This is a genomic window from Flavobacterium psychrolimnae, assembly GCF_003312425.1.
Lineage (GTDB): Bacteria > Bacteroidota > Bacteroidia > Flavobacteriales > Flavobacteriaceae > Flavobacterium > Flavobacterium psychrolimnae.
Genome location: NZ_QNUX01000008.1, coordinates 115,343 through 173,013 on the forward strand (window position 1 = coordinate 115,343; position 57,671 = coordinate 173,013).

The following is a 57,671-nucleotide window of genomic DNA, read 5'->3' on the forward strand; positions in this document are numbered from 1 at the left end:
AACCAATGAAATAGCGAGATAATAGGTGATTAATTTTTTCTAATGAATGTAATATTTGATCCTCGTGACTGTTAGGGATTAGTTTTTTTGCTCCTACAATGTACATGAGTCTGTCTTTTAAAAAGAAAAAAGTAATAAATAAAACCGAACCTAATCCAACACCTAAACTACTTAGTGTGCCTAGAATTGTATTTAAAAAGTTAGGAATGAAATTAAAGTTTATTTTCGATGTAATGTTTGCTTCTTTTAATACTTGAGCAGAATCAATTTGGTGAGCATCAAGGAAAGCAGTAATTTGATTGATTAACTGAAGTATGTTTTTTTCAATTTCAGCGGTGTTAAGAAGTGAAAGGTTTTGTCCTTGAGATAAAACTAATGGAACAAACATCATTATAAAACCAAAAATGATTAATATGAAAATAAACAATGTTGCTATTGTTGCAACAATATGGTTGAATTTCAATCGCTTTTTAAAAAAATCTAAAATGGGATTTCCTATTAATGTTAGTATGAATGATACAACAAGATAAATCAATACGGATTGAATTTGGTAAAAAAAGAACAATACTAAGCCACAGAAAGTTAGTGTTAATAATGCTCTAAGAATCCCGTTTGAAATGGTTTTTGATGTAATCATATTTCTATTTTAGATTGTAAATATAAAAAAAACTCGCTAACAAGTAGCGAGTTTTAATTTCAAAAAAAAACTAAAAAATTATATTCCGAAACTTGCTCTTGCTCCACCTGAAACAAATAAAGCAGCCATTCTAGATTTTTGACCGTTAGAGAACATGTACATTCCTGCATCGTCAGTATAGTCCATGTAGTTCATTGTCATTTCTACTGGAGTACCAGTACAAGTGCTATAATGAGGGTAAGCAGGGATACCGTAGTTAGCAGTGTTGTGTGTAGGTGTATCAGAAACTAAATCACTTCCACAAGTTGCATCACCCCAAATGTGACGTAAGTTCATCCAGTGTCCTACTTCGTGAGTAGCTGTTCTTCCTAAGTTAAATGGTGCAGTAGCAGTACCAGTAGTTCCAAAAGCATTGTTGTCAATTACAACTCCATCAGTAGCAGAAGCTCCTCCAGGAAATTGTGCATAACCAAGAATACCACCACCCATATTACATGACCACATGTTTAAAACAGTTGTTGGAGTAGTTGGAGCAATTCCTTTTGCTGATTTTTTCATTGCATCACTCGTTGTCCATGATGATGTAGTTGTAGATCTTCTTACTACATTTTGTAATACAAATGTAATTCCAACATTTGCTTTTACGCCTGAGAATAAAGTTGGAACTGAAGAGTAATCTGAATTCAAAGCATTAAAATCTTTATTTAATACATCAATTTGAGATTGAATTTGCGCCAAAGAAATATTTTCTGCAGCAGTTCTGTATAAAACGTTTACTACTACTGGAATTTCTACTTTACCGTTTACTAAACGTCCAGTTAACATTGCTTTTTCAGTAAAAGCTTCAATTTTATTCATTCTTAAAGCTAAAGATGGATCAGCCTTCATTTGTGCTGCTAGAACTTCTTGTGAAGCACAACCACGTTGTGATGCTGCGCTTGCTTCTGGAGTAGTTTCCGTTGTGTCATTCTGACAAGAGAAAAGCATTAATAATGCAGCAGCAGATAAAAGAATTTTTTTCATAATAAATTTGTTATAAATTAATAGATTTGGTTAATTATTTCACAATTTTATAACAAATTTTTCATAAAAAAAATAATTGCTTAACTTTTTTATGAAATAATTTCTAATCCTCTCATTTTACGGGTTTCCGTAAAATGAGATTTTTTATTTTTAAGGTATTTTCTGATACTTTAATTTATGTTCAATAGAAGAATTACTTCTTTTTGTATTTATAATGGAATGATTTGTGATATTTATTGTCATTTTTACTAATAATACGCTAATTTTTTTGAAATATCGAGATGTATTACTTGTATGAAATCAGTGTAAATGTATACTTTTATAAGTCAATTTTATCAACTATAGCATCATAAATCGCCTAAAATTAGGGGGTGATTTATTAAAAACAGGAGTATAATAAAAGCTATTTTTCTAAATTTTATGTTAAAAAAAATTCAACATATTCTTTGAAAAAAAAACGTACAATTTGAGTTTTAAAATAGAAAAAAAATGGAAAAGGGAATTCGAATAGATTGAGGGAAATAAATTACGCTAATTATTAAATATATAACTTATGATGTTGGCGCCCATTTTTAAAGCTTTTTCACGTACTGCTACGGGATCGTTATTGACTTCGGAATCTTCCCAGCCATCTCCTAAATCGCATTCATAGGTGTAGAGCAGGACTAGTTTACTTTCTATAAAAATTCCAAAAGCCTGTGGCCGTTTCCCATCGTGTTCGTGTATTTTTGGTAAACCAGTAGGAAATGAATAAGGTTTTTGGAAAATAGCATGATTTGCTGGGATTTCAACTAAGTCATTATTGGGAAATACTTTTTTAATTTCTTTTCTTATATATTGGTCCATCCCGTAATTATCGTCAATGTGTAGAAATCCTCCGGCTAATAAATAATTTTTAAGATTACTTACTTCCGCATCATTAAAAACAACATTTCCGTGACCAGTCAGGTGTATGTAAGGATATGAAAATAGATCTGGACTTCCTGGTTCAACAGTTGCCGGTTTTGCTTTTATTCGGGTGTTAATGTTAGCATTGCAATATTTTATCAAGTTTGGCAGTGAAGTTGGATTTGCATACCAATCGCCACCGCCACTGTATTTTACCAAAGCAATTTCTTGTGAAAACAACGGTGTTGAAAGGATTAACAGAAGATAAAATAGTTGCCTCATAATAAAATTAGTTATTCTTCATTAACAAATACTACACTGTGACAGGCAACTATTGCTGCAGTTTCTGTGCGTAATCTGGTGTTTCCCAATGAAACGGCAGTAAAATTATTTTCAAGAGCCAAAGCTATTTCTTTTTCGGAAAAGTCGCCTTCAGGACCTATAAGCATTGTAATATTTTCATTTGGTTTCAAAACAGATTTCAGTGTTTTTTTATCTGTTTCTTCACAATGCGCAATTAGTTTTACATCTTCATTTTTAAGTTTTAAAAATTCCTTAAAAGTGATAGCGGGATTCAATTTTGGCAGATATAATTCATTGGATTGCTTCATCGCTGTCAATAAAATTTTATCAAAGCGTTCATTGTTGATTACTTTACGTTCGGAATGATCGCAAATTATTGGTGTAATCTCCTGTATACCTATTTCGGTGGCTTTCTCCAGAAACCATTCGTAGCGATCATTCATTTTTGTTGGCGCTACAGCCAGATGTAATCTGAATTTTGAAGGAGCAGCTTTTTCGAAAGAAATGATTTTAACCGTGCATTTACTGTCGGAAGCTAATGTAATTTCAGTTTTAAATAAAAAACCTAAACCGTTTGTGACAAATAATATGTCAGTATCTTTTTTACGCAATACTTTAATAATGTGTTTGCTTTCCTCTTTATCAAAAGAAAAAATCGCAGTAGATTCCGTAATAGTTGGATTGTAAAATAATTGCATAATTTAGAATTGTATTCTTGCTTTAGAAACTACTGAAGAAGTTTCAAATGATTGTGTTAAAAATTTTTGATAACCCACAATTCCAATCATTGCGGCATTATCAGTGGTGTATTCAAATTTAGGGATAAATGTTTTCCATCCGTATTTGTTCTCGGCTTCTTTCAGAGTATTTCTAATTCCGGAATTGGCAGAAACGCCTCCGCCAATAGCAATTTGTTTTATTCCGGTTTCTTTTACGGCTAATTTCAATTTATCCATCAAAATTTCTATAATGGTAAACTGAATAGAAGCGCAAATATCATTGAGGTTTTCATCAACAAAATTCGGGTTTTCTAATTTTTTCTTTTGGATAAAATATAAAATTGCCGTTTTCAAACCAGAGAAACTAAAATCTAAACCAGTAACTTTTGGTTTGGTAAAAGCAAATGCTTTTGGATTTCCCAGTTGTGCATATTTATCAATCAAAGGACCGCCTGGATAGGGAAGTCCTAAAATTTTTGCGCTTTTGTCAAAAGCTTCACCAACTGCATCATCTGTAGTTTCGCCAATTACGGTCATATCAAAAAAATCATCCACTTTAATGATTTGAGTATGTCCGCCGCTGATGGTCAACGCCAAAAAGGGAAAGGTTGGTTTATCAAAACTTTCTTCATCAATAAAATGAGCCAAAACATGGGCTTGCATGTGGTTCACGGCAATTAATGGAATTTGCAATGCTAGCGCCAATGATTTTGCGAAAGAACTACCTACCAAAAGCGAGCCCATAAGGCCAGGACCTTGCGTGAAAGCAATTGCTGATAGTTGTTCTTTTTGTATATTTGCCTTGCGAAGAGCGGCATCGACAACGGGAACAATATTTTGTTGGTGCGCACGAGAGGCAAGCTCAGGAACCACGCCACCGTATTGATTATGAATTAGCTGATTTGCTACAACATTTGACAGCACTTTATCGTTTTGTAAGATGGCAGCGGCAGTATCGTCACAGGAACTTTCGATGGCAAGAATAAAAACCTCGGGATTTTGCATAAAAAGGCACAAATTTTGAATTACATTTGACGGGTCAATTAAAGAAAAACACATTTTTTCGTCAGAAGGCAAAATTAAAGAATTTTTATCAAAGGCGCTCCGTTTCCAATCGCAAAATCAAATTTTAGAACATTAAATAGTAAATAGGTATCAAAAAAGTTATAAAAATAGCGTTGCGCTTGCTGCTTGGACTAATCCTGCTTTTGTTGGTACTTGCTATTGCGCTTACTATGCCAATTGTTCAGACGAAAATTGCACGTTATTTCACTAATAGTATCAATAAGGATTTTGGAACTAATATCGCTATTGATGGTGTAGCCGTTTCCGTTTTTGGAGGCGTGAAATTCAAAAAAGTATTGATTCTGGACCACCATAAAGACACTTTAATTTACTCACAAAGAATTGCCACCACTATTTTAGAAAGTAAAAAACTACTTGATGGCGATTTGATTTTTGACGGTTTGGATTTGCATGGATTGCTTTTTGATCTGAAAACGTATAAAAACGAAAAAGAATCAAATCTTGATAAATTCATTAAAGCTTTTGAAACGGGTAAACCTTCCAGCCGAAAATTTTTGCTTAAAGCAAATAAACTGCAAATTTTTGATGGACATTTTATCGTTACGGATTATAACCGAGAAAATCCAAAAGACTTAGATTTTACAAAACTGAATGCCTCAGTAACTGATTTCTTAATATTTGGACCAGATGTGACTACTAACATAAACAAAATGTCATTTTTAGACTTTCGTGGTTTGTATGTTAAAAATTTGAAATCAAAATTTACATATTCAAAGAAAAATATAAAACTTGAAAATCTTGATTTATTAACTAAGGAATCTACTTTGGTTGGAACAGTTTTATTGAATTATAAAATTGAAGATTTCTCCAATTTCACTGATAAAGTACTTTTTGATATTCAATTGAATTCGGCTTCAATTGCTTCAAACGATATTCGTTATTTTTATAAAGAAATTGGTAAAAACCAGCATTTTTATGCTAAAGCAAGTATTAAAGGTACGCTGAATGATTTGAAATTTAAAAATCTGGAATTAGTAGATGACCGAAAAACTCGAATCAACGGTGATATTAATTTTAAAAACCTGTTTGCCAAAAAAGGTCAGAAATTCTCCATGTACGCTAAGTTTGATAAGTTAATGTCTAGCTACGACGATTTGGTGGTTATACTCCCGAATATTTTAGGAACTAAATTACCTACTTCCTTAAAAAAGTTAGGTCGATTTTCTGCATCAGGAATTTCAAATGTTTCAACTACAGCAGTTGATGCTGATTTTTCCATGGTCACTGCATTAGGCAAAGTAACTTCAAAATTGGCTATCCAAAATATAAATGTAATTGACAAAGCTTCTTATTTAGGGAATGTAATTCTGGAAAATTTTGACATTGCAACTTTATTGGATCAAAAAGATTTGGGTCGTGTAAGTTTGAATATTGATGTTGATGGAAAAGGTTTTAAACAAAAATTTTTAGATACGGCCATCAAAGGAGATATCAGTCAAATAGATTATAAAAATTACAATTACACCAATATTGTTGTTGACGGTACGCTTAAAAGCCCGTATTATAAAGGTCAGATTTCTGTTAATGACCCAAATTTGAGCATGAATTTCGACGGATTATTGGACTTAAGTAAAAAAGATAGCCGTTACGATTTTCATATCAACGTTGAAAATGCAGATTTGCATAAGTTGAAGTTAATGAAAGATTCGGTTTCTGTATTTAAAGGCGATGTTGTAGTTCAGGCTTCGGGGAATAATATCGAGAACTTTCAGGGAAATGTCTACATTAATAAAACGTCTTATCAAAATGAAAAGGACACTTATAATTTTGATGATTTTGCCATAAATTCAACTTTTGACAGCAACAGAGTACGAACAATAACTGTGAATTCTCCAGATATAGTTCAAGGTGAAATTGTAGGTAAGTACGAATTCAATCAGTTAGAAAATTTGGTAAAAAACTCTTTGGGAAGTCTTTACACGAATTTTAAACCGAGTAAAGTTAAAAAAGGACAGTTTCTGAAGTTTAATTTTTCCATCTATAATAAGATCATCGAGATATTTTATCCTGAAATTTCAATTGGCGCCAATACTATTGTAAAAGGAAGTATAAACTCCGATAATCAGGAGTTTAAACTCAATTTTAATTCACCTCAGATTATTGCTGCAAACAATACACTTGATAATATTAGAGTTTCAGTGGATAATAAAAATCCATTGTATAATGCTTACATAGAGTTAGATAGTATCAAGACTAAATATTATAAAATACGCGATTTTAGTCTTATAAATGTTACAATGAAAGATACGTTGTTCTTTCGTTCTGAATTTAAAGGTGGCCCTAAAGCGGAGGATTATTACAATCTGAATTTATACCACACCATTAATAAAGACAATAATAATGTGGTAGGAATCAGTAAATCAGAAGTTAAATTCAAGGATTATCTTTGGTTTTTAAATGAAAATGAAACGCCTGATAACCAAATAGTTTTTGATAAATCATTCAAAAATTTTGATATTGATAACATCATATTATCCCATGAAGACCAATCAATTTCATTAGCTGGGGTTTTTAAGGATACCACCATTAAGGATCTGAAGTTGAGTTTTAAGGATGTTGATTTAAATCAGATTACGCCCGTCAATGATAAGTTTATTGTTCAGGGAAATATAAATGGAGAAGTGAACTTCAAGCAGAACAAGGACGTTTATCAGCCTACAGCTTCTATTGTTATTGACAAATTGAACGTTAATAAAACGGATTTAGGAACCTTGAATTTTGATATTGAAGGCGATGAAAGTCTTAGGAAATTTACCATCAATTCGAATTTAGAAAATGAAAATGTAGATTTATTCAAAGCGGATGGAAGTTTTGAAATTGTCAATAAAGAAACCATTTTAGATTTGCAATTGAAATTTGATAAATTCAATATTGCAACTTTAAACTCCCTTGGTGGTGAAGTATTATCCAATATTAGAGGCTATATTTCAGGAAACTCAACGATTGAAGGAAATCTTAAAAAACCGAATATTAGCGGTCGTCTGTATTTAGATGATGCTGGAATTACAATACCGTATCTTAATGTAGATTATGGATTGAGCGATAATACGATTATTGATTTAACAGATGAAAAGTTTCTCTTTAGAAATAATACGCTGACCGATACTAAATATGGAACAATAGGAAACTTAAACGGAAGCATTGAACATAATAATTTTACGGATTGGAAGTTAGATTTAGCCATTAATTCAAAAAGATTATTAGCATTAGACACTAAGGATAGTGAAGATGCCGCCTATTATGGTACCGCGTTTATTGATGGAATGGCAACTATTAAGGGACCTACTAATTCCTTGTTTATAAAAGTTGAAGCAAAATCTGAGAAAGGAACCGCAGTAAAAATTCCTATCAATAATGCCGAAAGTGTTAGTGATAATATCTTTATTCATTTTGTAACAGCTAAGGAAAAATACAATCTGGAAAATGGAATTGTCGAAAACACCAGAAATTATAACGGACTGGAATTAGAATTTGATTTTGATATTACACCCGATGCCGAAGTAGAAGTAATTCTGGATCGTAATACCGGTCACGGAATGAAAGGAAAAGGGTTTGGATCGTTATTATTTAAAATTAATACTTTAGGAAGATTCAATATGTGGGGAGATTTCCAGGCGTATGAAGGAACCTATAATTTCAAATACGGTGGGCTTATTGATAAGAAATTTGAAGTTAAAAAAGGAGGTTCAATCACATGGGAAGGAAATCCCATGAAGGCGCAATTAAACCTGGAAGCAATCTATAAAACTTCGGCAAATCCTGCGGTTTTATTGGATAATTCCTCTTTTAATACCAAAGTTCCAGTTGAAGTAGTGATAGGTCTTCGAGGCGATTTAACGAGTCCTGAACCCGATTTTAATATTGAATTTCCAACTGTAAGTAATGTTTTGAAATCAGAAATTCAATATAAATTAAACGACAAAGATGTTCGCCAGACGCAAGCGCTGTATTTACTTTCTTCAGGTGGATTTTTGAGTCCGGAAGGAGTGAATCAGTCTGATTTTTCCGGAAGTTTATTTGAAACCGCTTCGAGTATCTTAGGTGGAATTATTCAGTCTGATGACGAAAAATTTAAAGTAGGACTTAATTTTATTGGTGCAGACAGACGAATAGGAAAAGAAACTGATGGACGATTCGTTGCAACAATTTCATCCAAAATAAATGAAAGAGTGACTATCAATGGTAAACTGGGAGTTCCTTTTGGTGGAATTAATGAATCAGCAATTGTAGGTGATGTTGAAATTTTATATAGAGTTAACGAGGACGGAACACTTAATTTACGTCTTTTTAATAAAGAAAATGACATCAATTATGTTGGTCAAGGAATTGGTTACACGCAAGGTTTAGGGGTTTCTTACGAAGTAGATTTTGATACTTTTAAAGAATTTGTCAATAAAATATTTAAAAATCTGAAAATTGAGAGTCTGTCGGCTCCAGTTTCAGAAGATCAAGATTCAAATTTATCTCCGGATTATATTAATTTTTCAAAATCAAAGAAAACGAATACTGAAAAAATTAAAAAAAATCAGGAAGGTTTGATACCTGAAGAAAACTAGTTACTACTTTTTACTTGTTATCAGTACCATTTTGAATTGAAACAAAGTCACGCCTAAAACTGTTAAGCAGTAATCCAAAACTCACATCCTTAAAATTTCAATTTGTTTTTTTGACCCAAACATAAAAAAGCGTTATGATTTGTTGCTATTAAATAATGCAGCATATCGACTCGTTTAGTGTCGAAAAAACAGACGAATTGTTAATTGTTAAATAAAAGTTGGTTATTTTTCAATTTTGTTAAATAAAATTCAATTTATTTGGGTTTTTCAAAAACTTATCAACGAAAACGTTTGAATTCACAATGCTTTGCTAATTTATTAAAAACACAGCCTTGAAAATGGTTTATGTTTGCTAATTTTACACTTTAATACTTAAATAATGCCAAAAACAATAAAAAAAGTTGGTGTTCTAACCTCGGGAGGAGACTCACCAGGAATGAACGCAGCAATTCGCTCAGTTGTTCGTACTTGTGCTTATCATAACATAGAATGTATAGGAATTTATAGAGGTTATCAGGGAATGATTGAAGGAGACTTCAAAGAAATGGGACCTCGAAGCGTTAACAACATTGTAAATAAAGGAGGGACGATTTTAAAATCAGCTCGATCTTTAGAATTCAAAACTCCAGAAGGAAGAAAGAAAGCACATGAAAATCTTACTAAAGCCGGAATTGATGCTTTAGTGGTAATAGGTGGTGATGGAACTTTTACAGGAGGTTTGTTGTTTAATACGGAGTTTAATTTTCCAGTGATGGGAATTCCGGGAACCATTGATAATGATATTTTTGGAACCAGTCATACCTTAGGATACGATACCGCACTTAATACCGTAGTAGATGTAATTGACAAAATTAGAGATACTGCGAGTTCTCACAACCGTTTATTCTTTGTAGAGGTAATGGGTAGAGATGCCGGTCATATTGCTTTGAATGCCGGTATTGGAGCAGGTGCAGAGGAAATTCTTATCCCAGAAGAAGATTTAGGTTTAGACCGATTATTGGAATCTTTGCAAAAAAGTAAAGCTTCAGGTAAATCATCCAGTATTGTAGTTATTGCAGAAGGAGATAAAATAGGTAAAAATGTATTCGAATTGAAAGATTACGTTGAAGCCAATTTACCAGAATATGATGTTAGAGTTTCTGTTTTGGGTCATATGCAACGTGGTGGTTCACCTTCATGTTTTGATAGAGTTTTAGCCAGTAGATTAGGTGTAAAAGCTGTTGAATCTTTGATAGAAGGAAAATCGAATTATATGGTTGGATTACAAAATGATAAAGTTTCGTTGACACCTTTGGAACAAGCAATCAAAGGCAAAACAGAGATTGATAGAGAATTATTAAGAGTTTCAGACATCATGTCTACATAAGTGGTTAAAGTTTATTGTGAGGAAATTAGACTTTATATGAAGTTAATATAAAATAAACAAAAAAATTAAAGTAAAATGTCAAAAGTAAAATTAGGAATAAACGGTTTTGGAAGAATTGGTAGAATTGTATTCAGAGAGTCTTTCAATAGAGATAATGTAGAAGTTGTAGCAATCAACGATTTATTAGATGTAGATCACTTGGCTTACTTATTAAAATATGATTCAGTACATGGTCGTTTCAACGGAACTGTAGAAGTAAAAGAAGGACAACTTTTTGTAAACGGAAAAAACATCCGTATTACAGCGGAAAGAAATCCAGCAGATTTAAAATGGAATGAAGTTGATGTTGATGTAGTTGCTGAATGTACAGGTTTCTTTACAACTATCGAAACTGCAAACGAGCACATCAAAGGTGGTGCAAAAAAAGTAATCATTTCTGCTCCTTCTGCTGATGCACCTATGTTTGTAATGGGAGTTAACCATACTGAAGCTAAAGCTACTGATATGGTTGTTTCTAATGCTTCTTGTACAACAAACTGTTTAGCTCCTTTAGCTAAAGTTATTCACGATAATTTTGAAATTGTTGAAGCTTTGATGACTACTGTTCACGCAACAACTTCAACTCAAATGACTACTGATGGTCCTTCTAGAAAAGACTGGAGAGGTGGACGTGCAGCAAACCTAAATATTATTCCATCATCGACTGGTGCAGCAAAAGCAGTTGGTAAAGTGATTCCATCATTGAACGGAAAATTAACAGGTATGTCAATGCGTGTTCCTACAGCTGACGTTTCTGTAGTAGATTTAACTGTAAAAGTTGCTAAAGAAACTTCATACGAAGAAATTATGGCAGTTTTGAAAAAGGCTTCTGAAACTACAATGAAAGGTATTTTAGGATACACTGAAGATTTAGTTGTATCTCAGGATTTTATTTCTGATTCAAGAACTTCTATTGTAGATGTTCACGCTGGAATTGGTTTGAATTCTACTTTTTTCAAAATCATCTCTTGGTATGATAATGAATATGGATATTCTAGCAAATTAATTGATTTATCTGTACACATTGCAGGTTTAAAATAATTCTTTATATTTACAAATCCCGTTATCTTTATTTTAACGGGATTTTATTTTTTGTTACTTTTTTAAAATAGATGTTTTCCATTAAACGCAAGTAGAAAACAGCTAACTCCAAAACCAAAAAACCAAAAGAAAATGAGATTAATAGTTGATAGTGGTTCTACAAAAGCTGATTGGATTGCAATAGATGACAATGGCAAAGTATTGTTTACAACACAGACTTTAGGGTTAAATCCTGAAGTTCTTGAAGCAGATGAAATAATTGAACGTTTAAATGATCGTTTTGACATTTTACAAAATAAAAAAAATGCAACTCATTTGTTCTTTTATGGTGCCGGTTGTGGTACCGATAAAATGAAAATTACACTTTCACAAGTTTTTCAAACGTATTTCCCTAACGCCATTATTGACGTAAAAGAAGATACGTATGCAGCCGTTTATGCAACAACTCCAAAAGGAGAGAAAGCAATTGTTTCTATTTTAGGAACAGGTTCAAACTGCAGCTATTTTGATGGTAAAGAATTACACCAAAAAGTACAATCTTTAGGGTATATTGCCATGGATGATTGTAGTGGAAATGTTTTTGGAAAAGAATTAATAAGAAAATATTATTTCAATAAAATGCCAAAAGAACTGGCAGTTGAATTTGAAAAAGAATACGATTTAGATCCAGATGCTATAAAAAGCAAACTGTATAAAGAACCAAATCCAAATGCTTATTTAGCGACTTTTGCAAAGTTTTTAATTCAGCATAAAGAAACAGAGTTCTGCAGAAAAATTATTTTCAAAGGAATGAAATCTTTTGTAAAAAATTATATCAAACAATATGAAAACTGCAAAGAGGTTCCTGTGCATTTTGTAGGTTCCATTGCTTTTTATTTGAAAGAAGAATTGCAAGAAACTTTTGATAAATATGAATTGCAATTAGGGAATGTTTTAAGAAGACCTATTGACGGACTTATTGCTTACCATATAGCAAATAAATAGTTTCAGCTGGAGAAATTCAGTTTTGAACAAAAAAAAATCACTGACAATTTACTTGATTAAAAGTAAATCATCAGTGATTTTTTTATTTTATACTATTTTAAATAGTTTCTAAACTGAATGCATATTGATTGAATTAATGCTTCTCTTGAATACTAAAGTATTGCAATCATCGAGATTTCTACATTAACGTTTTTTGGCAAACAAGCCACTTGAACCGTTTCGCGAGCTGGAGCAATTTTTTCGTTAAAATAGGAACCGTAAACAGAATTTATTTTTCCAAAATCATTCATATCCATAATGAAGATTGTTGTTTTTACAACGTTATCAAAAGTCATTTCTGCTGCTTCCAGAACCGCTTTCATGTTTTGCATCACTTGTTCAGTTTCTAATTCGATGGTTTCAGTAATCAATTCTCCTGACACTGGATTTATAGCAATTTGACCTGAAGTGTAAAGTGTATTTCCTTTAAGAACAGCTTGGTTATAAGGTCCAATTGGAGCCGGAGCATTTTCTGTTAAAATTATTTTTTTCATAAAAGTAAGCTTGTCTAAAGTTAAAAAACGTAGCGTTAATTAGTATTTAATAGGTAATAGAATTATCTGTTGATCGTACTTCTTTTGTCCCATTTGATGTCACTCAATACGCCTGATTTTATTCCAATGAAGAAACCCCAGTTGGCATTGGTACCAAACGGAGACCAGTTGAAATCCATTCTCCAGCTTAACAAATCTCTTTCAAAACGAAGTTGTGTGAATGTAACGCCTTTTTGAACAAAATCGTAACCTGTAGAAACACCTGCTTTCCATTTTGGAGTAATGTCAGCATTGGCTGATATCATAATAGAATTACCAATTATTTGATTCTCTCGGTTGTTATTCCCGTACGTTAATGAATAGGCGAATGTCATGTCCCAAGGCAATTTAGAGTTGAAAAATTCAGAAATTTTATCCTCGCCTTCCGTCTCTTCTTCATCTTCGAATTGGCTTCTTCTGCTGTCTCCTAAATCAGTATTTGTTCCAAATAAATCATCCTCTCGACCACCATTTCGTTGGCTTTGAACATTTTTATCTTTTTTATCGTCTTTACCTTGGCTCGAAATGGAGTAATTTAAGGTCATATTAGAACTCGTCATTCTAAAAAGACTTCCGCCATTATCAATATTAAAAACATTAATTCGGTTACCTGAATTATCAATAGCATACGGATCTAATGTTGCCCCAAAATTGACATTCATTTTATTATCCAGTAAAGTTGTCCCACCGCTAACTCGTATTGGCGAAAAAGCTAAAGAAGTTACTCCGTCTGCATCCAGATTATACGATGTAGAAAGATTTAAGTTATTAAGTAACATTATTTTTTTAGGCTCCACTTTGGTACTGTCTTTATCAGTTACTTTAGCTTCGAAAGTATTGCTCAAATCAAAACCCAACGTATTAGCATTGTTTAATCCCGGAGCACCATAAATTCCAGTTTCAAAGCGGGTGTATTGTTTGTTCATTGTTCCACTGGCATCGGATGCGTAAGTATCATAATATTTTTCGAAACTTGGGGTATAACCATACGATGCCGATGGCCTCATGACGTGTCTTATAGATTTTATTTTTTTGTCATTACCAAAATTAAAAGTCCCGTATATGGTGGTTCCTATGCTTGAAGAGAATGAATACGTTCTAAAAGCGTCAAATCCATTGATGGTCTTGTCTACAACTTTACTTTGGTCAACATCATAGCTTCTTTCTATTGTTTTGGTATACCAAATTTCCTCATAATTCAAAGATGATGAAGCACTGAAATATTTAAATAATTTAAAATTCGTACTTAATGGAATGCTGTGTTGAAAACCAACTTTTGCATCGCGGAACATTTGAGGTTTGAAGAATAAAGAATCATTGGTAACAATGCTATTTCTCCCGTTTAGATTGTATTGTAAGTTGATGTTTTTTAGCAAACCTTTTCGAACTCCGTCTTTCCCCACAAACGGATAAATCCGGTCAACACTTAATTGTAAGGTTGGCAAAGTCATATTAATTTCTTCGGTTTGTGTATTTTGTGAATGTGTTGCAGTCAACGACATTCTTACCTGTGGAACTGAATTGAAAGTTTTTGAATACGATATCGATGAACTCAAAGTATTATTAAGGTTTGATCCAATATTCACCTGATTGATGGATTGCTGGAAATACTTACTGCTTCCTAAATTCACAGACGCTGAAAAACTGGAATTTGGATTTGATTTCGAGTCTTTCGAATGTGACCATTGAATATTATAAATATTTTGCTTCAAATAATCTGGATAGCCTCTTTCGCTGGTGATTAAATTTTCAAATCGAACGTTCAGGTTTCCTCTGTAATTGTATCTTTTCGCATAACTTGATTCAAAACGCAATCCATAACTTCCGTTGGTGTAATAATCCCCCAAAACTGTTAAATCATAATTATCGCTGAGCGCAAAATAATATCCTAAATTTTGAAGTGAAAATCCTCTGTTGTTAGAGTCATTGTAACTAGGTAAAATTAACCCGGAAATACTGGTTTCTTTACTCATTGGAAAAAAAGCAAACGGCAAAGCAATTGGAGTTGGTACGTTTGCAATAACCATATTGGTCAAACCGGTTACTACTTTTTTGCCTGGAATAAATTTTACTTTATTAGTTTGAAAATAATATTCAGGATTATCCACATCTTTCGAAGTAGTAAATCGGGCTCCTTTTAGAAAATAAACTGAGTCATTCTCTTTTTTGGTTATGGCCGCTTTTATTTTAAACTCACCTTGGTCAGACCTTGAATTCCAAATTAAAGCTTTTTTTGTTTTAAAGTTAAACCGAATAGAATCAGGTTCAATTACATTGGCGCCTTGTTTGAAATTTGGATATTGAGTGTAAGTGCCCGTTGAATCTTTGATACGTCCGGCATAAACTTCATTTTTTTCATAATCCATAACAATTATTCCCGACTTCAGTTCAACGTCCTGATAGTATAATTCTGCCTGGTCATAAAGAGTTATGATTTTTTTCTTCTGATCAATTTTAGCATATTTATCTGCTTTGTATCTCACTTTTCCGTCTAGAAATGCTTTTTTAGGTTTGATACTGTCAATTTTGATTGTATCAGCAACTTTTTCAACAGTTACAACAGGAGCTTTACTTTGGGTAACGCTTTTTTTGGTGCTATCTATTTGTCTAGTAGGGGATATAGCCGTCTTTTTTTTTGGGATATCTTGAGAATATAATTTACCGGACCCAAGTGACAGGAAAATTGATAATAAAACGATATTAAATAAGTTTGTATACAAAGGTTTAAATGCTATTTTTGTAAAATTATGGCCTGTTTTTTGACATGTCAAACTTACATATTATTTTTTGTCAAAAATAGTCAAATAAATAAATTTATAACGGTAGTGTTTTAATTAAATTAACTTATAGCTTTATGCGCAAAACATATAAAATTAAAAGAATATTAACTTTTATTTTGATAATATTTTCGGTAATTGGGTATGGTCAATCCAATAATTTTAAGGTGACTTTAGATGCAGGTCATGGAGCGCATGATTTTGGTGCTGTTTATGAAGGGCGAGTTGAAAAAAACATTGCTTTGGCAGTAGTTTTAAAAGTTGGAAAAATATTAGCAGCCACTCCACAAATGGAGGTAAATTACACCCGAAAAACAGATGTATTTATTGATTTGATCGAAAGAGCTAATATTGCCAATAGATTTAATGCCAATATTTTTGTTTCCATTCATTGTAACGCTAATAGAAACACTGCTGCTGATGGTACCGAAACCTACGTAATGGGTTTGAGCAAAGTGGCATCAAACTTAGAGGCGGCCAAAAAAGAGAACTCTGTAATTACATTAGAGAAAGATTACAAACAAAAATATGAAGGATTTGATCCCAACTCTCCCGAAACGATGATTGGAATGACTTTGATGCAAGAGGAATACTTAGATAACAGTATTTCGCTGGCAAGTAAAGTAGAAGATGCTTTTGAGGATCTTGGTAAAAAAATTAGAGGTGGCGGAGTAAAACAAGCTCCTTTTATGGTACTTCACAAGGCATATATGCCAAGAGTATTAATAGAAATGGGTTTTATCTCTAATACTACTGAAGGAAATAAATTAAATTCTGAAGAAGGACAGGATGAAATTGCCAAAGCTATTGCTGATGCGATTATCAGTTATAAAAAAGAATATTATGGTAGTGGCGAAATGGAATTTTTTGAAGAAAGACCTTCGCAAAAAATAAATGAAAAACCAATAAGAGATACGGTTACTCCGGCAAAACCAAAAACGATGTCTCAAACGGTGGAGCCAACGCAAACTAAAAAGGCGGTTGATAATACTAAACCAATATTCAAAGTGCAACTTTCGGCAAGCATTAAAAGACTGGAATTGATTCCTAGAAATTTTAATGGGCTGAAAAATATTTCTGTAGCCTATGAAAATAGAGTTTACAAATATATGTACGGAGAAACTGCTGATTATGACGAAGCAAAAAAGCAATTAAGCGAAGCAAAAGATAAAGGTTACAATACTGCTTTTTTGATCGCTTTCAAAAACGGAGAAAAAATCAACATTCAGGATGCTCTAAAATAATAGCAGCTACTTTCATGTTATAATCGGAAAACACACCTACTTATATTTTGAAGATTCTCAAACAAACTAAAATAGTTTTTATACTACTGTTTTTATTTTTTACAGTAAATATCTTTTCTCAATCTAAAACTAAGTTTATTGTAATTTTAGATGCGGGTCACGGTGGAAAAGATCCCGGTAATTCCTATCATGGTTTTGTTGAAAAAGAAATTGCACTTAAAACTACATTGAAACTAGAAAAGCTCCTTGAAAAAGAGGGCGGTATTCAAGTCATCCATACCAGAAAATCAGATGTTTTTATAGAATTAAAAGACCGACCAAAAAAGGCGAACAGTCTTGATGCTAATTTATTTATTTCCATACACTGTAATTCTGTCAAAAATCCAGTTCCTTTTGGTACAGAAACGTTTGTAATGGGTTTGGCAAGGAGCAAAGGTAACTTAGAAATTGCAAAACAAGAAAACTCGGTTATATTATTGGAGAAAGATTACAAGCAAACCTATAAAGGATTTGACCCCAAAAATCCCGAAACATTAATAGGGTTAAAAATTCTGCAAGAAGATTATTTAGACCGAAGTATAAATCTAGCTTCAAAAATTGAAAATAATTTTAAAAATAAAGTACATCGAAAATCAAGAGGAATAAAACAGACTCCGTTATGGGTTTTGGATGCCGCTTACATGCCCAGCGTATTGATTGAATTAGGCTTTTTATCCAATAACGAGGAAGGCGTTTTTCTAAATTCAAATGTGGGACAAAACAAGATGGCACAGGCAATTGCTACAGCAATTATCGCATACAAAAAAGAATATTTTGGAATACAATCCGGCAATACTTATCAGGATACTTCCACCAAAAAAATAACGGAAAACAGTACAGAAAATAGTTCAAAGCGCACAAAATCAAAACTAAATATTGAAAAATCAGTTTCGAAAAAGAGCGAAACAAGAATACAAAATTCTGAAGTGATTTTTAAAGTTCAATTTGCAGCCGGAAATAAAAATATCGAATTAAATCCTTCTAATTTTAAAGGATTAAAAAATGTCAGCGTAAGAACAAACAACGGCTCCTTTTATAAATATGCTTACGGTGCAACATCGGATTATAATGTTGCGAAACAGAATTTGAAAGAAGTTAAATCCAAAGGGTATTCTTCAGCGTATATTATAGCATTTAGTGATGGAAAAAATATTAGTGTTGAAGAAGCGCTGAAATAATTACAACAAGTCAAATAATTTATATTAAATTTGTAAAAAATACTTAAATTTTGAAAATAACAAGAGAAATTAAAACTGCCATTCTAGTAATAGCGTCGATTTTATTATTTATTTGGGGCTACAGTTTTTTAAAAGGAAGAGACCTATTTACCAATTACAAAACTTTTTTTGTAGAATATAAAAGTGTAGAAGGTTTAGCTACATCAGCACCAGTAACCTTAAACGGTTTAGTCGTGGGTAAAGTTAGCAGCATCACCATAAATGAAAATACAGGTGTATTATTAGTGGAATTACAGTTAAAAACTGATTTTCCAATTTCCAGTTCCAGTGTTGCTTCTATTTATGAGCCAGGATTTATTGGAGGAAAACAAATTGCTATTATTCCAAATTTTAATGACAAAACATTAGCTGTTGATGGTCAGAAGTTGCAAGGTGGAGTGAAAATGGGACTTACTGATAAAGTAGGAGATCAATTAGCTCCTCTTCAGGAAAAACTGGAAAAGTTATTGGGAAGTACTGAAAAATTAATTTCAGGACTTAATAACGTTTTGGATCAAAAAGGGCAGCAAGATTTAAAGCTTACTTTGGCTGAATTGAGCAAGACTATTGAACAGTTTCACAAAGTTTCTATGAATGTTAATGATTTATTAGACACTAATAAAACTCAAATAAATGGAGTGGTAACCAATTTCAATAAAATATCTGGAAATTTCTCTAAAATTTCAGATTCCCTTAATAAAGCTGATTTAGGTAAAACTGCCCGTAATTTGAATGCAACTTTAGCAAGAGTTGATGGTATCATGAGCGGTTTGGAATCAGGTAAAGGTTCTATGGGGAAATTATTAAATGACGAAGCTTTTTACCAAAACATTAAAAGTTCTACAAAAGAATTAGAATTACTCTTGCAGGATATTAGACTCTATCCAACACGATATGTGAATATCTCTGTTTTTGGAAAGAAAAACAAACCTTATGTTGGTCCTACGAACGATTCTATACCTAATGTAAAAAATTAGCAATTATGAGCTATTTAGACAATATTTTATTTGCCATTCTATTGGTTATTGGTTTTGGATATTTTTTCAACAGTGTTAAAAAAATTAGACGTAATATCAATCTTGGAACTGATGTAAATCGTTCAGATAATCCTAAAGCGCGTTGGACCAATATGGCCATGATTGCACTTGGTCAATCAAAGATGGTAAAAAGACCCATTGCCGGTATACTTCACATTATTGTCTACGTAGGTTTTGTAATCATCAACATTGAATTATTAGAGATTATAATTGACGGACTTTTTGGTACGCATCGTGTTTTTGCTTTTTTAGGAACAACGTATGATGTACTGATTGCTTCTTTCGAAATTTTAGCATTTTTGGTTTTAGTAGCTGTTTTTGCCTTCTGGAGCAGAAGAAATGCAATCAAACTGAAACGATTTGTAAGTTCAGACTTGAAAGGATGGCCTAAAAGTGACGCGAATTACATCTTGTATTTCGAGGTGGTTCTAATGACATTATTTTTATTAATGAACGCTTCTGATTTGCATTTGCAAAATGTTCCGGGTGGTTTTTCACATTTTATAAAAGCAGGTTTTTTTCCTGTAAGTCAATTTATTGAGCCTATCTTTAACGGTATGTCAAATGAATTGGTAATGTTGCTTTCAGAGATATTTTGGTGGTTACACATTGTGGGTATTTTGATTTTCATGAACTACCTTTATTTTTCAAAACATTTACATATTCTGCTAGCTTTCCCAAACACCTATTTTGCAAATCTGAATCCGCAAGGTCAATTTGATAATTTAGAATCAGTTACTAAAGAAGTGAAGTTAATGATGGATCCTAACGCTGATCCTTTTGCGGCAGCTCCAGTGGATGAAAATGCAGTTCCGAGTAAATTTGGCGCAAGTGATATTCAGGATTTAAATTGGGTACAATTATTGAACGCTTACACTTGTACAGAGTGTGGTCGTTGTACTTCATCTTGTCCAGCGAATATAACAGGAAAGAAATTGTCTCCACGTAAGATTATGATGGATACCAGAGACAGAATGGAAGAAGTAGGAAGAAATATTGATGCTAATAAAGGTATTTTTATTCCGGATAACAAAACATTATTAAACGACTACATTACACCAGAAGAGCTTTGGGCTTGTACTTCTTGTAATGCATGTGTAGAGGAATGTCCGGTAAATATTAGTCCGCTTTCAATCATTATGGATATGCGTCGCTATTTAGTTATGGAACAAAGTGCGGCTCCAATGCCTTTGAATGCTATGATGACCAATATTGAAAATAATGGTGCACCTTGGCAGTACAATCAGCAAGATCGATTGAATTGGAAAAACGAATAATAGTTTTATTTGTTTAGAGTTCATATCAAATAATCAAAAAATAATTTTCCGTTTACTTGAATAATCAAATCAACGAATAACCGAATCACAAATAGTATGTCAGAGAATTTAATAGTGCCAACTATGGCCGAAATGTTAGCTCAAGGGAAACAACCAGAAGTTTTATTTTGGGTTGGTTGTGCAGGAAGTTTTGACGATAGAGCAAAGAAAATAACTAAGGCTTTTGTACGAATTTTAAATCGTGCCAATGTTCCTTTTGCAGTTTTGGGTACTGAAGAAAGTTGTACAGGTGATCCCGCGAAAAGAGCTGGGAATGAGTTTTTATTCCAAATGCAAGCGATGATGAATATTGAAGTTTTGAATGCTTACGAAGCAAAAAAAATTGTCACTGCTTGTCCGCATTGTTTTAATACGCTTAAAAACGAATATCCGGAATTAGGCGGAAAATATGAAGTAGTTCACCATACGGAATTCTTGAAATCGTTGTTAGATGATGGAAGATTGACTATTGAAGGTGGGCAATTCAAGGGAAAGCGAATTACTTTTCACGATCCTTGCTATTTAGGAAGAGCCAATAATGTATATGAAGCACCAAGAGATTTAATTCTAAAATTGGATGCTGAATTAGTTGAAATGAAGCGTTCCAAAGCTAATGGTTTATGTTGTGGTGCCGGTGGTGCCCAAATGTTTAAAGATGCTGAACCAGGAAATAAGGAAGTCAACGTTGAAAGAACCGAAGACGCATTAGAAACAAAACCGGAAATAATTGCTGCTGGTTGTCCTTTTTGTAATACCATGATGACAGATGGGATTAAAAACAAAGAAAAGGAAGGTGATGTAAAAGTTATGGATATTGCGGAATTAATCGCAAATGCGCAGGATTTATAAATCAATTAAAATTACAAATTTTGATTATCCTAATCAAAATTCATAACTCATAATTCATAATTACAATGTACGTTCCATTTGAAAATTTACCCGAAGAATCCAGAATTTGGATTTATCAATCGAACAGAAAGTTTTCGGATGCGGAATTTTCTGAAATAGAAATTGCTTTGCAATCCTTCTTAGAAGGTTGGGCTGCGCATGGCACTAGTTTAGAATCATCGTATGAATTAAAATACAATCGTTTCATTATTATTGCAGTAAATCAAGATGTTCAGCCCGCAACAGGATGTTCTATTGATTCCTCCGTTGAATTTATCCAAAGTTTAGAACAAAAATACAACGTTGATTTATTGGATAAAATGAATGTTACTTTCAAACTTGGAGAGCATATTGCCCATAAGCCATTAATTGATTTCAAGAAAATGGTAAAAGATAAAGCCGTTACGGAGAACACAATCGTTTTCAATAATCTGGTTAATAATGTAGAAGAATATAATGAATCTTGGGAAGTTCCAGCTATCGACAGTTGGCACAGTAGGTTTTTTTAAACAAAATAGTTCAATGAAAAAAATAGGCATCAAAATTGTTTTTTCTTATGTCTTATTTATTTTTGTTGCTGCTGGTTGCGTTGGTACAAAAGTGAATAAGAACAAAACAATTGTATCCACAGGTCCGTCCAAAATAGAAAATTTGGACAGCATAAATACTACTAATATTCCTAAGCTTTTTGACTTATCTCCCGAAGGAAACAAATGGGTAGACAGTCTTTATAATACTATGACCTTAGAGGAAAAATTTGGCCAATTATTTATGGTTGCTGCTTATTCCAATAAAGATTCTGCTCATAGTAATGCCATTGAAAAACTTATTTTGGATTATAAAATTGGAGGATTAATTTTCTTCCAAGGAGGTCCGGTTCGCCAGGCTAAATTGACTAATCGTTTTCAATCCAAATCAAAAATTCCTCTTTTTATTGGAAGTGATGCGGAATGGGGTTTGGGTATGCGATTGGATTCTACCTATCGTTATCCTTGGAATATGACTCTTGGCGCCATTCAAGACATGAAACTTTTAGAGAAAGTTGGTGTGCAAATGGGAAAGCAGAGCAAGCGATTGGGAATGCAGTTTAATTTTGCACCGGTACTTGATATCAATTCAAATCCTAAAAATCCTATTATTGGTTTTCGTTCTTTTGGCGAAGATAAATTTAAAGTTACAGAACGGGCAATTGCCGTTATGAACGGGGTTCAAAGTCAGGGAGTATTTTCGACAGGGAAACATTTTCCAGGTCATGGCGATACAGATACCGATTCTCATAAAAAATTACCAATCATTAATTCTTCGAAAGAGAGACTAAAGGATATTGAGTTTTACCCTTACAAAAAAATGTTTCATGAAGGACTTGCATCAGTTATGGTGGCACATTTAAGCGTTCCCAGTTTAGAACCAAGACCTAATTTTCCTTCTTCGATTTCTTATAATGTAGTTACTGATATTCTTCAAAAAGAAATGGGTTTCCATGGACTTATTTTCACCGATGCTTTGAATATGAAAAGTGTAAGTAATTTTAAATTACCCAGCGAAATTAATTTTGAAGCTTTTATGGCCGGAAATGACGTTTTGTTGTTTCCTGAAAATGTTCCTGCTGCGATTGATAAATTTAGATTAGCATATTCCTTGAATTTATTTACTGATGAACGGTTGGCTTTTTCTGTAAAGAAAATTTTAAAATTCAAGTATAAAGCTGGTTTGAATACGTACAAACCGATTGTTATAGAAAATTTGTACAATGATTTAAATGCTTTAGAAAATGATGCATTACAATATGAATTGTATGAAAATGCAATTACTGTTCTAAAAAATACTTCGGCTGTTTTGCCAGTTAAAAATTTGGATAAACAAAAAATTGCTTACGTAAAAATTGGCGATGACAGCAACGATGATTTTTTATCGACTTTAAAAAAATACGCTGAAGTAACTGAAATTGAAGAAACTAATTTGGATAGTCTTCAAGCGAAATTACAGCCTTTTACAACGGTAATTATTGGCTATCACAAATCAGATGTTGCTTTTAGAAACGATGATTTAAAATCTAATGAGTTATTCAAGATTAATTTTTTAGCCAAAAACAATACAGTAATTCTGAATGTTTTTGCCAAACCTTATTCATTACTGCCAATTACCAATTTTGATGATATCGAAGGATTGGTTGTTTCTTATCAAAATAGTTCGATTGCTCAGATTGTTTCTGCCGAACTAATTTTTGGATCGATTGAAGCAAAAGGCAAATTACCGGTTTCAATCAATGATAGTTTCAAAGTAAATGATGGTTTGCCAACAGAAAAATTGAATCGTTTAGGTTTCACTACACCAGAAAATGTTGGAATGAATTCGACTATTTTATCAAAAATTGAAGGTATTGCCAATAAAGCGATTAATGCTAAAATGACACCTGGAATTCAGGTTTTGGTAGCCCGAAAAGGTAAAGTTATTTATCAAAAATCATTCGGATACCATACGTATGATAAATCGATAAAAGTGCAGGATTCAGATATTTATGATGTGGCGTCGTTGACAAAAATTTTAGCGACTTTGCCAAATGTTATGTTGCAATACGATCAGCAAAAAATAAATTTGGAGACTACATTAGCAACAATGTCTCCAATTTTTAAAGATTCTAATAAAGCGAATATCAATTTCAAGGATTTATTGTCTCATTATGCTGGTTTAGCGGCAGGAATTCCATTTTACAAGGCTACAATGGATAAATCAAAATCTCCTTCTGAGGTTTATTTTAGGAAAGTTGCTGAAGAGAATTTCTCAAAAAAATTAGGAGATAGTCTTTTTATACGAGATGATTTTAGCGACACCATTATGAAAATGATTGTTGATAGTAAGCTGTCAGTAAAAAAAGAATACAAATACAGTGATCTCACTTTCATGATTTTGAAGGACTATTTGGAAAAAACAACGGGTAAAACATTAGATATCTTGATTCAGGAAAATTTCTATCGCTCGCTTGGAATGAATAATTCCAGTTTTAATCCATTGAATAAATTTGATAAAAATAGAATTCCGCCAACGGAAACGGATACATATTTCCGTCGCCAGCTTTTGCAAGGGTATGTCAACGACTTATCGGCTGCTTTAGAAGGTGGCGTTTCTGGTCATGCAGGAGTTTTTTCAAATGCAATGGATGTGGCTAAAATAATGGAACTTTATCTGCAAAAAGGGAATTATGGCAATCAGCAATATTTTTCCGAGAAAACTTTTGAAGACTTTAATACTTGCTATTTTTGCGCAGTGGGAAATAGGCGAGGTGTTGGTTTTGATAAACCACAATTGGGTACCGAAGGACCTACATGCGGTTGTGCTTCAATGACCAGTTTTGGACACACCGGCTACACTGGAACAATGGCTTGGGCAGATCCTGAAACGCAAATTGTCTATGTTTTTTTATCCAATAGAACTTTTCCGGTTGCTGCAGAGAACAGATTATCCAAAGCAAATATTCGGGAAGACATTCAGAAAATAATTTACGAAGCCATTACAGATTAAAATCTACAATCTTTTTGGATTCAGTTTAGGTTTAGAAAAGAGTCGTTCAACTACCTTCTTGAGGGTTAATTTTGTACTTTTAGAATTCTTAATCTACTGCAATTATGGCGCACAAACATACTAATAAAGCTAGTCATCAGGATGCTTGTTGCTCAATAGAAGATAATAAAACGGTAACAAATAAACAAACGGATTGCTGCTCATCAGAAAGTGATACTGAAAATCACTCTGGACATGACCATGATCACGATCATTCAAATGGAAGTGAAGGGGTATTAAAGATGTTTTTTCCCTCTATTGTCAGTTTTGCATTATTATTAGTTGCATTATTATTTGATAGTTACTTTCCGCAATCTTGGTTTAATGGTTGGATTCGAATTGTTTGGTATGTTATAGCTTATATTCCAGTGGGTTTTCCAGTTTTGAAAGATGCTTTTCAAAGTATTAGAAACGGAGCTGTTTTTTCTGAGTTTTTCTTGATGAGTGTTGCTACCATTGGCGCTTTTGGCATTGGTCAATATGCGGAAGGAGTTACTGTAATGCTTTTTTATGCTATTGGTGAACTGTTTCAAATGATGGCGGTACAAAAAGCCAAATCTAACATAAAATCATTATTGGATGAAAGACCTGATGTAGCAAATGTTGTTCAAGGACAAACTGTGGTTGCAATTAAAGCGTCGGAAGTACCTATTGGCGCAATTATAGAATTAAAACCCGGGGAAAAAGTAGCATTGGATGGGAAATTGCTTTCGGATTATGCCACTTTCAATACAGCCGCACTAACCGGCGAAAGTAAACCTGACACCAAATCAAAAGGAGAAACAATTCTTGCAGGAATGATTAATCTCAATACGATTTCTCAAGTTGAAGTTACTACAGCATTTACGGACAGTAAATTGTCTAAAATTCTGGAAATGGTTCAGGATGCTACTGCCAAAAAAGCGCCGACAGAATTATTCATGAGGAAGTTTGCTAAAATCTATACGCCAATAGTAGTATATCTCGCCATTGCCATCTGTTTGGTTCCAATCTTGTTTGTTGAAACGTATGTGTTTAAAGACTGGTTGTATCGAGCCTTAATTTTTTTGGTGGTTTCATGTCCGTGTGCCTTAGTGATTTCTATTCCGTTGGGGTATTTTGGCGGTATTGGCGCAGCAAGTAAAAACGGAATATTGTTTAAAGGATCTACATTTTTGGATACAATGGCAGCTATTCAGGTAGTGGTTATGGACAAAACTGGAACGTTGACTAAAGGTGTTTTTAAAGTTCAAAAAGTAGTTTCAATAGGGATTTCCGAGGCCGATTTGGTTACTTACACTGCTGCAATCGAAGCCAAATCTACGCATCCTGTTGGTTCTGCACTACTAGAATTTGCCAATAATGCTAATAATGAAATTGTTGTTTCTGATGTTGCGGAGATTTCAGGCCTTGGCTTAAAAGGCCTTGTGGATGGAAAAGAAATTTTAGTGGGAAATCCTAAACTGATGAATAAATTTGATATCGATTATGACAAACAGTTAGATACAATTCCATTTACTATTATTGTTGTTGCCATAAATAAAAAATATTCAGGTTATTTCCTTATTGCCGATGAAATAAAAGAAGATGCAAAAACAGCTATTGAAAGTTTACACCAAATAAATATCAAAACAATTCTGCTCTCCGGTGATAATCAAGCTGTAGTTTCAGCTGTTGCCAAGGAGTTGAATATTGATGAAGCTTTTGGGAATTTATTACCGGAAAATAAGGTCGAAAAAGTAACAGCGCTTATAAACCAAAAACTAAAAGTTGCATTTGTAGGAGATGGCGTAAATGATGCTCCGGTAATTGCTTTGGCGCAAGCCGGAATTGCTATGGGTGGTTTAGGAAGCGATGCAACAATTGAGACGGCTGATATTGTTATTCAAAATGATCAGCCTACTAAGATTTTTACCGCCATTGCTATTGGAAGAAAAACAAAACAAATCGTTTGGCAAAATATTAGTTTGGCTTTTTCTGTAAAACTAATAGTTCTAATTCTTGGAGCCGGTGGACTTGCATCAATGTGGGAAGCTGTTTTTGCAGATGTTGGTGTGGCATTACTAGCAATTTTGAATGCGGTTAGAATTCAGCGAATGAAATTTTAAGTTCATCTCGTATTTAACTTAAAATTCCATAAAACCCATTCCTATTTTTCTTAATTTCGTTTCATTAAATTACATACATGAAAATTGCAATAGTTTGTTATCCTACCTTTGGAGGTAGTGGTGTTGTCGCTACAGAATTAGGGCTGGAATTGGCGCGTCGCGGTCATGAAATCCATTTTATAACCTACAGTCAGCCCGTACGTTTGGCACTTTTAAGTCCAAATGTTCATTACCACGAAGTAAATGTCCCTGAATATCCTTTATTCCATTATCAACCGTATGAATTGGCTTTGTCCAGTAAATTAGTCGATATGGTAAAATTATATAAAATAGAACTGCTTCATGTGCATTACGCCATTCCGCATGCTTATGCGGGCTATATGGCCAAGCAAATGTTGAAAGATGAAGGAATCAATATTCCGATGGTGACTACATTACACGGAACTGACATTACATTGGTTGGAAATCATCCTTTTTATAAACCAGCCGTAACCTTTAGCATCAATAAATCTGATTTTGTTACCTCGGTTTCCCAAAGTTTGAAAGATGACACACTTAAATTATTCAATATAAAAAATGAAATCGAGGTGATTCCAAATTTTATTGAATTGGAAAAAAATATAAATGATCCGAGTATTCCTTGTCAGCGTTCAGTTATGGCAAAGGAAAATGAACGGATTATTACACACATCAGTAATTTCAGAAAAGTAAAAAGAATTCCGGATGTAATTAAAATTTTCTATAACATCCAGAAAGAGATTCCGGCGAAACTGATGATGGTAGGAGATGGTCCTGAAAAAGAAAAAGCAGAATATTTATGTCAGGAATTGGGAATTTTAGATAAAGTAATCTTTTTTGGTAACAGTAACGAAATTGACAAAATTTTGTGCTTAACGGATTTGTTTTTGCTTCCGTCTGAAACAGAAAGTTTTGGTTTAGCCGCTCTGGAAGCAATGGCGTGCAAAGTTCCTGTCATTTCCAGTAATTCTGGAGGCTTGCCTGAGGTAAATTTTGATGGTATTTCCGGTTATTTAAGTAACGTTGGGAACACCGATGAAATGGCTCAAAATGCATTGAAAATTTTAAAAGACGATTCGGTTCTGAAACAATTTAAAGAAAATGCTTTATCAGTTGCAAAACAATTTGATATTAAAAATATTTTGCCACTTTACGAAGAGTTGTATCAAAAAGCCATTAATAAATATTTATAAACTCTCGATTGATAACTTTATGAATGAGAATATGTTTTTAAAGCTATTCCGTTTATTTAAAATATAGAAAATGAAAAAACTAATTCTTTCCGCATTTGCTATTACGCTTGCTTCATGTGGCGCTACTTCTTCAAAAATTTCAGATACAAGCAAATTATATGAAGTTTTGACACAGCAATCTAATGGCGGCGCCAATATTCGTTTTTTTGAAATACTTTCTGAGCCAAACGAAATTAAAATGCTGCAGAATGATGAAAATTTGAAAGATAAGATTAGTGCTACTGATATTCAGAACTCGAATTTTATTGTTTTGAATATGGGAGAGAAAACAACTGGAGGTTACAGTATAGGAATTGAGAATATTGTAGAAACTGATAAAAATGTAATTATAACTGTAAAAGAAACTAATCCTGAACCTGGTAGCATGGTAACGCAGGCGTTTACAACTCCTTTTTGTGTTGTTAAAATAAATTCTAAAAAAGAAATTATTATTAAATAAAAAAACGGCCACTATTTCTAGTGGCCGTTTTTGATGTATTATCTAGATAATACTAGAATTGATATCTAAGAGCTAAAGCTACATCAGATCCGTAATTGTTTTTGTAGTATCCACTTCCACCAAATTCAGGTCTGAAATCTAAAGAGATTAACAATGGAATATCAAAGTTGTATTCGATACCGATATCTCCTGCAGCAAATGCAAATGTATCATTGTATTTTGTATTGTTATCTTCATAACCATAGCTTCCAACACCACCACCAATACCAGCATACCAGTTGAAACCACCATCAATGTTCCAAACCCATTGGTATAAACCTGTTAGTTTGATTGCATTGTCATCATAGTTGTTGTTGTTAAAGTTACTTCTGTTTCTCCAACCTAAGTCTAATTCTAAACGGTTGTTAGCTGATAAACCTCTTTGGTAAGAAAGTTCAGCACCAAATCCACCGCTATCTCCAAAACGAAGACCTAATGCATTTTTTGAAATATCCTGTGCTTGTGCGGTAAATGCTAATCCAATTAACATTATTGCCGATAAAATAATCTTTTTCATATGTGAGTTTTTGTTGATACAAATGTAACGCTAACACAGGGTAAATTTTTATAAAATTTCAGATAAAAGTTATATAATTTACATATTCCGGAATCACAGCGCCCTAAAACGAGAATCACATCAAAATGTTTTGTTTCGAGAAAAGCACGGAGGCAATGATTTGATTGCTCAAAATATCTTCCATCTCAAAAAGATTATCTTCCTCAATATAATTCATTTCCGAATAGCGAAATAATTTCCAACGTTTTTTATTGTACTCTAATGCTGTAAGATTTTCAATCCAATCTCCGGAATTTAAATACATTGTACTGCCAATTTTAGTTTCTTTTTGAATCATTTTTGGCTCGTGGATGTGACCACAAATTACATAATCATACTTCTTTTCGATTGCTAATTCAGTGGCTGTTTTCTCAAAATCAGAAATGTGTTTTACTGCTTTCTTAACACTAGCCTTTATTTTCTTAGAAAAAGAGTACGGTTCTTTTCCTAGTTTTAACAAACACCAATTTACAAATCGGTTTAAAAGAATTAGATAGTCATATCCTAATCCACCCAATTTTGCAATCCATTTTGAGTGCTGTACAGAAGCATCAAAAACATCACCATGAAAAATCCACGCTTTTTTATCATCAAGATCTAAGACTAATTTGTCAACTAATGAAAAATTACCCAAATTCATATCACTGAATTTTCGTAGCATTTCATCATGATTTCCTGTAATGTAATAGACTTTTGTTCCCTTTGAAGCAAAACTGATAATTTTTTGAATGACCTTTAAATGAGCTTTTGGAAAATAAGATTTTCTAAATTGCCAGACATCAATAATATCGCCATTTAAGACTAAAATCTTAGGCTTAATGGTGGATAAGTAATTGTAAAGTTCCTTGGCATGGCTTCCAAAAGTTCCAAGATGTACATCTGAAATCACCACTAACTCGACTTTTCTTTTTTTCAAGGTTTTTCCATTTGAAGTTTACCAAAATAATCGAAATATTATCAAATGAATTGGAATTAAAGGTTAAGAAATTTAATATAATATTAATTTAATAACAATAAATATGAAATGTTGGTTAAAACTTTAAAGGCTAAAATTTTGAACTTTAAACTAAAATGGTACTTTTGTTCAAAACAAATTATAATGGCAGGAAATAGCTACGGAACACTATTTAGAATAACAACTTTTGGAGAATCCCATGGTGATGCTTTAGGCGGAATCATAGACGGTTGTCCTCCAGGAATTACAATAGATTTAGAAGCAATCCAATTCGAAATGTCAAGAAGAAAACCAGGTCAATCAGCTATCGTTACCCAACGAAAAGAGCCGGATGATGTTCAATTTCTTTCAGGGATTTTTGAAGGTAAAACTACTGGTACGCCAATCGGCTTTATTATTCCTAACACCAATCAAAAATCAGACGATTACTCTCATATAAAAGATAATTACAGACCCAGTCATGCCGATTATGTGTATGAAAAAAAATATGGCGTTCGTGATTATCGCGGTGGCGGACGTAGTTCAGCCCGTGAAACTGCAAGTAGAGTAGTGGCTGGTGCTGTGGCAAAACAAATGTTACCGGAAATAAAAATTAATGCTTACGTTTCTTCTGTAGGTCCAATTTTTTTAGAAAAACCATACCAAGATTTAGACTTTTCAAAAACCGAAAATAATCCGGTTCGATGCCCTGATGAAGAAGCAGCTGTAATTATGGAAGAATACATTCGGGATATTCGCAAACAAGGGGATACTGTGGGCGGAACTGTAACCTGTGTGATTCAAAATGTGCCTATTGGTTTAGGAGAGCCAGTTTTTGATAAACTTCATGCGGAACTTGGAAAAGCAATGCTTTCCATAAATGCTGTAAAAGGATTTGAATTTGGAAGCGGTTTTTGTGGTGCAAAAATGAAAGGTAGCGAGCATAACGATTTATACAATTCTGACGGAACGACAAAAAGCAATCTTTCAGGCGGAATACAAGGCGGTATCAGTAACGGAATGGATATTTATTTCCGAGTTGCTTTTAAACCGGTGGCTACCATTATGCAAAAACAAGAATCCTTAGACAATAAAGGTAATATTACGGAAATGACCGGAAAAGGACGCCATGATCCTTGTGTTGTACCACGTGCCGTTCCTATTGTCGAAGCAATGGCAGCGATTGTTTTAGCTGATTTTTATTTGATAAACAAAACATATTAATACTAATTTTTGGAGCTTTTCTGCTTTAAACATTATCGATTTTTAACTTCAATATAAGTGAACAAGATAGTGTTCTAATTAGAATAAGTCCTGAAGCCTAACAAACTCATTAATGAATACCAATACAACTAAAAAACCATCTTTTTTTTCAGGATTAACGGGTCAAATATTAATTGCTATGGTTTTGGGTGCTGTTTTAGGCATTATCATACACAATTCGATTTCTCCAGAATCGGCTCAAAATTTTAGTAATAAAATCAAAATTCTGGCGACAATTTTCATTAGATTGGTTCAAATGATTATTTCTCCATTAGTTTTTACAACTTTGGTTGTAGGAATTGCGAAACTTGGTGATATCAAGGCGGTAGGAAGAATTGGAGGAAAAGCGATGGGATGGTTCTTTACAGCTTCATTTATCTCTTTATTATTGGGTATGTTTTTTGTAAACATATTGGAACCTGGAGTTGGCCTTAATTTATCAAATGTTGATATGGGTTCAGTTTCAGAGGTTACTGCAAAAACTCAAAATATATCTTTTGAAAATTTTATTGAACATATTGTGCCTAAAAGTATTTTTGAGGCCATGGCAACCAATGAAATTTTACAAATTGTAATTTTTTCTATATTCTTTGGTTTGGCTGCAGCCGCATTGGGAGATTATGTGAAGCCAGTTACAAACGCTCTAGATAAAACATCTCACATTGTTCTGAAAATGGTAAACTATGTAATGAAGTTTGCTCCAATAGGAGTTTTTGGAGCTATTGCGGGTGTATTTGCAGTAAGAGATTTTCAGGAATTGGCCATTACTTACTTTAAGTTTTTTGGTTCTTTTTTAATTGGAATTTCATCACTTTGGGTAGTTTTGATTGTTGTAGGGTATATTTTTCTAAAAAGCAGAATGACTGTTTTGCTTAAAAGAATTGTCAGTCCGTTAATTATTGCTTTTGGTACAACCAGCAGTGAAGCTGTTTTTCCAAAATTGACGGAAGAATTAGAACGTTTTGGTGTCAAAGATAGAATTGTATCTTTCATGTTGCCGCTTGGATATTCTTTTAATTTGGATGGAAGTATGATGTACATGACTTTTGCCAGTATTTTCATTGCCCAAGCGTACGGAATAGATTTAGATTTAGGAACTCAAATGACCATGCTTTTGGTTTTAATGCTTACCAGTAAAGGGATTGCAGGCGTTCCAAGGGCGAGTTTAGTAGTTGTTGCGGCAACTTGCGGTATGTTTGATATTCCAATTGAAGGAATTGCTTTGATTCTGCCAATTGATCACTTTTGCGATATGTTTCGCAGTGCAACGAATGTTTTAGGAAATGCTTTAGCGACTTCAGTTGTAGGGCAATGGGAAGGGGCTGATGAAACGGAAGAAGTTGTTATCGAGTAGTAGAAATTAATAATATTTTAAAGTACCTATTTTAACCTGTTCAACTATTGAACAGGTTTTTTTGTTTAAATATGGGAGTTTTTCTGTCTTTTAAATTATTCTTTTCTTCTGTTTGATTTTAATACATAATTTACCCATTTCTTCCTTTTTTTATTAAAATAATGTATATTTGATAAACTTTAATTGTTTATGTATCAGATACGTGTTGTTTTGTGGGCATTACTAACGTTAAATTCTTTTAACAGCACTATTTTTGCACAAACAAAATTATTTTCTGACAAAGAAATTACCAAACTAACGGATGAGGCTTCTCAATATTTAAAGGAGGCTAATTTTGAAAAATCATTAGAAGTCTCTAAGGTAGCATTACAAAAATCCATTACTGCTAATGATGCTACTGCAATTACAATTTCCTACAATACCATAGCTGCTAATTACGCTGAACTTGCTGAATTTGACAAAGCTATTTTTTTCTACAATAAAGCATTAAAGTACGCTAACAAGACTACCAATGATACTCTTGAAAGCAGGATTCATAATAATTTAGGTAATATCTATTGTTTTGAAAAGAAGCAATATATAAAAGGGATAAATTTTTATGAAAATGCTATTAAATACAGTCAAAAAATAGCAGACACGAATCAGATTTTTATGACCAAATTAAATATTGCTTGGGCTTATTTTGATGTTGGACATTTTGAGAAAGGATATCCAAGTTTAGAATTCGTAAATAAGTACAATTTAAAATTCGGTAATAAATCTAATGCTGGTGCTATAAATATGCTCAACGGAATGTATTATTCCCATCAAGGCAATGATGAAAAAGCCACAAATTCTTTTTTGAATGCTATAAAAGCTGGAAATGAAGCCAATGAAAAGTCGGATTTATCCTTTGCACATCTTGAATATTCTAAACATTTAATGAACAAGGGTGATTATAAAAATGCGTACGAAAACCTTAATAGATACAACGAAATTACCGCATTACTCTACAACAAGGAAAAACTGGAGAAAGCTAATATTGCCGGAATTAATGTTGAATTAGATGAGTATAAAAGGGAAATCGATAAATTTGAAATCGAAAAAGAAGCCCAACTTCAGATTGTAGAAAAATCTAAAACGATTTTGTTGTTATTTACAGTAATATCTATCGTTTTATTGCTTTTGCTTTATACTTTGTTTAAAAACAATAATTTTAGAAAAAAATTGAATGCAGAACTTTCAACCACTAACAAACAACTATTAATTGCAAAGGAAAAAGCGGAGGAAGCTTCTGTTTTAAAATCTCAATTTGTGTCAACCATTAGCCATGAACTCAGAACGCCTTTATATGGAGTGGTAGGAATTACAAATATGTTGTTGGACGAACATAAAGAATTAGCCGACAGTCCGCACTTGAGTTCATTAAAATTTTCGGCCAGATACTTGCTTTCGTTGGTAAATGATATTCTTCAAATTAACAAAATTGAAGATAATAGAATGATTTTGGAGAATTTGACTTTTAATATTTCTGATGAAATTAATATGGTCAAAAATTCGCTTTCTTTTTTAGCTAAAAAAAATAATAATTTTATCGTAGTAAAAATTGATCCTGCTATCCCAGAATATTTAATTGGGGATAAATTACGGCTATCTCAAATTATTATGAATTTGGTGAGTAACGCTCTGAAATTTACTGCAAATGGGGAAGTAATAATTCACATAAATTTAGAAAGAATAGAAGGCAAATCCTATTTTATAGAATTCAGAATTGAAGACAACGGAATTGGAATTGCAGCTGAAGATCAAGAGAAGATTTTTGAAAAATTTGTACAAGTAGGTCGAAAAGAAACGGATTATCAAGGAACCGGACTTGGACTTTCAATAGTAAAACAACTGTTAGGCTTATTCAATAGTACTATTTCATTGCAAAGCACCATTGGTCAGGGAACTATTTTTAAGTTCTTGATTGCTTTTGAATACAATCCTGAGAAAACAATCGATATCATCAATAACATTCAAGTTGATATTGCTCCTCCTCATTCCATAAATGTGTTGGTTGTAGAGGATAATCATATTAATCAGTTGGTTACCAAAAAAACTATAGAAAAGAATAATTATAAATGTAGCGTAGTAGATAACGGATATGCAGCACTGGAAATCCTTGATAGAGAATACTTTGATATTATACTCATGGATATCAATATGCCTCTAATAAATGGGTTTGAGACTACCAGGAAAATTCGGCTTATGGGAATCGAAACACCAATTGTGGCACTTACTGCTTTCGATAAAGCTGAAATTACTGAAGAAGCGCTCTCAGCAGGAATTAATGATATTATTATAAAACCTTTTGACTCGGTTAAGTTGTTTAGTATTATTACAATTTTGATTTCTAAAAACTAAAGGAACTAAAATTTTTACAACAAAAAAAATCGTTAAACCTTTAAAGTCTCCTACAAACTCTAAGATTTAACGATGTTTTATCTGTTAATGATTGAATACTTTTCTATTTTATTGCAATTTTTTTTAACATCTTTTTCTTACCATTGTCTTTTTTTGCAATGTCGATATGAAGAATTCCATCTTTATAACTAGCTTCAATTTTATTTTCATCAATTGAATCTGGTAAAGTAAAAGATCGAAAGAAGGATTGATAATTAAACTCTTTTCGAACGTAATTATCTTTTTTTCTTGTTTCTTCTTTTTCTTCTTTTTTTTCAGAAGAAATCATGAGCATGTTGTTGTCAATTTCAACTTTAAAATCTTCTTTTTTCATTCCCGGAGCAGCTAGTTCTACTTGTAGTTTGTCATCAGTTTCTTTTAAATTCACTGAAGGTAAATTACTGCCCATAGCGGTAAAATTTTTATCAGTCCAATCAAATAAATCTCTTGAGATAAAATCATCAAAAAATGTATTTACTGAAGGAAATAAACTTGTATTCATTACTGGCACTAATCCGTTTCTTTTAACTAAAGTTTCCATAATTTTGTGTTTAAAGTTGTTTATAATATATTAAATCAAATGTATTGATTTAATTATTTTTACAAACCGCTTTTAACATTTAAGACGTTGAAAAACAATGTATTAACGTTTAATTACGTTTTTATGTTTTGGTTAAAAGGGCAATTCTTACAGCTAAAAAATTGCTATGGAAATACAATTAATACCAGCGCTTTTTATTTTGTTTGGATGCGTCGGACTTTCTTGACTTATGCGCACCACCACTTCGGTTTGAATTTTTTTGTGCAGCAGATGCGGGCGCTGTTTCGGGACTTCCTGAATGCCAATGATACGGATGGTCATTTACAGTCTTAACGTCAACTTTTATCAGTTTTTGAATATCTTTCCAATAGCCGTGCTCATCTTTACTACAAAAAGAAATCGCAATTCCGCCATTTCCGGCGCGACCGGTTCTACCAATTCTATGAACATACGTCTCTGGGATATTTGGTAAATCAAAATTAATTACAAACGGTAATTGGTCGATATCAATTCCTCTGGCAGCAATATCAGTAGCTACTAATACGCCAACTTCTTTATTTTTGAAAGCATCCAAAACACGTTGTCTTGCATTTTGTGATTTGTCACCGTGAATGGCTTCAGCGGCGATGTTGTTTTTTCGTAAAGCTTTTACAACATTATCTGCACCGTGTTTCGTTCTGGAAAAAACCAGTACATCTGATAAATTTTCATTTTTAATCAAATGATACAGTAAATTTCTTTTCTCGGCCTTTTCAACAAAATAAACCCTTTGTTCTACGTTTTCAGCTGTTGAGGAAACTGGCGAAACGGTAACGGTTGCAGGATCCGTAAGAAACATTTCAGCTAATTCTCGAATGGCAATTGGCATCGTTGCTGAGAAAAATAATGTTTGTCTGTTTTTTGGCGTAAGCTTTACAATTTTCTTGACATCGTTTACAAATCCCATGTCCAGCATTTGATCTGCCTCATCCAGCACTAAAGTATGTAAATGATCTAAATCTATAAAACCTTGTTTGTGTAAATCAAGCAATCTTCCAGGTGTTGCTATCAGGATATCTACACCATTTTTTAAGGCATCAACTTGAGGATTTTGTGAAACTCCACCAAAAATTGTCAGTTGGGTCAAGTTAGTGTATTTGCTGTAATCGTCGAAACTTTGGCCTATTTGAACAGCTAATTCTCGCGTAGGAGTTACAACTAGAGACCTGATTACTTTGGCTTTCTTTGATGAACCTACAATTCGGTGTAATTGATGTATAATTGGTATAGCAAATGCGCCTGTTTTTCCTGTTCCAGTTTGTGCACATCCTATTAAATCTCTTCCGGCTAATACTAGAGGAATCGATTGTTCTTGAATAGGAGTGGGATTCAGGTAGCCTTGTTCAAATACGGCTTTTTGTATACTTTTTGAAAGTGATAAATCTTCGAATAACATATTTTGATTTTCTTATTTAATAAAAATAGATACCTTTAAATACATGTGATACTTGTTAATCATAATAGCTGTATTTTGGTGATTTTGTGTAAAATTGTGTAAAATTTAATCTACTGAAGCGCTTTGAAGTTTTGAAATACTTTCTTTTAATAACTTATTTTCATTGATGTACATTTCAGCAGTTTTGTTTTTTTCCTCAATTAAATCTTTTAAGGTTTTGATGTGATCTTTTAAATCTAGAATTTCACGATTGAGACTTTCCGTCGTTTCTGCGACTGTTTCTATTTTCCCTGAAATTCTATTTTTGTTCACCTCATTAGTGTAAACTTTATTATTAGATAATAACGTCCCCAGTAATTTAATTTTAGAAGCTGGAATTTTATTTCCTTGTTCGTAGTTAATTACAGTTCTTCTATCTACCCCTAAAAATTCAGCGAACTCTTGTTGTGTTTTGCCTAAATCTCTTCTGATTTTAATGATATCTAAGTCATTCATAAATAATTACTTATAAATTAATATGTGTTTTATCGTTATGTAAATATCTTGAATTAAGTAGCTAGAAAGTGTTGTAAAGATAGTATTAATATTTTTGATGGTTCTTTAATGTTATTTCGGAGCTGAATTTAGAAATTTTTAAGCTAAGGAATTACAGTTTGAATGGGTTGGATAGTATTGGATTTTATAAAATCAGTTACCAAGTAACCTATTAGTTTTCCTATAAGATGATTGTTTTTTTCTTCTCCTAAATCTGGTGCTCCTTCGCAAATATGCAAATAGGAAGCATTTTTATTTTTTCCAAAAAATGATATAAACTGACGCAACTGTTCCACAGAAAAGCCACTCATTGTCATAGCACTGCAAGCAATGTTAGGAATGGCATCCAAGTCTATTTCAATTCCAAAAAAATCATCATTTATAAAACTTAATGCATTTATCATTTCTTGGTCAAAGTCTTTTTCTTTCCTAATACTTAAGCTATCATACGTAATATATCGAACTCGATCTTCAATTTTTTTAATAATATCCAAAACACTTTTTGAAGTGTAATTTTCATGCAATCCAAAAATGAAATATTTTTTCAAAAAACCTTCTTCAAAAGCATACGAAAAACCATTGCCGCTGTGGCGTCCTTCGAGAATTCTAAAATCAGAATGCGCATCAAAATTAATTGCATTTATAGGTTTCCCTTTAGCAAGAGCAGTTCCTTTTATATTTCCATAGGAATTATTGTGTCCTCCACCAATAACAATAGGAGTTTTTCCTAATTTTACAATACTGAAAATGATATGCGATACATCTTTGTCAATTTTATCAACGAGCTGACTCAATTTAGAACGGTCATCAATGTCATTAAAATCAAGGATTTCAACATTATTCATAAGTTCACTTACATCAAGTTGACCTAAAACTACAAGTTGACCGCCTTTACAAAAACGATTGTGCTGAATATTTGCAATGCTTTTTATGGCGCTGTCCCAGGCTGAAGCTGCTCCAGGTCTGCCGTAATTTGCTCTTATGCCAATATCTTCGGGAATACCAAACAATACATATTTTGCTTCACAATTTTTTAGAAATTCAAGAGGATCTGCATCTTTTGGAATGGTTATCATTTTTTCTCCAAATTTTATTTCGCCACTTCTGTGGTTGGTTATCTTTGCGAGATCTTTGATTGTGAACGGGATAATCTTTTCCATTAAAAAATATTTTAGTCAAAAATAATATAATTGTGTTAACTTACGTTATTAGGTAGTTATATATTGTTAAATTTGTAAATAAATAAAAATTAAATCGAGATGGAAAATCAAAAAAGCAGTTCAAGTCTTAAAGCCGTAATAGCTGTATTAGCGATTTTATTAGTGGGTAGTTTGATATACATTTTCAAAATGACCTCTGATGCTGACACCGTTAAAACAGAATTAAAAACTACATTGACCGAGAAAGAATCGGTGATGAAAGATTTGCAGGAATTAAAATCGACTTATGATGCTGCTATAGCAGAAAACACTTCAATGTCTGATGAGTTGATTCAAGAAAGAGATAAAGTGGTAAACTTAATGTCTGATTTAAGCAAATCTAAAGGTGATGTGGCTTCATTGTCAAAATATAGAACTCAATTCAATGCGCTACAAGGCAATATGAAAGTTTTAATGGCGGAAAATGAAGGATTAAAAAAACAAAACACAACTTTGACTACGCAACGTGATAGTACAGTAGTTGTTTTGGGAGAATCTAAGAAATACAATGAAGTTTTGGTAGGTCAAAACGAAGAATTGGCTAAAGCAGTTGAAATTGGTTCGAAATTAACAGTTTTAAATACAAGAGGATCGGCTTTTAAACTTAGAAGTTCTGGAAAACAAATTGAAACAGACAAAGCGAGCAGAGCAGATGTTCTGAGAGTTAGTTTTACAATTCCTGAAAACCCGATTGCTAAATCAGGTGAAAAAATGTATTACGTTCAAGTGATTGATAGTAAAAACAATGTTTTAGGAGACAAAAAAACAGAAACTTTTGGAGATAATACCTTAACCTACAGTTTTACAACGGTTGTACAATATGACAATAAAACCGTTCAGGTAACTCAAGATCTTAAAGGGAAAGATTTTGCTAAAGGAACTTATTATATCAATATTTTTGATACTGATATATTGGTTTCTAAAACAAGTTTCATTTTAAGATAATCGTCCAAAAAATAAGTATAAAAAAAGAGGAACGTAAAAACGTTCCTCTTTTTTTATGCAAAAATTTCACCTTCTAAAAGTACTGTCTCAATTAGATTACTGCCAAAAGCGTAAGGTAATTGATAGTAGGAGGGAATGGGTTTTGTGATAATTAGATTTGCTTTTTTGCCAATGGTGATGCTTCCATGAGTTTCAGAAATTCCCATGGCGTACGCACCATTTATTGTGGCAGCATTGATGGCTTCTTCGGGAGTCATTTTCATTTTAATACACGCAGTTGATACTACAAAATTCATATTTCCGGATGGAGTGGAACCTGGATTATAATCCGTTGCCAGAGCGAGAGGAAGTCCTGCCGCGATCATTGCTCGTGCTGGAGTGTAAGGAATACTCAAAAAATAAGAACAAGAAGGTAATGCAACGGGCATTGTTTCAGTATTTTTTAAAGCTTCAATATCTTCCGGTTTCATAACTTCTAGATGATCTACGGAAAGTGCATCGTATTTTATTCCCGCTTGAATTCCGCCAATAGAGTTAAATTGATTGACGTGAATTTTTGGCTTTAAGCCAAATTTAATTCCGGCTTCCATGATTTGTTGGGTTTCTTCAACAGTAAAATAACCCGTCTCACAAAATGCATCTATGAAATCTGCCAGTTTATTTTTGGCAATTTCAGGAAGCATTTCGTTGATGATTAAATCAATATATCCTTGATGGTTTTCTTTAAACTCTAATGGAAAAGCGTGAGCACCAAGAAAAGTTGCTTTTATGGTAACTGGATAATTTTGAGCTAATCGCTGAATCACGCGAAGCATTTTCAATTCTCCATCAACTGTTAATCCGTATCCTGATTTGATTTCTACTGCTCCGGTTCCCAAACGCATGACTTCTTCTAGACGCGTTTTGGATTGCTGGCAGATTTCTTCTTCAGTAGTTTCGTTGAGTTTTTTAGCTGAATTTAAGATTCCGCCACCACGATTAGCGATTTCTTCATACGACAAACCGTTTATTCGGTCTACAAATTCCTGTTCCCGATTTCCCGCATACACGATATGCGTGTGACTGTCACACCAAGATGGTAAAACGATCTTTCCTGTTGCGTCAATCGTTTTGTCATTGTCTATTTTCGGAATATTATCCATCGAACCAAAATCAGCAATTAACTTGTCTTTAATTACCAAAAATGCATTTTTAATAGTTGGTAAAACCGCCATTTCAGCACCCGAAACTTTCAAAATTGAAGAATCCCGAACCTGAAGCAACTCTTTAATATTGATGATTAATGTTGTCATTTTTTAATAATTACTCTGAAACTTTGATTTCAAACATTTTGTTCCAGTTTTTTCCTGTTACAAAAATGGTTTTTGTTTTTGGGTTGTAGGCAATTCCGTTTAGGACATCCGTATCCGGTAATTGAGTTATTTTTTTCTTTAAATCGGCAAGATTGATAATTGCTTCTACCGCACCATTTTTAGGATTGATGACAGCAATTGCATCTTTTTGATACACATTACCATAAATTTTACCGTCAATCCATTCGAGTTCATTGACAGCTTTTATTTTTGTTTCAAAGGAATACACGTTCAAGTAATCTACTTCTTTAAATGTTGTTGGGTCAATAATCCAAATTTTTTCGGTTCCATCAGATTGATAAAGATATTTTCCGTCATTTGTTAATCCCCAACCTTCGATAGGTTTGAAATAGGTAAACGTTTTTTCTTTTTTGAAAGTATCTGCATTATAAACGTACCCTTCATTATTTTGCCAGGTTAATTGGTAAACTTTGTTGTTTAGAATCGTAATTCCTTCCCCAAAATATTTGTCAGCCAATTCCACTTTTTTGTAAACTTCTCCAGTCTTATAATTTGTTTTTCTTAAGCTGGAAATCCCTTTTTCTCCGGTTCCGTTTCCAGTACCGTTTCCAGTTCCCTCATAAAGCGTGTCACGATAAAATTCTAAACCTTGTGTGTAGGCTCCGATGTCGTGCGGATAAGTATTTACGATGGTGTATTTTAATAATTTTGGTTGAATGTCTGAAACTAATTCTACTCTAGTGGTAGCTTCGGAGTTTTGACCTTCATAATATACCAAAGCTTTTAGGTTTTGATAGCCTAATTTTTGATCTTTCAATTCAAAAGTTAGTTTGTTTATTCCTTTTGTTGAACCAACTTTTTTATCATTTACATAATAGATGATGCTGTCTACAGTTTTAGAATTGGAGTTCAAAATTTCTAAAGAAAGGGTTTCTTTTGGGTTGTATTGTTCCTTAAATTTAGAATTATCAAAGGAGAATAAAGTATTTTCACCTTTTTTTGTTTCGTTGCAACTTGCTAAGGTGATTCCTAATAAAATGACAGATAGGAAGTTATAATTTTTCATGATTTGTTTTTTTTGTTGTACCAATATACAATGTTATTTTTAATGATTAAAGCTCTTGTAAAAATATAAAAAGATTGTATATTTGCACCGGCAAGTCCTACACGACCAGCTCCTGCAGACTCCCCCAGGATGGGAACATAGCAAGGGTACGTGGTTGAGCGGTGCGATGTAGGTCGCTTGCCATTTTTTTATTTATTACAAAAGTAGTCTTCCTTCGGGAGGATTTTTTTATTTTTGGACCTTTCGTATCATAAACAGCAATTATCATGAATAAAGTAGTTCTAATTACAGGTGGTTCTTCCGGAATAGGAAAATCTATTGGTGAATTTTTGCATCATAAAGGTTTTGTAGTTTACGGGACTAGTAGAAATCCGGATCGAATTTTGAATTCGGTTTTTCCTTTAGTGGCTTTGGACGTTCGGGATGCGGATTCGATTCATGCGGCTGTTGCCAAAGTGATTTCGATCTCCGGAAGATTAGATGTTGTTATTAATAACGCTGGTGTTGGGATTACGGGGCCTTTGGAAGAAATTCCTATGCATGAAATCAAGAATAATTTTGAGACCAATCTTTTTGGTCCAATTGAAGTGATGAAAGCGGTTTTGCCCCAAATGCGTGCGCAAAGCTCGGGTTTGATTATCAACGTTACTTCGATTGCGGGTTATATGGGATTGCCTTACCGAAGTGTTTATTCTGCTTCAAAAGGAGCGTTAGAACTCATCACGGAAGCATTGCGAATGGAAGTAAAATCATTTGGTGTGCATATTACTAATGTGGCTCCGGGAGATTTTGCCACAAATATTGCTTCAGGACGTTTTCATGCTCCTGTTCTAAAAGGTTCGGCTTACGAAACTCCATACGGAAATACATTGAAAACTATGGATGAACATGTGGATAGCGGCAGTAACCCTAATGAAATGGCAGAAGCAGTTTATCAGATTATACAAACTCGGGAACCTGAAATTCATTATAAAGTGGGCGTTTTTATGCAAAAATTCTCAATTGTTTTGAAGAGAATTTTACCGGATAAAGTATATGAAAAAATGCTGATGAACCATTATAAGTTGTAATTTTGCACGGTATTTGCGTGAAGGATTGAAGCGGCATCCCACGCTTTTTAGCGAGGATATAGCGGAAAGCCTGACCCGAAGTTTTTACGAAGGGTCACGCCCAAATAATTAGAAACACACAATTAATTTATATAATATGAAATTTTTTATTGACACGGCTAATTTAGCTCAGATTAAGGAAGCACAGGCATTAGGCGTTTTGGATGGCGTTACAACAAATCCTTCGTTGATGGCCAAAGAGGGAATTACAGGGAAAAACAGCATTTTGAAGCATTATGTTGATATTTGTAACCTAGTTGATGGTGATGTAAGTGCCGAAGTAAATGCTTTGGATTACGACGGAATGATTAAAGAAGGGGAAGAATTAGCAGATTTACACGAGCAAATCGTAGTGAAATTGCCTATGACTAAAGAAGGAGTTATGGCTGCTAAATACTTTTCGGATAAAGGAATTAAAACAAATGTAACTTTAGTATTCTCGGCTGGACAGGCTTTATTGGCTGCAAAAGCGGGAGCTACTTATGTTTCTCCATTCATTGGTCGTTTGGATGATGTATCTACAGACGGTTTGGCTTTGATTGAAGAAATCAGATTAATTTATGATAACTACGGTTACGAAACTCAAATTCTTGCTGCTTCAGTGCGTCACACGATGCATATTGTAAACTGTGCTAAAATTGGTGCTGATGTAATGACTGGACCACTTTCTGCAATATATGGTTTGTTGAAACACCCATTGACTGATATTGGATTGGCACAGTTTGTTGCTGATTTCGAGAAAGGAAATAAATAAAAAAGTTTTCAGTGAGGAGTTTTCTGTCTCAGTTAAATAAAAAAATCCCATTTCAAATTTGAAATGGGATTTTTTATTGGTTTGGTTTTGGTTAGTTTGTTTTGAAATTAGTGTCCTCCACCAACTTCTATTTCTTTTCCAATTCCTTGTTTTTCTAAAATTCCAATTACTTTCCATCCGTAGAAAGCGATGAAAGCGAAACATAAAACAGGAATGAAGTAAGAAGCATGAATTCCGATAATATCCGCTAGTTTTCCTTGTAATGGCGGGATAATTCCACCACCAAGGATCATCATTACCAAGAATGCTGAACCTTGAGATGTGTATTTTCCTAAACCTGCAATTGCCAATGAGAAAATAGAAGGCCACATGATACTTAAGAATAATCCACCGCTCATAAAAGCAAAAATAGCAATCGTTCCAGTAGTGAATAAACCAATAAGCATAGCAGTCATTCCCATTAAACCAAAAATCATAAGCGTTCTTGACGGTTGGTCTTTTCCTAAAAAGAAACCAGCGATTTGGAACAAAATTACAAATGCGTAAGCATATAAAGGCGTTACATCTTGTCCAGAAATAGCGTTTGCAGCTAAAACTACTCCAAATGCAATGTAAGGAACAACTATAAGTAAAATTTTCTTTAATTGTGATGATGGGTTGAAAACCGTGATGGCTCCTGCCCAACGTCCGATCATTAAACTTCCCCAATACATAGACATGTATGGCGCCAAAGCTGGACCTGAAATAGAACCAAAATCAGCGGTCACCAATAATTCACCAAGGTTACTTCCTATAGTTACCTCGACACCTACGTAAGCGAAAAGTGCTAACATTCCCAAAACTAATTGTGGGTATTTCATGGCTCCCCATCCTTCAGGATTTTTTTGAGCAGTTGTATTTGCAAAGAATAATCCAATAACAACTACCAAAAGTGTAGAAACTGTTAAGGCTAATCCCAAGTAATCTTTTTCTTTGTTCTCTATAAAACGAGTAATAAATTCAGCATCTTCATAACGAGAAAAGATATAAGCAAAAATGGCAACCAAAATTACTGTAATAGCAATCAATGTTTGCATTGCTTTATTAGCCGTTTCAAATGAAGAATCACTTTTTCCAGATGGTAACTTTTTAGAAAAATGAAATAAGGCTGCTGCCAATAAAAATAATCCTCCTACAAATACATAAAGGATTCTCATTGAATCTAATGAATCTGGTTTTTGAGCAAATTCTTCAATATTTACACCTGCAATAACTCCAAATAAGGCGATTGAAACAACTATTGGTCCTATCGTGGTTCCCAATGAATTAATTCCTCCTGCAAGATTCAATCTGCTAGAAGCTGAATGAGGTTCACCAAGAGAGGCTGCAAAAGGCTGAGCCGATGTTTGTTGTAGTGAAAAACCAAGTGCAACAATAAATAATGCGCCTAGAATAAACAAATAACTTCCTTGTGTTACTGCAATTATCATAAGTACAGCTCCAAATGTGCTGACCAATAATCCGTAAATAATTCCTTTTTTGAATCCCCAACCGTTAAGAATATCTTTTTTGGCAATACTACTAAAAATGAAAAGCAATAAAGCTCCGATGTAGTAAGCACCATAAAAAGCAAAATCGATTAGTTGACTTTGAAATTGGTCTAAGCCAAATTTAGCTTTGCAAAATGGAATAAAAATCCCGTTTGAAGCTCCAATAAAACCCCAAAAGAAAAATACGGTTATGAGCGTATAAAGCGCGGAATTATTAGACTTTGTTTGTTCTGAATTCATAAGTATAAATGGGTTAATGATTAGTGTTAAATACTTTTTATTGTTGTAAGACCGTAAATATATTTGTTAAGTAAATCAAAAAAAAATAATTTAGACTAAATATTGTTAGAATTATTGAATAACCAATTTTTGTTGAAAATACCTGCTTTTTTTTCAAACTTTTTGCTAATTATAAAACAACGGTAAAGTGGAAATTTGGTTTAGAATATTGTTTATCGATAGAAATAGTCTAAGATTTTCATGATTTAATAATTTTCATTGGTAATCTCAGTAATTCGATTTCTGTTATTTTTTATTTTCCTTGCTCTTTTAAAAAAAACTATCTTTATAAATCAGTATAAAAAAGACGATATGAAAAGTACTTCAGAAGGAAAAGCAGATATCAGTTATGAAAGTGTCGGTAAATTTGAGGAAACACGTTTTGAAAAAATTCACAATAAAATTTTCAAAAATGCTTCAGAAGCGTCCTTAATAGTTGCTCGGGAAATCGCACAACTGATTGTATCCAAGCAAGCCGAAAACAAAGATTGTATCCTTGGCTTGGCTACAGGTTCGTCACCTATAAAAGTATACGAAGAATTGGTTCGGATGCACAAAGAAGATGGTCTCAGTTTTAGAAATGTAATCACTTTTAATTTGGATGAATACTATCCAATGAAGAAAGAAAATCATCACAGTTATCATCATTTCATGCACGAGCATTTGTTCAATCACATTGATATCAAACCGGAAAATATTAATATTCCTGACGGAACAATTCTTATTGATGCGCTCAAACAATATTGTATTGATTACGAAAATAAGATAATAAACGCAGGCGGACTTGATTTTCAATTGTTAGGAATTGGTCGTACCGGCCATGTAGGTTTTAATGAACCGGGTTCCCACATCAATTCTGGAACTCGAATAATTACTTTGGATTACATTACTCGAGTTGATGCTTCCTCCGATTTTAATGGTATCGAAAACGTTCCAAAAAGAGCCATTACTATGGGAGTTTCGACAATTCTTAAATCCAAAAGAATTGTTTTGATGGCTTGGGGCCAAAATAAAGCTGATGTGATAAAAAGAACTGTGCAAGGTGATATAAGCCCGGAGATTCCAGCAACTTTCTTACAAAATCATGATAATACCACTTTTGTTTTAGACCAATCAGCGGCCTCAGAACTAACCCGATTCAAAACTCCATGGCTGGTTCAAGACTGTAATTGGACATTAGAACTTAAATGTAAAGCGATTGTTTGGTTGTGTTTAAAAACAAATCGCTCCATTCTAAAATTAACTGATAGGGATTATAACAATAACGGGATGTCAGATTTACTTGCTTTAGAGGGCTCTGCTTATGATTTGAACATTAATATGTTCAATGTATTACAGCATACCATAACAGGATGGCCAGGAGGAAAGCCCAATACAGATGATAGCAACAGACCTGAAAGAGCGAATCCCGCCAAGAAGCGAATTATTCTTTTTAGTCCGCATCCGGATGATGATGTGATTTCGATGGGAGGGACTTTCTCTAAATTGATACGACAAGGACATGACATTCATGTCGTGTATCAAACTTCAGGAAATATAGCGGTTACGGATGAAGAAGCGTTGAAATTTGCCGAAGTTTGTAATGATTTTGTAGAAAATGATGCCACAAAAATAGATTTTCAATCGGTTATTGATTTTTTGAATAACAAGTCAGAAAACCAAATGGATTCTCTTGAAGTTCGGAAACTAAAAGGACTTATCAGACGAAGAGAATCGTATGCTGCAGTTCGATATATTGGATTGAATGAGTCTAATATTCATTTCCTGGATATGCCTTTTTATGAAACGGGACTAATAAAGAAAAACCCAATTCATGCCGATGATATTGCTATTGTAAAAGAAATTATCGAAAAAATAAAACCGCATCAGGTTTTTGCCGCAGGTGATCTCGCAGATCCGCACGGAACGCATGAGGTTTGCCTAAACGCTATTTTTGCGGCAATGGGAGCTTTGAAACCCGAATCGTTTATGAAGGACTGTTGGTTGTGGCTCTATCGCGGCGCATGGCATGAGTGGGAAATACACGAAATAGACATGGCAGTTCCTTTAAGTCCGGAAGAAGTAATGTTAAAACGACACGCTATTTTGTACCATCAATCGCAAAAAGATCGCGTGATGTTTCAAGGCAATGATTCCAGAGAATTCTGGGTAAGAGCCGAAGATCGAAATAAACATACAGCAAAATTGTATGATGATTTGGGATTGGCTGAATATGAAGCCATCGAAGCTTTTAAACGTTTTGATTATTAATAATATCTTGAATACCTATAAACTATGAAATACTTTTTAATCCTATTATTGGGAACTTTTATCTCGAATGCTCAAATCACCACCGAGCAATTAAACCTGATGCCTTGGCCACAAAATATAAAGTTGTCTGAAGGCACTTTTGCTTTAAGCAAAAATTTCAAAGTGAATATTACCGGGAATCCTAATTCCCGAATTTTCATAGGCGCAACCAACTTTGTAAGACGATTGGATGGCAGAACCGGACTATTTCTCGAGCAGAGTTTTTTGACGAAAGTCAACGAAAGTCCGGAAGCCGAATTACAAATAAATTGTGTTCGCAATGGAAAAATAGAAATTAATGAGGACGAAAGTTACCAACTTACAATTACCTCGAATAAAATTATTATTAATGCCAGCAATGATTTAGGAGCATTGCATGGCTTGGAAACTTTATTGCAATTGTTGCAAAACAATAATACATCGTTTTACTTTCCGGTTGTTGAAATTTCAGATTCGCCACGTTTTACTTGGAGAGGCTTGATGATTGATGCCGCAAGACATTTCCAACCGGTAGATGTTATAAAAAGAAATCTAGACGCTATGGCTTCGATGAAAATGAATGTTTTCCATTGGCATTTAGCCGATGATCAAGGTTGGAGAATTCAATTAAAAAATCATCCTAAATTAACTGAATTAGCGTCAGATGGATGTTTTTATACTCAAGAAGAAATCAAAAATATTGTAAAGTATGCCGATGAAAGAGGAATTCTGGTTATTCCTGAAATAGATGTTCCGGGACATGCTTCGGCATTGTTGACTGCTTATCCGGAAATAGGAAGTAAAGTAGGCGAGGGTAAAATTACGTACGAAGTGCAAAGAAATTCAGGAATTTTTAATGCGACTCTAGATCCTACAAATCCAAAAACCTATGAAATATTAAGCTCAATTTTTGATGAAGTGTGTCCGTTATTTCCAGGTAGTTATTTTCATATTGGTGGTGACGAAAATAATGGTAAAGAATGGAATGCAAATCCTACTATTCAGCAATTTAAGAAGGATAATAATTTGGTCAACAACCATGATTTACAGACTTATTTTAACATGAAGTTGATTCCAATGCTAAAAAAACACAATAAAAAATTGATGGGTTGGGAAGAAATAATGACTGAAAACATGTCTAAAGATGCTATAATTCATGCTTGGAGAGGAACGAATGAAGGTCAAGAAGCTGGTGGAGCATTGATAAAAGCTGCAAAAAGCGGTTATAATACTGTTTTATCCAATGGATACTATATTGATTTGATGTTAGGTTTAGAAAGTCATTATATGAATGATCCCTTACCTAAAAAGATTATTCTTAGTCCTGAAGAAAAAGCAAGAGTTTTAGGAGGAGAAGCTGCGATGTGGAGCGAACTCGTAACGCCATTAAATATAGATTCCAGGATTTGGCCACGAACCGCCGCAATAGCCGAACGATTATGGTCAAGTGCGGAAGTGAATGATATGAACAGCTTGCGCAAAAGGTTGAAAACGATTTCTTTTCGATTAGAAGAACTTGGAATTACTCACATTAGAAACAAAGAAGTGATTTTGAGAAACATCAGCAACAATCAAGATACACGGGCATTGAATGATTTTTCGAATCTCTGTGAACCATTGAAAAATTACAAACGCAACGGTGGCGGAAAAAAATACCGCATGCATTCTCCGCTAACTTTATTTGCGGATGCTTGTAATGCGGATGCTTCGGAAGCGCTAGATTTTAATGTTGCAGTCAATGCGTATTTAGCGGATAAAAGCAAGGAGAATAAAGTTGTGGTGACTGATTTTTTTAAGAAGTGGATTACCTTAAATTCCGATTTAATTGCTTTAAGTGCTAATGCGCCGCTTGTGCAACCTCTTTTGCCTTTGTCTAAAAGTTTGAGTGATGTATCGGAGCAGTTATTGTTTTTAATGGATAAAAAACAAAAAGTTAATCAAGCGTTATTAGAAGATTTATTGGAGAAATGCAATACCAGAAGTCCGGCTGATGTAGAATTAGCAGTTTGTGGGAGTTTGAAAAAATTGCTTTAAAAAATAAAAAATTGGTTTACTCGATAATAAACTTTGAAATCCTGACTATTTACGTCAGGATTTTTTATTTGAATTATTATCCTCTTCCATAAATTTTAACCGTTGAAAACGGATTTTTTTGGAATTCAGTAAATCGGTATTTTTTTCGTATTTTTGCAAAAATTTTATAAAATAAACATTCATGTTAACAGTAAATAATTTATCAGTTCAGTTTGGCAAACGAATTTTGTTTGACGAAGTAAATACTACCTTCACACACGGTAATATCTATGGCGTTATCGGAGCCAATGGCGCTGGAAAATCTACTTTTCTTAAAATAATTGCAGGTGAAATGGACCCAACTTCGGGAAATATTCATTTGGAACCAGGAAAACGTATGTCGGTTTTAAACCAAAACCACAATATGTTTGACGAAAGTACCGTATTGGAGACCGTTATGATGGGGAATAAAACCCTTTATGCGATCAAAAAAGAAATGGATGCTTTGTATTTAGATTACAATGATTCAAATGCAGACAGAATAGGCGAATTGCAAGTGCAATTTGAAGAAATGAACGGATGGAATGCGGATTCTGATGCAGCATCGATGTTATCAAATCTTGGAATTACAGAGGAACATCATTATACTTTAATGGGAGATTTGGAAGGAAAAATAAAAGTTCGTGTCCTTTTGGCACAGGCGCTTTTTGGAAATCCGGATTTACTTATTATGGATGAGCCTACCAATGATCTGGATTTTGAAACCATTGCTTGGTTAGAAAATTTCTTGGCCAACTATGAAAACACCGTAATTGTAGTTTCTCACGACAGACACTTTTTAGATTCCGTTTGTACGCATATTTCGGATATTGATTTCAGTAAAATAAATCATTATTCAGGAAATTATACCTTTTGGTATGAATCAAGCCAATTAGCAGCGAAACAGCGCGCACAACAAAACAAAAAAGCAGAAGAAAAGAAACAGGAATTAGAAGAATTTATTCGTCGTTTTAGTGCGAATGTAGCCAAATCAAAACAAGCTACTTCGCGTAAAAAAATGATTAGCAAGTTGAATATTTCTGAGATAAAACCATCAAGTCGTCGTTACCCTGCAATTATTTTTGACCAAGAGCGTGAAGCAGGAGATCAAATTTTGAATGTTCAAAATTTAAGCGCTTCCATAGATGGAGAAATTTTGTTTAAAGGAGTAGATTTGAACATGGCCAAAGGCGATAAAATTGTTCTCTTCTCGAAAGATTCGCGAGCAACAACTGCATTTTATGAAATATTAAACGCAAATCAAACCGCAGATTCTGGAACTTTTGATTGGGGAGTTACAACTAACCAAGCCTATTTGCCGGGTGATAATCATTCATTTTTCGAAAGTGATTATTCTCTTGTAGATTGGTTGCGCCAATGGGTAAAAACCGAAGAAGAACGTGATGAGGTAAACATTCGTAGTTTCCTTGGGAAAATGATTTTCTCGGGAGAAGAAGCGTTAAAAACCTGTAGAGTATTATCCGGAGGAGAAAAAGTACGTTGTATGTTGTCACGAATGATGATGGAAAGAGCTAATGTTTTAATGCTTGACGAACCTACAAATCACCTGGATTTGGAATCGATTACGGCTTTTAATAACTCATTAAAAAACTATAAAGGTTCTGTAATTTTCACGACACACGATCATGAATTTGCTCAAACTGTTGGAAATAGAGTTGTCGAATTGACACCAAATGGTGCTATTGATAGATATATGACTTTCGATGAATACTTAGATAACGAAGGTGTTCAGGAATTAAGAGCTAAAATGTACACCGTATAAAAAGTGATTTTATAAAATAGAAAATCTCCCGCAATAGTGGGAGATTTTTTTTTGAATAGGTTTCAAATATTAATTCGAAAGTAATGTTGTTTATTTTCTACCGAAAATTTTGCTGATAATAAAGATTATAATGGCTATCACTGCAACAACTATAAAGATACCAACACCTACACCGGCTTTAAATATTCCTTCTATTATTGAACAACTTGAAAATGAGATTAATACTATAAAAAGCATCAATAATCGGGTGAGTCTTTTTTGCATGATTTTATGTTTTTTTATGTTAAACGTTAAAATGTAAAATTACTATATAGCTGCGGGTTTCTGTTATATAATTTTTATTGATTGTTGTAAAATTAAGTAGTATAAATATACTATTTTTTTTGAATTATTGGAATTAGCATTTTCTCTCTTTTTAATTATAAAATCATAAATTGGAATTTGTATATTTGCCAAACCAAACCACACAATTACTATGAGTCAAAAAGTATTACTTACTGCAAAAGAAGTTACTATCATATTACATCGTTTGGCCTGTCAATTAATCGAAAAGCACTTAGATTTTTCAGATACAATATTAGTTGGAATTCAACCAAGAGGTGTTTTTTTGGCGGAGCGTTTAAAAGAAATTTTAGAAAAAGAATATCAAACTCCTGAAATTCAGCTGGGTTATTTGGATATCACCTTTTTTAGGGATGATTTTAGAAGAACCGATAAACCATTAGAAGCAAATAAAACCAAAATTAATTTTATCGTCGAAAATAAAAAAGTCATTTTCATAGATGATGTTTTGTTCACCGGACGAAGCATTCGTTCTGCATTGACTGCTATACAATCTTTTGGACGCCCTTCTGAAATTGAACTTCTAGTATTGATAGACCGACGTTTCAGTCGTAACTTACCCATTCAACCGGATTATAGAGGAAGGCAAGTAGACGCAATCAATAATGAAAAAGTAAAAGTGAGCTGGAAAGAAAATGAGGGCGAAGATGGCGTGTATTTAATTACAAGTTAGATTGCATCCCAACGCTGACTATTAAAAACTATAATCGTAAATAAAAATGAAAGAATTAAGCGTAAATCATTTATTAGGAATAAAATACATCAACAAGAATGATATTGACCTGATTTTTGAAACTGCCGATCATTTTAAAGAAGTCATAAATCGACCAATTAAGAAAGTGCCTTCGTTACGAGATATTACCATTGCCAATATTTTTTTCGAAAACAGTACCAGAACAAAACTCTCTTTTGAATTAGCACAAAAACGGTTGTCTGCGGATGTGATTAGCTTTTCGGCGGCACAATCTTCCGTCAAAAAAGGGGAAACATTAATAGATACCGTAAATAATATCCTTTCGATGAAAGTAGATATGGTAGTGATGCGACATTCCAATCCTGGCGCTGCTTATTTCTTGTCTAAAAACGTTAAAGCCAGTATTGTAAACGCAGGTGATGGCGCACATGAACATCCTACACAGGCTTTGTTAGACAGTTATTCGATTCGGGAAAAACTAGGTGAAGTAGCTGGAAATAAAGTAGTCATAGTAGGCGATGTTTTACATTCCAGAGTCGCTTTGTCCAATATTTATGCATTGCAAATGCAAGGCGCTGAGGTGAAAGTTTGCGGGCCTAAAACGCTTATCCCAAGATATATTGAATCATTAGGTGTTACCGTGGAGCCTGATTTAAGAAAAGCATTAGAATGGTGTGATGTTGCGAACATGTTACGCGTACAAAATGAGCGCATGGATGTCAATTATTTCCCGTCCACAAGGGAATATGCGCAGCAATATGGAGTTGATAAACCGCTTTTAGATTCTCTTAGCAAAGAAATTATAATTATGCATCCCGGACCTATTAATCGCGGTGTCGAAATTACAAGTGAAGTAGCTGATTCCAATCAATCCGTGATTTTGAACCAAGTTGAAAATGGTGTGGCGATTAGAATGGCAGTTATTTATCTTTTGGCTTCAAAAATTCAATAAACTAATTTAAAACTTTGTAAATTAGCTACTTATAAACCACGCTGCCATAAGCAGTATTTGAAATTTAATACAATGAAAGTAGATCAAAAAGGACATACGGTAACAATTAGGGATACTCAGGGTGATTTTACTTCTTTTTTAATGAAGGTTACCCATCAATATAAAACATTCGAAAAACACAACATAATAATTGATCTTTTGATGCATAACGATTTGTCTACGAATGATATTAAGTTGTTTATGCCATTATCAAAACAACATAAAAAATCTAAAAAGTCATTTGTAATCGTTACTTCTGATTTTGATTATAATGCTGTTCCTGCTAAATTAACAGTAGTTCCTTCATTGTTAGAAGCGCATGATATTATAGAAATGGAAGAGATTGAAAGAGATTTAGGGTTTTAAATTAGTTGATTCGGTTATGTCTAACCGTTTATTGATTTAAGCAAAATACGAAATAACTGAACACGAAAAAACTTGAAACTAACAATCCTTGGTTGCTATGCAGCAACACCCCGAACTTTTACCAATCCTACTTCACAGATTTTAGACATAAAAAACAGACTTTTTCTGATTGATTGCGGGGAAGGAACGCAAGTGCAACTGCGGAAGAATAAAATCCGATTTTCTAAAATTAACCATATTTTCATTTCCCATTTACACGGAGACCACTTTTTTGGATTAGTGGGTTTAGTGTCCACATTTACTTTGCTGAACCGAACTACGGATTTGCATATTTATGGTCCAAAGGGCATCAAAGAAATTATCAAGTTGCAACTGCGATTGTCGAATTCCTGGACGAATTATGGTTTGTTTTTCCATGAATTGGAATCTTTGGAAAGCGAAATTATTTTTGAAGACGAAAAGGTTTTGGTCAAAACCATTCCTTTAAAACATCGTGTGTATACGAATGGTTTTTTGTTCCAAGAAAAAATTGGCAACCGAAAACTCAATTTGGATGCCGTCCAAAATTATGAAATAGATAGTTGTTATTACCAAAAAATAAAAAACGGAAAAGACATTACACTTGAAGACGGAAGAGTAATAGAAAATAGCAAATTGACATTTGATCCTATTCCTGCAAAGAATTATGCTTTTTGTTCGGACACCGTTTACAATGAAGCAATGCTTCCAATTATAGAAAATATAGATGTGTTGTACCACGAATCTACTTTCCTGCAATCTGAGGAAAATTTAGCTAAAAAAACATTACATTCTACTGCTAAAGAAGCGGCAACAATTGCTTTGAAAGCCAATGCTAAACAATTAGTTTTAGGTCATTATTCGACTCGATATGAAAGTATCGAATTGTTTAAGGAAGAAGCAGAAACTATTTTTCCCGAAGTACTCTTGGCTGATGACGGAAAAACCTTTGAGTTTTAAATAAAAGAAAACAATTTTAAGCATCAAATAACTGCTGAATTTTTCGATGATTTTAAATCGAATGGTTCAGCAATCAACATTTTTAAAATAAAAATTATGAATGACTTAAGTAATTACAGAAAATCATACGAGAAGAGTGAGTTATTGGAATCTAATATCCCAGAAGACCCAATAAACTTGTTTAACCGATGGTTTCATGAAGTAGAAGACTTTGGAGGGGACAGTGAAGTTAATGCGATGACAGTCGCAACAATAGGCTTAGATGGTTTTCCAAAATCTCGAGTTGTATTGTTGAAAAAATTTACTGAAGAAGGTTTTATTTTTTACACCAATTACAATTCAGAAAAGGGTAGGGCTATCACAGCAAATCCGAATGTTTGCCTGTCTTTTTTTTGGCATACTATGGAGCGACAGGTAATCATCAAGGGAATTGCTAAAAAAACTTCGGAAATAACTTCTGATAGTTATTTTGAATCTAGACCCGATGGAAGTAAACTGGGAGCAATTGTGTCCAACCAAAGCGAAGTGGTGCCTTCAAGAGAATTTTTAGAAGAAAATCTAAAACAGTTGGAAAAAGATTTTGAGAGTATGGTAATTCCAAGACCGAAGCATTGGGGAGGATTTTTAGTAACTCCTTTAGAGGTAGAGTTTTGGCAAGGAAGACCGAATCGATTACATGATAGAATTCGTTATACAAGTCAAGATGATTATTCTTGGAAAATAGAGCGTCTTTCTCCTTAATGTAAGAAATATACATATTTAATTATTTTTATGATGTAGTTCGTCGATTTTTTTTGGTATTTAAACGATAAAAGATGTATGTTTGAGTAAGAAATAAAAAAACATAGTATTATATATTAAAGTTGTTTGCCCCACAATCTACTTTAAACCTAACCTACCAAAATTATGAAGCTAAAATTACTTCGTGCATTATTGCTCGCTGCTGTGATATGCACTATGAATTCCTGTTCCTCAGACAGTTCTGAAATTGAAGCCGCTGACGCAACTGTTCAAAAAGTAGTTACTTACTCATACAATTCTATTGAGTTAGAGACTATGGAATTGATAAATGCCCACAGAGTTAGTAAAGGTTTAAATCCGTTGGAAAAAATCAATCACATGTCGTACAAATCAGAAGAACATGACAATTACATGATTGCAAATAATGTAGTGAATCATAATGATTTTGCAGCTCGCTCAGAAAACATCATGAAAACTTTAGGTGCTAAATCGGTTAGTGAAAATATTGCTTACAACTATAATACACCGCAAGCAGTATTAAATGCTTGGTTAGCGAGTCCTGGTCACAAAGAAAATATTGAAGGGAACTTTACTCATTTTGGAATTGCCATCAAAGAAAATCCTGCAACTGGAAAAAAGTATTACACAAATATTTTTGCTAAAATATAAGTTGAGTTTTTTATAATTAAAAGGCTGTCTTCTCCCCAAAAGACAGCCTTTTATATTTTCTAAAAATTTGCAAAAGGTTACTTAAGAAAATTAACTTTAAAGCAGTTGCGTGAATATGATTTAAATTCTATTTTGGCTCAAAGAACATAGATTATATTGCTTTTAATAATCGTTTCAGTTGCTTTTATTATTCGAGTAAGAACCATTAAATACTAGTTTTTTAATCTTTTCTCTATTTATATATACATTACTATTTTATATATTCGATAATAGATTTTATTGAATTTTCTTAGTGTAAAAATTATTAAAGAGTACTACATTTTAAAAAGTCTAATGAATCTATTTCTCATTAGGCTTTTTTTATATTTGCTTCTTATATAGTATGTATTTTGATTATCAGTATTGAGGATATTTTATTTATGAATT

Annotated in this window: 45 protein-coding genes and 1 other RNA gene (1 of these 46 cut by a window edge); 30 read left to right on the forward strand and 16 right to left on the reverse strand. The window is 33.3% G+C overall.

Annotated features, from left to right (window positions below; all coding sequences use genetic code 11):
* The 5 genes from DR980_RS09995 to tsaD form a co-directional block, all read right to left on the reverse strand.
* Window positions 1-637: the 5' portion of an AI-2E family transporter gene (locus DR980_RS09995; RefSeq protein ID WP_113635638.1), read on the reverse strand. The gene continues 455 nt to the left of window position 1, outside the view; 637 of the gene's 1,092 nt are visible here — the first part of the coding sequence; its start codon is at window positions 635-637; its stop codon lies off the left edge, out of view.
* 78 nt (window positions 638-715) lie between these two features.
* Window positions 716-1,660 carry a zinc metalloprotease gene (locus DR980_RS10000; RefSeq protein ID WP_113635640.1) on the reverse strand — a complete coding sequence of 315 codons (945 nt, stop codon included), beginning with the start codon at window positions 1,658-1,660 and terminating at the stop codon, window positions 716-718.
* A 531-nt stretch (window positions 1,661-2,191) separates the two neighbouring features.
* On the reverse strand, window positions 2,192-2,830 hold the full coding sequence (locus tag DR980_RS10005) for a DUF4159 domain-containing protein (RefSeq protein ID WP_113635642.1): 639 nt from the start codon (window positions 2,828-2,830) through the stop codon (window positions 2,192-2,194).
* Window positions 2,831-2,841: 11 nt separating this feature from the next.
* Window positions 2,842-3,549, reverse strand: coding sequence for a 16S rRNA (uracil(1498)-N(3))-methyltransferase (locus DR980_RS10010; RefSeq protein ID WP_113635644.1), 708 nt, complete (start codon window positions 3,547-3,549; stop codon window positions 2,842-2,844).
* 3 nt (window positions 3,550-3,552) lie between these two features.
* Window positions 3,553-4,575 (reverse strand): tRNA (adenosine(37)-N6)-threonylcarbamoyltransferase complex transferase subunit TsaD, encoded by a 1,023-nt coding sequence (gene tsaD / locus DR980_RS10015; protein WP_113635738.1) that lies wholly within the window; start codon window positions 4,573-4,575, stop codon window positions 3,553-3,555.
* Between the two features lie 230 nt (window positions 4,576-4,805).
* Between tsaD and DR980_RS10020 the strand changes: the two genes are divergently transcribed.
* The 4 genes from DR980_RS10020 (at window position 4,806) to DR980_RS10035 (ending at window position 12,642) form a co-directional block, all read left to right on the forward strand.
* On the forward strand, window positions 4,806-9,212 hold the full coding sequence (locus DR980_RS10020) for a translocation/assembly module TamB domain-containing protein (protein WP_113635646.1): 4,407 nt from the start codon (window positions 4,806-4,808) through the stop codon (window positions 9,210-9,212).
* A gap of 379 nt (window positions 9,213-9,591) precedes the next feature.
* A complete protein-coding gene (gene pfkA, locus DR980_RS10025; protein WP_113635648.1) occupies window positions 9,592-10,578 on the forward strand; it encodes a 6-phosphofructokinase in 987 nt (328 codons plus the stop codon).
* 75 nt (window positions 10,579-10,653) lie between these two features.
* Entirely contained in the window at window positions 10,654-11,658 is a 1,005-nt protein-coding gene (gene gap, locus DR980_RS10030) for a type I glyceraldehyde-3-phosphate dehydrogenase (protein ID WP_113635650.1), read from the forward strand.
* Window positions 11,659-11,790: 132 nt separating this feature from the next.
* Complete coding sequence (locus DR980_RS10035; protein ID WP_113635652.1) at window positions 11,791-12,642, forward strand: N-acetylglucosamine kinase; 852 nt, start codon at window positions 11,791-11,793, stop codon at window positions 12,640-12,642.
* 152 nt (window positions 12,643-12,794) lie between these two features.
* Here DR980_RS10035 and DR980_RS10040 read toward each other — a convergent pair whose 3' ends face one another.
* On the reverse strand, window positions 12,795-13,175 hold the full coding sequence (locus DR980_RS10040; RefSeq protein ID WP_113635653.1) for a RidA family protein: 381 nt from the start codon (window positions 13,173-13,175) through the stop codon (window positions 12,795-12,797).
* Between the two features lie 62 nt (window positions 13,176-13,237).
* Window positions 13,238-15,985 carry a putative LPS assembly protein LptD gene (locus DR980_RS10045; protein ID WP_113635655.1) on the reverse strand — a complete coding sequence of 916 codons (2,748 nt, stop codon included), beginning with the start codon at window positions 15,983-15,985 and terminating at the stop codon, window positions 13,238-13,240.
* Window positions 15,986-16,068: 83 nt separating this feature from the next.
* Between DR980_RS10045 and DR980_RS10050 the strand changes: the two genes are divergently transcribed.
* The 10 genes from DR980_RS10050 to DR980_RS10095 all read left to right on the forward strand — a co-directional run bounded on the left by DR980_RS10050 (window position 16,069) and on the right by DR980_RS10095 (window position 29,087).
* Complete coding sequence (locus DR980_RS10050; RefSeq protein ID WP_113635657.1) at window positions 16,069-17,235, forward strand: N-acetylmuramoyl-L-alanine amidase family protein; 1,167 nt, start codon at window positions 16,069-16,071, stop codon at window positions 17,233-17,235.
* A gap of 47 nt (window positions 17,236-17,282) precedes the next feature.
* Window positions 17,283-18,452 carry an N-acetylmuramoyl-L-alanine amidase family protein gene (locus tag DR980_RS10055; RefSeq protein ID WP_244199291.1) on the forward strand — a complete coding sequence of 390 codons (1,170 nt, stop codon included), beginning with the start codon at window positions 17,283-17,285 and terminating at the stop codon, window positions 18,450-18,452.
* Window positions 18,453-18,502: 50 nt separating this feature from the next.
* Window positions 18,503-19,468, forward strand: a complete 966-nt coding sequence (locus DR980_RS10060; protein ID WP_113635661.1) for an MlaD family protein — start codon at window positions 18,503-18,505, stop codon at window positions 19,466-19,468.
* A 5-nt stretch (window positions 19,469-19,473) separates the two neighbouring features.
* Complete coding sequence (locus DR980_RS10065; protein WP_113635663.1) at window positions 19,474-20,805, forward strand: (Fe-S)-binding protein; 1,332 nt, start codon at window positions 19,474-19,476, stop codon at window positions 20,803-20,805.
* A 96-nt stretch (window positions 20,806-20,901) separates the two neighbouring features.
* On the forward strand, window positions 20,902-21,693 hold the full coding sequence (locus DR980_RS10070; RefSeq protein ID WP_113635665.1) for a (Fe-S)-binding protein: 792 nt from the start codon (window positions 20,902-20,904) through the stop codon (window positions 21,691-21,693).
* 65 nt (window positions 21,694-21,758) lie between these two features.
* Window positions 21,759-22,241, forward strand: a complete 483-nt coding sequence (locus tag DR980_RS10075; RefSeq protein ID WP_113635667.1) for an ABC transporter ATPase — start codon at window positions 21,759-21,761, stop codon at window positions 22,239-22,241.
* Between the two features lie 13 nt (window positions 22,242-22,254).
* Window positions 22,255-25,251: a glycoside hydrolase family 3 N-terminal domain-containing protein gene (locus DR980_RS10080; RefSeq protein ID WP_113635669.1), complete on the forward strand. Its 2,997-nt coding sequence runs from the start codon at window positions 22,255-22,257 to the stop codon at window positions 25,249-25,251.
* 104 nt (window positions 25,252-25,355) lie between these two features.
* The gene (locus DR980_RS10085; RefSeq protein WP_113635671.1) at window positions 25,356-27,377 is read left to right on the forward strand and encodes a heavy metal translocating P-type ATPase; all 2,022 of its coding nucleotides are present in this window, start codon (window positions 25,356-25,358) and stop codon (window positions 27,375-27,377) included.
* Window positions 27,378-27,454: 77 nt separating this feature from the next.
* A complete protein-coding gene (gene bshA, locus DR980_RS10090; protein ID WP_113635673.1) occupies window positions 27,455-28,588 on the forward strand; it encodes an N-acetyl-alpha-D-glucosaminyl L-malate synthase BshA in 1,134 nt (377 codons plus the stop codon).
* A 70-nt stretch (window positions 28,589-28,658) separates the two neighbouring features.
* A complete protein-coding gene (locus tag DR980_RS10095) occupies window positions 28,659-29,087 on the forward strand; it encodes a protease complex subunit PrcB family protein (RefSeq protein ID WP_113635675.1) in 429 nt (142 codons plus the stop codon).
* Between the two features lie 52 nt (window positions 29,088-29,139).
* Here DR980_RS10095 and DR980_RS10100 read toward each other — a convergent pair whose 3' ends face one another.
* Window positions 29,140-29,643 (reverse strand): hypothetical protein, encoded by a 504-nt coding sequence (locus DR980_RS10100; protein WP_113635677.1) that lies wholly within the window; start codon window positions 29,641-29,643, stop codon window positions 29,140-29,142.
* A gap of 115 nt (window positions 29,644-29,758) precedes the next feature.
* Window positions 29,759-30,598 carry a UDP-2,3-diacylglucosamine diphosphatase gene (locus DR980_RS10105; protein WP_113635680.1) on the reverse strand — a complete coding sequence of 280 codons (840 nt, stop codon included), beginning with the start codon at window positions 30,596-30,598 and terminating at the stop codon, window positions 29,759-29,761.
* Window positions 30,599-30,781: 183 nt separating this feature from the next.
* Between DR980_RS10105 and aroC the strand changes: the two genes are divergently transcribed.
* From aroC to DR980_RS10120, 3 genes are all read left to right on the forward strand, one after another.
* Entirely contained in the window at window positions 30,782-31,840 is a 1,059-nt protein-coding gene (gene aroC / locus DR980_RS10110) for a chorismate synthase (RefSeq protein WP_113635741.1), read from the forward strand.
* A gap of 112 nt (window positions 31,841-31,952) precedes the next feature.
* Entirely contained in the window at window positions 31,953-33,233 is a 1,281-nt protein-coding gene (locus DR980_RS10115) for a dicarboxylate/amino acid:cation symporter (RefSeq protein WP_113635682.1), read from the forward strand.
* 189 nt (window positions 33,234-33,422) lie between these two features.
* A complete protein-coding gene (locus DR980_RS10120; protein WP_113635684.1) occupies window positions 33,423-35,618 on the forward strand; it encodes a response regulator in 2,196 nt (731 codons plus the stop codon).
* 103 nt (window positions 35,619-35,721) lie between these two features.
* Here the strand turns inward: DR980_RS10120 and DR980_RS10125 are convergent, their stop codons facing one another.
* The 4 genes from DR980_RS10125 to DR980_RS10140 all read right to left on the reverse strand — a co-directional run bounded on the left by DR980_RS10125 (window position 35,722) and on the right by DR980_RS10140 (window position 39,327).
* Complete coding sequence (locus DR980_RS10125; RefSeq protein ID WP_113635686.1) at window positions 35,722-36,198, reverse strand: Hsp20/alpha crystallin family protein; 477 nt, start codon at window positions 36,196-36,198, stop codon at window positions 35,722-35,724.
* Between the two features lie 178 nt (window positions 36,199-36,376).
* On the reverse strand, window positions 36,377-37,633 hold the full coding sequence (locus tag DR980_RS10130; protein WP_113635688.1) for a DEAD/DEAH box helicase: 1,257 nt from the start codon (window positions 37,631-37,633) through the stop codon (window positions 36,377-36,379).
* Window positions 37,634-37,738: 105 nt separating this feature from the next.
* Window positions 37,739-38,128: a helix-turn-helix domain-containing protein gene (locus tag DR980_RS10135; protein ID WP_113635691.1), complete on the reverse strand. Its 390-nt coding sequence runs from the start codon at window positions 38,126-38,128 to the stop codon at window positions 37,739-37,741.
* 143 nt (window positions 38,129-38,271) lie between these two features.
* A complete protein-coding gene (locus tag DR980_RS10140; RefSeq protein ID WP_113635693.1) occupies window positions 38,272-39,327 on the reverse strand; it encodes a formimidoylglutamase in 1,056 nt (351 codons plus the stop codon).
* 99 nt (window positions 39,328-39,426) lie between these two features.
* Here DR980_RS10140 and DR980_RS10145 point away from each other — a divergent pair, with 99 nt between their 5' ends.
* A complete protein-coding gene (locus DR980_RS10145) occupies window positions 39,427-40,311 on the forward strand; it encodes a hypothetical protein (protein WP_113635695.1) in 885 nt (294 codons plus the stop codon).
* Window positions 40,312-40,364: 53 nt separating this feature from the next.
* On the opposite strand, the gene hutI is transcribed toward DR980_RS10145, so the two are convergent.
* Both hutI and DR980_RS10155 read right to left on the reverse strand, forming a co-directional pair.
* Entirely contained in the window at window positions 40,365-41,603 is a 1,239-nt protein-coding gene (gene hutI / locus DR980_RS10150; RefSeq protein ID WP_113635697.1) for an imidazolonepropionase, read from the reverse strand.
* A 10-nt stretch (window positions 41,604-41,613) separates the two neighbouring features.
* Window positions 41,614-42,690 carry a glutaminyl-peptide cyclotransferase gene (locus DR980_RS10155; RefSeq protein WP_113635699.1) on the reverse strand — a complete coding sequence of 359 codons (1,077 nt, stop codon included), beginning with the start codon at window positions 42,688-42,690 and terminating at the stop codon, window positions 41,614-41,616.
* Between the two features lie 88 nt (window positions 42,691-42,778).
* Between DR980_RS10155 and ffs the strand changes: the two genes are divergently transcribed.
* From ffs to fsa, 3 genes are all read left to right on the forward strand, one after another.
* An RNA gene (gene ffs, locus DR980_RS10160) (signal recognition particle sRNA small type) lies at window positions 42,779-42,876 on the forward strand.
* An 80-nt stretch (window positions 42,877-42,956) separates the two neighbouring features.
* Complete coding sequence (locus DR980_RS10165) at window positions 42,957-43,760, forward strand: SDR family oxidoreductase (RefSeq protein ID WP_113635701.1); 804 nt, start codon at window positions 42,957-42,959, stop codon at window positions 43,758-43,760.
* Between the two features lie 136 nt (window positions 43,761-43,896).
* On the forward strand, window positions 43,897-44,553 hold the full coding sequence (gene fsa, locus DR980_RS10170) for a fructose-6-phosphate aldolase (protein ID WP_073353076.1): 657 nt from the start codon (window positions 43,897-43,899) through the stop codon (window positions 44,551-44,553).
* A gap of 107 nt (window positions 44,554-44,660) precedes the next feature.
* On the opposite strand, the gene DR980_RS10175 is transcribed toward fsa, so the two are convergent.
* Window positions 44,661-46,322, reverse strand: coding sequence for an MFS transporter (locus DR980_RS10175; protein WP_113635703.1), 1,662 nt, complete (start codon window positions 46,320-46,322; stop codon window positions 44,661-44,663).
* Between the two features lie 351 nt (window positions 46,323-46,673).
* On the opposite strand from DR980_RS10175, the gene nagB reads away from it, so the two are divergent.
* The 9 genes from nagB (at window position 46,674) to DR980_RS10220 (ending at window position 57,245) form a co-directional block, all read left to right on the forward strand.
* Window positions 46,674-48,611, forward strand: a complete 1,938-nt coding sequence (gene nagB, locus DR980_RS10180; RefSeq protein ID WP_113635743.1) for a glucosamine-6-phosphate deaminase — start codon at window positions 46,674-46,676, stop codon at window positions 48,609-48,611.
* A gap of 24 nt (window positions 48,612-48,635) precedes the next feature.
* The gene (locus tag DR980_RS10185) at window positions 48,636-50,663 is read left to right on the forward strand and encodes a beta-N-acetylhexosaminidase (RefSeq protein ID WP_113635705.1); all 2,028 of its coding nucleotides are present in this window, start codon (window positions 48,636-48,638) and stop codon (window positions 50,661-50,663) included.
* A gap of 181 nt (window positions 50,664-50,844) precedes the next feature.
* Complete coding sequence (locus DR980_RS10190) at window positions 50,845-52,464, forward strand: ABC-F family ATP-binding cassette domain-containing protein (protein ID WP_113635707.1); 1,620 nt, start codon at window positions 50,845-50,847, stop codon at window positions 52,462-52,464.
* A gap of 475 nt (window positions 52,465-52,939) precedes the next feature.
* Window positions 52,940-53,479, forward strand: coding sequence for a bifunctional pyr operon transcriptional regulator/uracil phosphoribosyltransferase PyrR (gene pyrR / locus DR980_RS10195; protein WP_091168558.1), 540 nt, complete (start codon window positions 52,940-52,942; stop codon window positions 53,477-53,479).
* Between the two features lie 46 nt (window positions 53,480-53,525).
* The gene (locus DR980_RS10200; protein WP_113635709.1) at window positions 53,526-54,452 is read left to right on the forward strand and encodes an aspartate carbamoyltransferase catalytic subunit; all 927 of its coding nucleotides are present in this window, start codon (window positions 53,526-53,528) and stop codon (window positions 54,450-54,452) included.
* Between the two features lie 72 nt (window positions 54,453-54,524).
* Entirely contained in the window at window positions 54,525-54,857 is a 333-nt protein-coding gene (locus DR980_RS10205; protein WP_113635711.1) for a ribonuclease Z, read from the forward strand.
* A gap of 72 nt (window positions 54,858-54,929) precedes the next feature.
* The gene (locus tag DR980_RS10210) at window positions 54,930-55,835 is read left to right on the forward strand and encodes a ribonuclease Z (RefSeq protein WP_113635713.1); all 906 of its coding nucleotides are present in this window, start codon (window positions 54,930-54,932) and stop codon (window positions 55,833-55,835) included.
* A gap of 96 nt (window positions 55,836-55,931) precedes the next feature.
* Window positions 55,932-56,576: a pyridoxamine 5'-phosphate oxidase gene (gene pdxH, locus DR980_RS10215; RefSeq protein WP_113635715.1), complete on the forward strand. Its 645-nt coding sequence runs from the start codon at window positions 55,932-55,934 to the stop codon at window positions 56,574-56,576.
* A 165-nt stretch (window positions 56,577-56,741) separates the two neighbouring features.
* Window positions 56,742-57,245: a CAP domain-containing protein gene (locus DR980_RS10220; RefSeq protein ID WP_113635717.1), complete on the forward strand. Its 504-nt coding sequence runs from the start codon at window positions 56,742-56,744 to the stop codon at window positions 57,243-57,245.
* Window positions 57,246-57,671 lie beyond the last annotated feature (426 nt).

Excerpts from the sequence above, each read along its gene's own strand:
- DR980_RS10000 (WP_113635640.1), bottom strand. The coding sequence starts at position 1,660 with ATGAAAAAAATTCTTTTATCTGCTGCTGCATTATTAATGCTTTTCTCT.
- DR980_RS10005 (WP_113635642.1), bottom strand. The coding sequence starts at position 2,830 with ATGAGGCAACTATTTTATCTTCTGTTAATCCTTTCAACACCGTTGTTT.
- DR980_RS10010 (WP_113635644.1), bottom strand. The coding sequence starts at position 3,549 with ATGCAATTATTTTACAATCCAACTATTACGGAATCTACTGCGATTTTT.
- tsaD (WP_113635738.1), bottom strand. The coding sequence starts at position 4,575 with ATGCAAAATCCCGAGGTTTTTATTCTTGCCATCGAAAGTTCCTGTGAC.
- DR980_RS10020 (WP_113635646.1), top strand. The coding sequence starts at position 4,806 with ATGCCAATTGTTCAGACGAAAATTGCACGTTATTTCACTAATAGTATC.
- pfkA (WP_113635648.1), top strand. The coding sequence starts at position 9,592 with ATGCCAAAAACAATAAAAAAAGTTGGTGTTCTAACCTCGGGAGGAGAC.
- gap (WP_113635650.1), top strand. The coding sequence starts at position 10,654 with ATGTCAAAAGTAAAATTAGGAATAAACGGTTTTGGAAGAATTGGTAGA.
- DR980_RS10035 (WP_113635652.1), top strand. The coding sequence starts at position 11,791 with ATGAGATTAATAGTTGATAGTGGTTCTACAAAAGCTGATTGGATTGCA.
- DR980_RS10040 (WP_113635653.1), bottom strand. The coding sequence starts at position 13,175 with ATGAAAAAAATAATTTTAACAGAAAATGCTCCGGCTCCAATTGGACCT.
- DR980_RS10050 (WP_113635657.1), top strand. The coding sequence starts at position 16,069 with ATGCGCAAAACATATAAAATTAAAAGAATATTAACTTTTATTTTGATA.
- DR980_RS10065 (WP_113635663.1), top strand. The coding sequence starts at position 19,474 with ATGAGCTATTTAGACAATATTTTATTTGCCATTCTATTGGTTATTGGT.
- DR980_RS10070 (WP_113635665.1), top strand. The coding sequence starts at position 20,902 with ATGTCAGAGAATTTAATAGTGCCAACTATGGCCGAAATGTTAGCTCAA.
- DR980_RS10075 (WP_113635667.1), top strand. The coding sequence starts at position 21,759 with ATGTACGTTCCATTTGAAAATTTACCCGAAGAATCCAGAATTTGGATT.
- DR980_RS10080 (WP_113635669.1), top strand. The coding sequence starts at position 22,255 with ATGAAAAAAATAGGCATCAAAATTGTTTTTTCTTATGTCTTATTTATT.
- DR980_RS10085 (WP_113635671.1), top strand. The coding sequence starts at position 25,356 with ATGGCGCACAAACATACTAATAAAGCTAGTCATCAGGATGCTTGTTGC.
- bshA (WP_113635673.1), top strand. The coding sequence starts at position 27,455 with ATGAAAATTGCAATAGTTTGTTATCCTACCTTTGGAGGTAGTGGTGTT.
- DR980_RS10095 (WP_113635675.1), top strand. The coding sequence starts at position 28,659 with ATGAAAAAACTAATTCTTTCCGCATTTGCTATTACGCTTGCTTCATGT.
- DR980_RS10100 (WP_113635677.1), bottom strand. The coding sequence starts at position 29,643 with ATGAAAAAGATTATTTTATCGGCAATAATGTTAATTGGATTAGCATTT.
- aroC (WP_113635741.1), top strand. The coding sequence starts at position 30,782 with ATGGCAGGAAATAGCTACGGAACACTATTTAGAATAACAACTTTTGGA.
- DR980_RS10115 (WP_113635682.1), top strand. The coding sequence starts at position 31,953 with ATGAATACCAATACAACTAAAAAACCATCTTTTTTTTCAGGATTAACG.
- DR980_RS10120 (WP_113635684.1), top strand. The coding sequence starts at position 33,423 with ATGTATCAGATACGTGTTGTTTTGTGGGCATTACTAACGTTAAATTCT.
- DR980_RS10125 (WP_113635686.1), bottom strand. The coding sequence starts at position 36,198 with ATGGAAACTTTAGTTAAAAGAAACGGATTAGTGCCAGTAATGAATACA.
- DR980_RS10130 (WP_113635688.1), bottom strand. The coding sequence starts at position 37,633 with ATGTTATTCGAAGATTTATCACTTTCAAAAAGTATACAAAAAGCCGTA.
- DR980_RS10135 (WP_113635691.1), bottom strand. The coding sequence starts at position 38,128 with ATGAATGACTTAGATATCATTAAAATCAGAAGAGATTTAGGCAAAACA.
- DR980_RS10140 (WP_113635693.1), bottom strand. The coding sequence starts at position 39,327 with ATGGAAAAGATTATCCCGTTCACAATCAAAGATCTCGCAAAGATAACC.
- DR980_RS10145 (WP_113635695.1), top strand. The coding sequence starts at position 39,427 with ATGGAAAATCAAAAAAGCAGTTCAAGTCTTAAAGCCGTAATAGCTGTA.
- hutI (WP_113635697.1), bottom strand. The coding sequence starts at position 41,603 with ATGACAACATTAATCATCAATATTAAAGAGTTGCTTCAGGTTCGGGAT.
- DR980_RS10155 (WP_113635699.1), bottom strand. The coding sequence starts at position 42,690 with ATGAAAAATTATAACTTCCTATCTGTCATTTTATTAGGAATCACCTTA.
- DR980_RS10165 (WP_113635701.1), top strand. The coding sequence starts at position 42,957 with ATGAATAAAGTAGTTCTAATTACAGGTGGTTCTTCCGGAATAGGAAAA.
- fsa (WP_073353076.1), top strand. The coding sequence starts at position 43,897 with ATGAAATTTTTTATTGACACGGCTAATTTAGCTCAGATTAAGGAAGCA.
- DR980_RS10175 (WP_113635703.1), bottom strand. The coding sequence starts at position 46,322 with ATGAATTCAGAACAAACAAAGTCTAATAATTCCGCGCTTTATACGCTC.
- nagB (WP_113635743.1), top strand. The coding sequence starts at position 46,674 with ATGAAAAGTACTTCAGAAGGAAAAGCAGATATCAGTTATGAAAGTGTC.
- DR980_RS10185 (WP_113635705.1), top strand. The coding sequence starts at position 48,636 with ATGAAATACTTTTTAATCCTATTATTGGGAACTTTTATCTCGAATGCT.
- DR980_RS10190 (WP_113635707.1), top strand. The coding sequence starts at position 50,845 with ATGTTAACAGTAAATAATTTATCAGTTCAGTTTGGCAAACGAATTTTG.
- pyrR (WP_091168558.1), top strand. The coding sequence starts at position 52,940 with ATGAGTCAAAAAGTATTACTTACTGCAAAAGAAGTTACTATCATATTA.
- DR980_RS10200 (WP_113635709.1), top strand. The coding sequence starts at position 53,526 with ATGAAAGAATTAAGCGTAAATCATTTATTAGGAATAAAATACATCAAC.
- DR980_RS10205 (WP_113635711.1), top strand. The coding sequence starts at position 54,525 with ATGAAAGTAGATCAAAAAGGACATACGGTAACAATTAGGGATACTCAG.
- pdxH (WP_113635715.1), top strand. The coding sequence starts at position 55,932 with ATGAATGACTTAAGTAATTACAGAAAATCATACGAGAAGAGTGAGTTA.
- DR980_RS10220 (WP_113635717.1), top strand. The coding sequence starts at position 56,742 with ATGAAGCTAAAATTACTTCGTGCATTATTGCTCGCTGCTGTGATATGC.